47 protein-coding genes, 1 other RNA gene, 3 pseudogenes and 1 other annotated feature are annotated in these 53214 nt (G+C 52.1%); of the genes and pseudogenes, 24 read left to right on the plus strand and 27 right to left on the minus strand.

From position 1 onward, the window contains the following. From ACUU1I_RS04915 to allA, 4 genes and pseudogenes are all read right to left on the minus strand, one after another. Positions 1-276: pseudogene (locus ACUU1I_RS04915) on the minus strand (hydroxypyruvate isomerase); the annotation flags it as partial. 12 nt (positions 277-288) lie between these two features. After that, positions 289-2070: a glyoxylate carboligase gene (gene gcl, locus ACUU1I_RS04920; RefSeq protein ID WP_005066580.1), complete on the minus strand. Its 1782-nt coding sequence runs from the start codon at positions 2068-2070 to the stop codon at positions 289-291. 89 nt (positions 2071-2159) lie between these two features. Continuing rightward, positions 2160-2975 (minus strand): HTH-type transcriptional repressor AllR, encoded by an 816-nt coding sequence (gene allR, locus ACUU1I_RS04925; RefSeq protein ID WP_000141275.1) that lies wholly within the window; start codon positions 2973-2975, stop codon positions 2160-2162. A 77-nt stretch (positions 2976-3052) separates the two neighbouring features. After that, complete coding sequence (gene allA / locus ACUU1I_RS04930) at positions 3053-3535, minus strand: ureidoglycolate lyase (protein WP_000776388.1); 483 nt, start codon at positions 3533-3535, stop codon at positions 3053-3055. Between the two features lie 229 nt (positions 3536-3764). Between allA and allS the strand changes: the two genes are divergently transcribed. From allS to dinQ, 3 genes are all read left to right on the plus strand, one after another. Beyond that, positions 3765-4691, plus strand: coding sequence for an HTH-type transcriptional activator AllS (gene allS / locus ACUU1I_RS04935; protein WP_000460142.1), 927 nt, complete (start codon positions 3765-3767; stop codon positions 4689-4691). A gap of 68 nt (positions 4692-4759) precedes the next feature. After that, positions 4760-5854: a tRNA 2-selenouridine(34) synthase MnmH gene (gene mnmH / locus ACUU1I_RS04940; RefSeq protein ID WP_001158007.1), complete on the plus strand. Its 1095-nt coding sequence runs from the start codon at positions 4760-4762 to the stop codon at positions 5852-5854. 410 nt (positions 5855-6264) lie between these two features. Then, positions 6265-6348: a damage-inducible type I toxin DinQ gene (gene dinQ / locus ACUU1I_RS04945; RefSeq protein ID WP_349808740.1), complete on the plus strand. Its 84-nt coding sequence runs from the start codon at positions 6265-6267 to the stop codon at positions 6346-6348. A gap of 217 nt (positions 6349-6565) precedes the next feature. On the opposite strand, the gene ybbP is transcribed toward dinQ, so the two are convergent. Further along, the gene (ybbP, locus tag ACUU1I_RS04950) at positions 6566-8980 is read right to left on the minus strand and encodes a putative ABC transporter permease subunit YbbP (protein WP_000561815.1); all 2415 of its coding nucleotides are present in this window, start codon (positions 8978-8980) and stop codon (positions 6566-6568) included. Next, positions 8977-9663, minus strand: a complete 687-nt coding sequence (gene ybbA / locus ACUU1I_RS04955) for a putative ABC transporter ATP-binding protein YbbA (RefSeq protein WP_001110573.1) — start codon at positions 9661-9663, stop codon at positions 8977-8979. Before ybbA ends, ybbP begins: the two co-directional genes overlap by 4 nt. Here ybbA and tesA point away from each other — a divergent pair. The 3 genes and pseudogenes from tesA to cnoX all read left to right on the plus strand — a co-directional run bounded on the left by tesA (position 9634) and on the right by cnoX (position 11970). After that, positions 9634-10256 (plus strand): annotated as a pseudogene (gene tesA, locus ACUU1I_RS04960) (multifunctional acyl-CoA thioesterase I/protease I/lysophospholipase L1). The gene ybbA and the pseudogene tesA sit on opposite strands and share 30 nt — an antisense overlap. Next, on the plus strand, positions 10246-11055 hold the full coding sequence (gene ybbO / locus ACUU1I_RS04965; RefSeq protein WP_000148969.1) for an NADP(+)-dependent aldehyde reductase: 810 nt from the start codon (positions 10246-10248) through the stop codon (positions 11053-11055). Before tesA ends, ybbO begins: the two are co-directional and overlap by 11 nt. Before the next feature lie 60 nt (positions 11056-11115). After that, positions 11116-11970, plus strand: a complete 855-nt coding sequence (gene cnoX, locus ACUU1I_RS04970) for a chaperedoxin (protein WP_005052961.1) — start codon at positions 11116-11118, stop codon at positions 11968-11970. A gap of 62 nt (positions 11971-12032) precedes the next feature. Here the strand turns inward: cnoX and fetB are convergent, their stop codons facing one another. Both fetB and fetA read right to left on the minus strand, forming a co-directional pair. Next, the gene (fetB, locus tag ACUU1I_RS04975) at positions 12033-12812 is read right to left on the minus strand and encodes an iron efflux ABC transporter permease subunit FetB (protein ID WP_005066564.1); all 780 of its coding nucleotides are present in this window, start codon (positions 12810-12812) and stop codon (positions 12033-12035) included. Then, on the minus strand, positions 12799-13476 hold the full coding sequence (gene fetA / locus ACUU1I_RS04980; protein ID WP_001157548.1) for an iron efflux ABC transporter ATP-binding subunit FetA: 678 nt from the start codon (positions 13474-13476) through the stop codon (positions 12799-12801). The genes fetB and fetA overlap by 14 nt, the downstream gene beginning before the upstream one ends. A gap of 145 nt (positions 13477-13621) precedes the next feature. Here fetA and ACUU1I_RS04985 point away from each other — a divergent pair, with 145 nt between their 5' ends. Next, positions 13622-14539 carry an SPFH domain-containing protein gene (locus tag ACUU1I_RS04985; RefSeq protein ID WP_000904502.1) on the plus strand — a complete coding sequence of 306 codons (918 nt, stop codon included), beginning with the start codon at positions 13622-13624 and terminating at the stop codon, positions 14537-14539. Next, positions 14536-14994, plus strand: a complete 459-nt coding sequence (locus ACUU1I_RS04990; protein WP_000970326.1) for an NfeD family protein — start codon at positions 14536-14538, stop codon at positions 14992-14994. The genes ACUU1I_RS04985 and ACUU1I_RS04990 overlap by 4 nt, the downstream gene beginning before the upstream one ends. Here ACUU1I_RS04990 and cueR read toward each other — a convergent pair whose 3' ends face one another. The 4 genes and pseudogenes from cueR to glsA form a co-directional block, all read right to left on the minus strand. After that, complete coding sequence (gene cueR, locus ACUU1I_RS04995) at positions 14995-15402, minus strand: Cu(I)-responsive transcriptional regulator (protein ID WP_001026747.1); 408 nt, start codon at positions 15400-15402, stop codon at positions 14995-14997. It abuts the gene before it with no gap. Next, positions 15399-15496: pseudogene (locus ACUU1I_RS05000) on the minus strand (hypothetical protein); the annotation flags it as partial. The pseudogene ACUU1I_RS05000 and the gene cueR, both read right to left, overlap by 4 nt. Before the next feature lie 30 nt (positions 15497-15526). Further along, on the minus strand, positions 15527-16819 hold the full coding sequence (locus ACUU1I_RS05005; RefSeq protein ID WP_000982149.1) for an APC family permease: 1293 nt from the start codon (positions 16817-16819) through the stop codon (positions 15527-15529). A gap of 2 nt (positions 16820-16821) precedes the next feature. After that, the gene (glsA, locus tag ACUU1I_RS05010; RefSeq protein WP_000883028.1) at positions 16822-17754 is read right to left on the minus strand and encodes a glutaminase A; all 933 of its coding nucleotides are present in this window, start codon (positions 17752-17754) and stop codon (positions 16822-16824) included. A 261-nt stretch (positions 17755-18015) separates the two neighbouring features. Here glsA and copA point away from each other — a divergent pair, with 261 nt between their 5' ends. Then, positions 18016-20520, plus strand: a complete 2505-nt coding sequence (gene copA / locus ACUU1I_RS05015) for a copper-exporting P-type ATPase CopA (protein WP_000083889.1) — start codon at positions 18016-18018, stop codon at positions 20518-20520. Between the two features lie 214 nt (positions 20521-20734). Here the strand turns inward: copA and ACUU1I_RS05020 are convergent, their stop codons facing one another. Further along, positions 20735-21076 carry a HigA family addiction module antitoxin gene (locus ACUU1I_RS05020; protein ID WP_005066557.1) on the minus strand — a complete coding sequence of 114 codons (342 nt, stop codon included), beginning with the start codon at positions 21074-21076 and terminating at the stop codon, positions 20735-20737. A 137-nt stretch (positions 21077-21213) separates the two neighbouring features. Here ACUU1I_RS05020 and ACUU1I_RS05025 point away from each other — a divergent pair, with 137 nt between their 5' ends. Together ACUU1I_RS05025 and ybaK are read left to right on the plus strand one after the other, a co-directional pair. Further along, a complete protein-coding gene (locus ACUU1I_RS05025) occupies positions 21214-22008 on the plus strand; it encodes a TraB/GumN family protein (protein ID WP_000365173.1) in 795 nt (264 codons plus the stop codon). Between the two features lie 203 nt (positions 22009-22211). Next, positions 22212-22691 (plus strand): Cys-tRNA(Pro)/Cys-tRNA(Cys) deacylase YbaK, encoded by a 480-nt coding sequence (gene ybaK, locus ACUU1I_RS05030; protein WP_000186631.1) that lies wholly within the window; start codon positions 22212-22214, stop codon positions 22689-22691. A 36-nt stretch (positions 22692-22727) separates the two neighbouring features. On the opposite strand, the gene ushA is transcribed toward ybaK, so the two are convergent. After that, a complete protein-coding gene (gene ushA / locus ACUU1I_RS05035) occupies positions 22728-24380 on the minus strand; it encodes a bifunctional UDP-sugar hydrolase/5'-nucleotidase (protein ID WP_000771755.1) in 1653 nt (550 codons plus the stop codon). Between the two features lie 217 nt (positions 24381-24597). On the opposite strand from ushA, the gene fsr reads away from it, so the two are divergent. Both fsr and ybaL read left to right on the plus strand, forming a co-directional pair. After that, positions 24598-25818 (plus strand): fosmidomycin MFS transporter, encoded by a 1221-nt coding sequence (gene fsr / locus ACUU1I_RS05040; RefSeq protein WP_001251643.1) that lies wholly within the window; start codon positions 24598-24600, stop codon positions 25816-25818. A 237-nt stretch (positions 25819-26055) separates the two neighbouring features. Beyond that, positions 26056-27732: a YbaL family putative K(+) efflux transporter gene (gene ybaL / locus ACUU1I_RS05045; protein WP_000546245.1), complete on the plus strand. Its 1677-nt coding sequence runs from the start codon at positions 26056-26058 to the stop codon at positions 27730-27732. Positions 27733-27864: 132 nt separating this feature from the next. Here ybaL and gsk read toward each other — a convergent pair whose 3' ends face one another. Then, entirely contained in the window at positions 27865-29169 is a 1305-nt protein-coding gene (gsk, locus tag ACUU1I_RS05050; protein WP_000671595.1) for an inosine/guanosine kinase, read from the minus strand. 356 nt (positions 29170-29525) lie between these two features. Here gsk and aes point away from each other — a divergent pair, with 356 nt between their 5' ends. Further along, entirely contained in the window at positions 29526-30281 is a 756-nt protein-coding gene (aes, locus tag ACUU1I_RS05055; protein WP_005114979.1) for an acetyl esterase, read from the plus strand. Here the strand turns inward: aes and hemH are convergent. The 8 genes from hemH to ACUU1I_RS05095 form a co-directional block, all read right to left on the minus strand. Continuing rightward, complete coding sequence (hemH, locus tag ACUU1I_RS05060; protein WP_001250092.1) at positions 30278-31240, minus strand: ferrochelatase; 963 nt, start codon at positions 31238-31240, stop codon at positions 30278-30280. The genes aes and hemH overlap by 4 nt on opposite strands. Positions 31241-31371: 131 nt before the next feature. Beyond that, a complete protein-coding gene (gene adk / locus ACUU1I_RS05065; RefSeq protein ID WP_001220233.1) occupies positions 31372-32016 on the minus strand; it encodes an adenylate kinase in 645 nt (214 codons plus the stop codon). 180 nt (positions 32017-32196) lie between these two features. Further along, complete coding sequence (htpG, locus tag ACUU1I_RS05070) at positions 32197-34071, minus strand: molecular chaperone HtpG (protein ID WP_000678191.1); 1875 nt, start codon at positions 34069-34071, stop codon at positions 32197-32199. Positions 34072-34180: 109 nt separating this feature from the next. Continuing rightward, positions 34181-34786, minus strand: coding sequence for a recombination mediator RecR (gene recR, locus ACUU1I_RS05075; RefSeq protein WP_001195025.1), 606 nt, complete (start codon positions 34784-34786; stop codon positions 34181-34183). Beyond that, complete coding sequence (locus ACUU1I_RS05080; RefSeq protein WP_000467098.1) at positions 34786-35115, minus strand: YbaB/EbfC family nucleoid-associated protein; 330 nt, start codon at positions 35113-35115, stop codon at positions 34786-34788. Before ACUU1I_RS05080 ends, recR begins: the two co-directional genes overlap by 1 nt. Before the next feature lie 52 nt (positions 35116-35167). Further along, positions 35168-37093: a DNA polymerase III subunit gamma/tau gene (gene dnaX / locus ACUU1I_RS05085; RefSeq protein WP_000122038.1), complete on the minus strand. Its 1926-nt coding sequence runs from the start codon at positions 37091-37093 to the stop codon at positions 35168-35170. Beyond that, positions 35771-35835, minus strand: a sequence feature (DnaX frameshifting element). It overlaps the preceding gene by 65 nt. A 128-nt stretch (positions 37094-37221) precedes the next feature. Next, positions 37222-37773 carry an adenine phosphoribosyltransferase gene (gene apt, locus ACUU1I_RS05090; RefSeq protein WP_005052987.1) on the minus strand — a complete coding sequence of 184 codons (552 nt, stop codon included), beginning with the start codon at positions 37771-37773 and terminating at the stop codon, positions 37222-37224. A 152-nt stretch (positions 37774-37925) separates the two neighbouring features. After that, positions 37926-38303 carry a DUF454 family protein gene (locus tag ACUU1I_RS05095; protein WP_001188905.1) on the minus strand — a complete coding sequence of 126 codons (378 nt, stop codon included), beginning with the start codon at positions 38301-38303 and terminating at the stop codon, positions 37926-37928. A 69-nt stretch (positions 38304-38372) separates the two neighbouring features. Between ACUU1I_RS05095 and priC the strand changes: the two genes are divergently transcribed. Continuing rightward, entirely contained in the window at positions 38373-38900 is a 528-nt protein-coding gene (priC, locus tag ACUU1I_RS05100) for a primosomal replication protein N'' (protein WP_000844872.1), read from the plus strand. Between the two features lie 13 nt (positions 38901-38913). Then, positions 38914-39075: a pleiotropic regulatory protein RsmS gene (gene rsmS / locus ACUU1I_RS05105; RefSeq protein WP_000051152.1), complete on the plus strand. Its 162-nt coding sequence runs from the start codon at positions 38914-38916 to the stop codon at positions 39073-39075. Positions 39076-39286: 211 nt separating this feature from the next. Here rsmS and mscK read toward each other — a convergent pair whose 3' ends face one another. Then, a complete protein-coding gene (gene mscK / locus ACUU1I_RS05110; RefSeq protein WP_000177726.1) occupies positions 39287-42649 on the minus strand; it encodes a mechanosensitive channel MscK in 3363 nt (1120 codons plus the stop codon). A 127-nt stretch (positions 42650-42776) separates the two neighbouring features. Beyond that, on the minus strand, positions 42777-43424 hold the full coding sequence (acrR, locus tag ACUU1I_RS05115; RefSeq protein WP_000101737.1) for a multidrug efflux transporter transcriptional repressor AcrR: 648 nt from the start codon (positions 43422-43424) through the stop codon (positions 42777-42779). Between the two features lie 141 nt (positions 43425-43565). Between acrR and acrA the strand changes: the two genes are divergently transcribed. The 7 genes from acrA to pdeB all read left to right on the plus strand — a co-directional run bounded on the left by acrA (position 43566) and on the right by pdeB (position 52118). Continuing rightward, the gene (gene acrA, locus ACUU1I_RS05120; protein WP_024260158.1) at positions 43566-44759 is read left to right on the plus strand and encodes a multidrug efflux RND transporter periplasmic adaptor subunit AcrA; all 1194 of its coding nucleotides are present in this window, start codon (positions 43566-43568) and stop codon (positions 44757-44759) included. Between the two features lie 22 nt (positions 44760-44781). Beyond that, entirely contained in the window at positions 44782-47931 is a 3150-nt protein-coding gene (gene acrB, locus ACUU1I_RS05125; protein WP_001132472.1) for an efflux RND transporter permease AcrB, read from the plus strand. Positions 47932-48476: 545 nt separating this feature from the next. After that, positions 48477-48851 (plus strand): Hha toxicity modulator TomB, encoded by a 375-nt coding sequence (gene tomB / locus ACUU1I_RS05130; protein ID WP_000344797.1) that lies wholly within the window; start codon positions 48477-48479, stop codon positions 48849-48851. 25 nt (positions 48852-48876) lie between these two features. Beyond that, positions 48877-49095 (plus strand): HHA domain-containing protein, encoded by a 219-nt coding sequence (locus tag ACUU1I_RS05135; RefSeq protein ID WP_001291435.1) that lies wholly within the window; start codon positions 48877-48879, stop codon positions 49093-49095. A gap of 171 nt (positions 49096-49266) precedes the next feature. Continuing rightward, entirely contained in the window at positions 49267-49818 is a 552-nt protein-coding gene (gene maa, locus ACUU1I_RS05140) for a maltose O-acetyltransferase (RefSeq protein ID WP_000102569.1), read from the plus strand. Positions 49819-49933: 115 nt separating this feature from the next. Next, positions 49934-50404, plus strand: coding sequence for a YlaC family protein (locus ACUU1I_RS05145; protein WP_000136192.1), 471 nt, complete (start codon positions 49934-49936; stop codon positions 50402-50404). Positions 50405-50567: 163 nt separating this feature from the next. Next, positions 50568-52118, plus strand: coding sequence for a cyclic-guanylate-specific phosphodiesterase PdeB (gene pdeB, locus ACUU1I_RS05150; protein ID WP_152030563.1), 1551 nt, complete (start codon positions 50568-50570; stop codon positions 52116-52118). Positions 52119-52159: 41 nt separating this feature from the next. Here the strand turns inward: pdeB and ACUU1I_RS05155 are convergent, their stop codons facing one another. Together ACUU1I_RS05155 and ffs are read right to left on the minus strand one after the other, a co-directional pair. Further along, entirely contained in the window at positions 52160-52513 is a 354-nt protein-coding gene (locus ACUU1I_RS05155) for a DUF1428 domain-containing protein (protein ID WP_000878140.1), read from the minus strand. 119 nt (positions 52514-52632) lie between these two features. Continuing rightward, positions 52633-52729: signal recognition particle sRNA small type (gene ffs / locus ACUU1I_RS05160), an RNA gene on the minus strand. Positions 52730-52891: 162 nt separating this feature from the next. On the opposite strand from ffs, the gene ACUU1I_RS05165 reads away from it, so the two are divergent. After that, a complete protein-coding gene (locus ACUU1I_RS05165) occupies positions 52892-53203 on the plus strand; it encodes an MGMT family protein (protein WP_000409911.1) in 312 nt (103 codons plus the stop codon). The last annotated feature ends 11 nt before the right edge of the window (positions 53204-53214 follow it).

Consider the following 53214-nt stretch of genomic DNA (forward strand, 5'->3'; position numbering starts at 1 on the left):
ACGAATCGCTGCTGCTACGCCATCCCGAAACTCTTCTTCACGGCCAGGAATACAGGCAATACCGCGCTCGCCCGCCGCCCAGTCACCTGCCGGTAAATTGTGCAGCGTATGTTCGAGTTTATTACTCGCCAGTACCTGTTTTAATTCTTCAATGTCGTAGTCATAAGGAAACATAAATTCAACGCCGCGAAAACCACACTGCGCAGCTTTCTCAAAACGGGCGAGAAAATCATATTCACCAAATAACATCGATAAATTAGCAGAGAAACGTAACATCATTTATCTCCCTTATTCATAGTGCATGAAGCAGGTTTCAGTCGGTGCATCCGCTGCGTTATCGGCGATATCTTCAAATTCCATGACGTTATCCAGTTCGCTGCCCATCGAAATATTGGTCACACGCTCGAGAATAACTTCCACTACTACCGGTACCCGATATTGCGCCATTAAGGCTTTCGCCTGTTCAAAGGCTGGCGCAATATCTTCCGGTTTGAAGACCCGAATAGCTTTACAACCTAAACCTTCCGCTACTTTTACGTGGTCAACACCGTAGCCATTCACTTCACTGGAGTTGATATTCTCGAAAGCGAGTTGCACGCAGTAGTCCATGTCAAAAGCGCGTTGTGACTGACGAATCAGGCCGAGATAGGCGTTATTCACCAGCACATGGATGTACGGAATGTTGAACTGCGCGCCAACGGCTAACTCTTCAATCAGGAACTGGAAGTCAAAGTCGCCAGAAATCGCCACCACATTGCGTTTCGGATCAGCGGCACAAACCCCCAGTGCCGCCGGAATCGTCCAGCCTAACGGACCAGCCTGACCACAGTTGATCCAGTGGCGGTCTTTAAAGACATGCAGCATTTGTGCCGCAGCGATTTGTGACAGACCAATAGTGGTGACATAACAAACATCGCGACCAAAGGCTTTGTTCATCTCTTCATACACGCGCTGCGGTTTCACCGGCACGTTGTCGAAGTGGGTTTTGCGCAGCAAAGTGCGTTTACGCTGCTGGCAGTCGGCGACCCATTCTTTACGACACGGCAGACGACCCGCTTTTTGCATCTCCTGCGCCACTTCAACCAGCAGTGTCAGCGCCGCTTTAGCATCAGAGACAATGCCGAGATCCGGACACAGCACGCGACCAATTTGCGTCGGCTCAATATCAATATGAACGATTTTGCGCCCTTCGGTGTATTTCTCTACCGAACCGGTATGACGGTTAGCAAAACGGTTACCGATACCAAACACCATGTCGGACGCCAGCAACGTTGCGTTACCGTAACGATGCGCGGTTTGCAGACCGACCATCCCGGCCATCAGTTCATGATCGTCCGGGATACAGCCCCAGCCCATCAGCGTTGGGATCACCGGAACGCTGGTCAGTTCAGCAAACTGTTGTAACAGTGCAGCTGCATCAGCATTGATTACCCCGCCCCCGGCAACAATCACCGGACGTTCGGCCTGGATTAACATTTCTACAGCTTTTTCGATCTGCATACGGCTGGCAGCAGGTTTGTAGACCGGCAGCGGTTCGTACATGTCAGGATCAAACTCGATTTCCGCAACCTGAACGTCGAACGGTAAATCCACCAGTACCGGACCCGGACGACCAGAACGCATCAGGTGAAATGCCTGTTGCAGCACGCGAGGCACCAGCGCCGCTTCACGAACTGTAACCGCCATTTTGCTGACCGGTTTAGCAATTGCTTCAATATCTACGGCCTGAAAATCTTCTTTATGCAGACGGGCGCGCGGTGCCTGGCCGGTAATGCACAGAATAGGAATGGAATCAGCAGAAGCGGAATTGAGCGCGGTGATCATGTCCGTGCCCGCAGGACCGGAAGTCCCCAGACATACGCCGATATTCCCTGCCGTTGCGCGGGTATAACCTTCCGCCATGTGCGAAACACCTTCCACATGACGCGCCAGAATGTGACGAATACCGCCGTGCTTACGCATCGCTGAGTAGAACGGATTAATTGCAGCTCCCGGAACGCCGAAGGCGGTGGTGATACCTTCTTTCTCCAGCACATACATTGCCGCGTCAACGGCTCTCATTTTTGCCATTTTATTCCTACCTCTATTAATTGGAAAAATTTTCCAACTTTTAAATTTTGTCAAAAAAACCCGCTCCGCAGAGCGGGATGCGACAGACACTATGGATGTGCTTTCAGTCCCAACGCCGTGCTGATATCGCGGGCGGTGTCTCTGACCAGCTCACCCTGACTGACAAAACGATCTTCTGTCAGTCTTGATGAAGGCCCGGAGATGGAGATAGCGGCAACAACGCTACCGACATCATCGTAAATTGCTGAAGCTATGCAATTCAGACCTACAACATGCTCTTCTTTATCTACGGTATAGCCCAGTTCACGCGCTTGTTCCAGGTCCTTCAGCAAGGTGGGCATATCCACAAGCGTAGTTGGCGTAAACTGCTGCAAACCGGTTTGCAGAATGATGCTCATCAACTCCTCTTCCGCCAGCGGATAAAGCAGCGCTTTGCCCGCACCGGAAGCATGCAGCGGCAGACGACTGCCCAGTGGCGCACACATCCTGACCATCGATTTACACTCTAACTGACCAATTAATACCGCTTCATTGCCGTTACGGATCGCGACATTGACCGTTTCGCCGGAAAGTAACATCAGGCGGCGCATAAACGGCCCGGCGACGGAGAGGACATCGCGGTTATGGATGTACGCCGCACCGACGTTAAAGACACCTAATCCTATATGCCACCAGCCTAATTGACTGTCCTGATAGACAAAATCCGCTGCTTGTAAAACCTTCAGCAAGCGAAAGGTCGTGGAGAGCGGCAAATCCAGATTGAGAGAAATATCGCTAACCGACGAACTTCCCCCACTTTTTTCCAGATATTGCAGAATCGCAATTCCCCGCTCTAACGCCTGTGCGCCCTTCTGTGCCACAGGCTCCGCCTGTCCTGGCCTGCCGCGCCGTCTAACTTCCGTCATACCTACGTTAACTCCGACCTACAAGTGAGCATAAACAATGAACAATTAGTTTATCTTATGCAAGTCGGTTGCAGGCGTCACGCAAAACAGAGTTCCTGTTCAGGAATACTTTCAACATCACAGTTGTCACTGCCGCCGCGATCGATGGTCAGAAAATCGGTGACGCGCTGCCAGGCGAAAAGTGGGTGATGCCAGACGTTACGATGGTAATTCACCCCCTGTTCACCGTTGGTGATAAACGCCCGCAGCGTTGACAGGTCTGGTTTGTCGTCGCCTAACGCCACGACCACCACAAACACTTCACCTTTCATTGGGATAAAGGCCTGAGTGCCCAGCGGATGACGTTCGAGTTCGTGAATGGTCAGCGGCAGATTCGCCGGTTGCGCGCGGTTAATGCTGATAAGCGTACGGTCTTGCTCAAGAATCTCAACCAGCGCCAAATCGTGGTAACGCTCCACCAGGCCATTGTTAATATGGAAAAAATCCCGTTGCTGCGTTTCGATTACGTCGCCATAAGCACTAAAGGCTTCCTGACTTAACGGTAATACCTGAAGTTTCATCTTTTTGTCCTTGTAACATAATTCCGTTCAACCACCGCCGACCGGTCAGCTTGGTTTCAATAACAGGCAATCTAAAACCTTAAGAGAACAACATCAATACAAAAGTTGGAATGTTTTTCCAAAACTAGATTTGGTCCACAAATTGAACAGGATTATCATGTAAAAATACTGATAAATCAGAGGATAAGAAAATCACGCAACTTGCGGATTTAAAAGGGGATACCTGAAGATGTTCGATCCAGAAACCTTGCGGACTTTCATTGCGGTTGCTGAAACAGGAAGTTTTTCAAAAGCGGCAGAACGATTATGTAAAACCACGGCGACGATCAGTTATCGCATTAAACTTCTGGAAGAGAATACCGGAGTAGCGCTGTTTTTCCGTACGACTCGTAGCGTAACGTTGACAGCGGCTGGCGAGCATCTACTTTCCCAGGCCAGAGACTGGCTGAGCTGGCTGGAAAGTATGCCCAGCGAGCTGCAACAGGTGAATGATGGCGTGGAACGCCAGGTGAATATTGTCATCAACAACCTGCTCTATAACCCCCAGGCCGTCGCCCAGTTGCTGGCGTGGCTGAATGAGCGTTACCCCTTTACCCAGTTTCACATCTCCCGACAAATCTATATGGGCGTCTGGGACTCGCTATTGTACGAAGGTTTTTCGCTGGCTATCGGGGTCACGGGAACTGAGGCGCTGGCAAATACCTTTAGTCTTGATCCCTTAGGATCGGTGCAATGGCGATTTGTCATGGCGGCGGATCATCCGCTGGCGAACGTTGAAGAGCCGCTAACAGAAGCGCAGTTGCGTCGCTTTCCGGCGGTCAATATTGAAGACAGCGCCCGCACCTTAACCAAACGCGTCGCCTGGCGATTGCCGGGGCAAAAAGAGATTATTGTTCCCGATATGGAAACGAAAATCGCCGCCCATCTGGCGGGTGTTGGCATTGGTTTTTTGCCAAAATCACTTTGCCAGTCAATGATCGATAATCAACAACTGGTCAGCCGGGTAATCCCAACGATGCGCCCTCCTTCGCCATTGAGTCTGGCATGGCGCAAATTTGGCAGCGGCAAAGCGGTAGAAGATATTGTGACCTTGTTTACCCAACACAGGCCGGAAATCAGCGGATTTTTAGAAATTTTCGGCAACCCACGCAGTTAAAAATCAAGTTTCCTTGCGCGTTGGCGCGTAAAATAGCGCGCAAGCTGATTTGAGGTTCACTTTTAACTATGCAAGAGAGACACACGGAACAGGACTATCGTGCCCTGCTGATTGCTGATACGCCCATTATTGATGTTCGCGCCCCTATCGAGTTTGAGCAAGGCGCAATGCCCGCCGCTATCAATCTGCCGTTAATGAATAACGATGAACGCGCCGCCGTTGGCACCTGCTATAAACAGCAAGGCTCAGACGCAGCGCTGGCGCTGGGGCATAAACTGGTGGCGGGTGAAATTCGTCAGCAGCGTATGTACGCCTGGCGGGCAGCGTGCCTGCAAAATCCGCAAGGTATTCTCTGCTGCGCCCGTGGCGGTCAACGTTCACATATTGTGCAACGCTGGCTGCATGAAGCGGGGATTGATTATCCGCTGGTGGAAGGCGGTTATAAGGCACTGCGCCAGACCGCGATTCAGGCGACCATTGAACTGGCACAAAAACCGATAGTGCTGATTGGCGGTTGTACCGGCAGCGGTAAAACGCTATTAGTGCAACAACAGCCAAACGGTGTTGATCTGGAAGGGCTGGCGCGTCATCGCGGTTCGGCGTTTGGTCGCACGTTACAACCACAACTTAGCCAGGCGAGTTTTGAAAACCTGCTGGCTGCCGAAATGCTAAAAACCGACGCCCGTCAGGATTTGCGCCTGTGGGTGCTGGAAGATGAAAGCCGGATGATCGGTTCGAATCACCTGCCGGAATGTCTGCGCGAGCGAATGACTCAGGCGGCGATTGCGGTGGTAGAAGATCCGTTTGAGATCCGTCTTGAACGCCTGAATGAAGAGTATTTCTTGCGTATGCATCATGATTTTACCCACGCTTATGGCGACGAACAGGGCTGGCAGGAATATTGCGAATACCTGCATCACGGACTTTCGGCGATTAAGCGTCGGCTGGGGTTACAGCGCTATAACGAACTCGCTGCCCAGCTGGATACGGCGCTGACAACGCAACTCACCACCGGCAGCACCGACGGTCATCTGGCCTGGCTGGTGCCGTTACTTAAAGAATATTACGACCCAATGTATCGCTATCAGCTTGAGAAAAAAGCGGAAAAAGTTGTCTTTCGCGGTGAGTGGGCGGAAGTGGCGGTATGGGTTAAGGCGCAGTGATGGGCGGTATTCTGAAACGGCGATTGTCGTGAGAACAAAATGGTTGCACCAGAATACAGATATAAAAAACCGACATGACAGTCGGTTTTTTTATTTTTTCCGCCCAAGACTTGGTTGTTCCGGGCAGAAATTAAACAGTCCTCATCTAGCAAGTGAATTATAAGTCAGGATGCCTACATATTCAAACAGCTATGTTGGCGATACAATCCCGACGCTAGTAGTGATACTGCCTCAAGGGATTACCGCAGTGCGGAAAAGTACTTTTAAGTCCTGGTCAGGATACAGGTGGTGCTGATTCTGGTGCTCTAATTTGGAGAGAGGCAGTCCTCATCTAGCACATGAAGAAAATCATAGTTACAGGCAACGTAAGGGTAAGCTGTGATTGTCTTTCTCCCTTAAGGGAGCAACGGATGAAAACTTTTCTCGATAAAGTTCTCATCGTTCTTAAGGCGCTAATCGCGCTGCTGGAACTGATCCGTCAGTTTATTGAATAACTGAGGAAACGTAGCTAAGGCCGAAGGTTTACCTCCTTCGGCCTTTAAAAAAACCGACATGACAGTTGGTTTCATATTTATTGCCAAAATGCACACTGTTCATGCCAGATGCGGCGTAAACGCCTTATCCGGCCTACACAATCTTGCAAAATCAATATATTGCACGCTCTTCGTAGGCCTGATAAGCGTAGCGCATCAGGCAATCTAACACCTGTCATCACCCCACAAACTGCCTGAACAGCGCCTTACCCTTAACCAGTCGCGCACCCAGCCAGCCGCCGAAAAGCGACAGCAGCAGCGCACCGCTGCACGGCAGAACAATCCACAATCGCCAGTCTGGCTCCCACGGGAAATCAAACACTTTCGCCTGCAACACTGCCAGTGCCGTTTCCGCACCAATTGCGGCCACCAGGCCGGAAACAAACCCAAGCATGGCGAACTCACACCACAATGTCGTGCGCAGCAGTTTTTTCCCCGCACCGAGTGTGCGCCATACCACCAGCTCCTGATGACGCTGGCGCATTCCCACCTGCACCTGTGCCAGCAACAGCAACATACCGCAGGCGGTGACCAGCACCACCATCACCTCCAGCGCCCGACTTACCTGCTCCAGCACCTGACCGACCTGTTTTAAAATCGCGCCAATGTCTAACAGGCTAATGGTCGGGAACTGGCGGTTGAGTTGCGTCAACATGCCGTTGCCATTCTCCCAGCGGAAACTGGTAAGCCAGCTCTGCGGTTGCCCGTCTAATGCCCCTTCAGGGAAAATAAAATAGAAATTAGGCCGCAGACTTTCCCAGTCCACTTTGCGCAGGCTGGTCACTTTAGCGCGGAACTCCTGGGTATCGCCCATAAAAGTCACGGTATCACCGAGGGCAACGTTTAAGCGTTTCGCCAGCCCCTCTTCCATCGACACTTCATCGGCTTTTGGCGGCCAGTTACCGGCGACAATCGGATTATGATCGGGCCGCGTATTTTGCCAGGTAAGATTGAGTTCGCGATTAAGCGCCTCATCTTCATTACCTTCTGTCGGCTTATCGTTAATCGCCGTCAGCCGCGCCCGCACTACCGGATAAAATGATTCCGGGACTATATGATGTTCCGCGAGGAACGCTTTTAGCGGTGCTACCTGTTCTGTGGCGATGTTAATTAAAAAGTAGTTCGGGCTTTCTGGCGGTAGCTGCTGCTGCCAGCGGTCGAGCAGATCGCCACGCAGCACCAGCAGCAGTGCCAGCAGCATAAAGGAGAGCGAAAATGCCGAAAGCTGGCTTAACGTTGACCACGGCTGACGTAACAGGCGGCTAACCGCCAGGCGCAGAGGCAGCGATTTCAGCGTCATGCGGCGAAGTACATTCAGCAGCATCCAGCCCAGCACACCGCACAGCAAAGCCAGTACTACCGCGCCCGCCAGCACCGCCCAAAGCAGCATGCTGCCACCCATTAATCCGGCGAGCAGCAGCACAACCACCACACTGACAATCGGCAGATAAAACTTCAGCGGCCAGACGTTCGCGACCACATCATTACGTAATACGCGTAAAGGCTGCGTTGCCAGCAACAAGCGGTATGGTCGTAGCCCCACCAGCAGCGAGATGACCGTCATGGTGCCAAGCGCCCACAGCCACGGCCAGAGGCTGGCTGGCGGTAGTGCAGCAGGCAGAACGGGCTTGAGCAGCACCATCAACACGTTTTCGAACAACAGGCCTATGGCCCCACCGGTAACGGCTGAAAGCGTCAGCACCATCAACCACTGACCGACGATTAGCTTACGCAGTTGCGCTCGCCCTGCCCCCAGCGTTTTGAGGATCGCCACCAGATCGTAGCGACTGCGACAGTAATGATTCATCGCTACCGCCACCGCTGCCACTGCCAGCAGCAAGGTCAGAAGCGCCGAAAGCAGCAGGAACTGTTGCGAGCGTTCCATCGATCGCCCCAGCGCGCCTTCGTCCTGTTCCAGACCGTACCAGCGTTGTTCGGGTTTAAGCTGAGGTAACAACCATTTCTCATAGCCGTCGAGCTGGTTCTCGTTGCCGCCGAATTTATAACGCCAGGTGACCCGACTCCCCGGCTGCACGGCTCCGGTTTTATCGACATCCGCCAGATTCATCATCAGACGCGGAGCCATCTGGAAGGGGTTAAAACCGGAATCCGGTTCCTGAATCACTTCTCCGGCAATCCGCAAGGTGGCATCGCCCACGTCAATGGTGTCGTCCGTTTTCAGGTTAAGCAGTGCCATCAGGCGTGGGGCCAGCAATACGCTGCCCGCCTGCGGTTTCAGGCCAGGGGGATTAGTTTGCAGATCGCCATACATCGGGTAGATATCATCCACCGCTTTGACGTTCGCCAGCTGCGGTGTGTCGCCTGCAAAGGTCATTGTGGCGAAAGTCAGCTGCTTGCCGACTTTCAGGCCGCGCTTTTGCGCTTCCTCCAGCCACGCTTGCGGCACTTCGCGTGAACTGCGCAACGCCCGATCGCCCGCCATAAACTCACGGCTTTGCTGGCTTAAGCCCTTCTCCATGCGATCGCTGATATTGCCCAGCGCCAGCACGCAGGCCACCGCCAGGCTTAGCGCCAGCCAGACAATTAATAGCGACGGCGAACGCCATTCGCGCCAGAACCAACGTGCAATCATGCTTCCTCCTGCAACTGCCCGTTCACCAGCCGTAAGCAGCGGTCGCAGCGTGCCGCCAGTTGCAGGTCGTGGGTCACCATAATCAACGTGGTGCCATGTTCACGGTTGAGGGAAAACAGCAGGTCGGCAATTTTATCGCCCGTCTGGCGGTCAAGGTTGCCGGTGGGTTCGTCGGCAAACAGCACATCAGGTCGACCATTAAAGGCTCGTGCCAGCGCCACTCGTTGCTGTTCACCGCCGGAAAGCTGTGCCGGAAGATGATCCAGACGTTTACCCAGCCCTAACTGTTCGAGCAACGCTTTCGCCCCGTTACGACTTTCCGCGCTACTCTCACCGCGCAGCAGAGCCGGAAGCTCGACGTTTTCCAGCGCGTTAAGGGTAGGAATTAACATAAATGACTGAAAAACAAAGCCGACGTGCTTCGCGCGCAACTTTGCCCGCGCTTCTTCGTCCATATTATGTAGCGGTTGTCCCACCAGACTCACTTCGCCACTGCTGCCGTCATCAAGCCCGGCGAGGATCGCCAGCAAGGTTGACTTACCCGATCCCGACTCGCCCACCAGTGCGATGGTCTCGCCACGTTTGACAACCAGCTCAACTCCGGTGAGGATGGAGAGTTCATGCTCCCCCTGACCGACGGACTTCTTAAGATGATGAACTTCAACAATGTTTTCCGCTGGCATTTGCCCTTCCTGTTCCTGGTCCTGTTAACCTTCCGTGCCGCCGCAGCGGACACGTTATTGATTCTGGGTGATAGCCTGAGCGCCGGATATCGAATGTCTGCCAGCGCGGCCTGGCCTGCCTTGTTGAATGATAAGTGGCAGAGTAAAACGTCGGTAGTTAATGCCAGCATCAGCGGCGACACCTCGCAACAAGGGCTGGCGCGCCTTCCGGCTCTGCTCAAACAGCATCAGCCGCGTTGGGTGCTGGTTGAACTGGGCGCAATGATGGTTTGCGTGGTTTTCAGCCACAGCAAACCGAGCAAACGCTGCGCCAGATTTTGCAGGATGTCAAAGCCGCCAACGCTGAACCATTGTTAATGCAAATACGTCTGCCTGCAAACTATGGTCGCCGTTATAATGAAGCCTTTAGCGCCATTTACCCCAAACTCGCCAAAGAGTTTGATGTTCCGCTGCTGCCCTTTTTTATGGAAGAGGTCTACCTCAAGCCACAATGGATGCAGGATGACGGTATTCATCCCAACCGCGACGCCCAGCCGTTTATTGCCGACTGGATGGCGAAGCAGTTGCAGCCTTTAGTAAATCATGACTCATAAAGCAACGGAGATCCTGACAGGTAAAGTTATGCAAAAATCGGTCTTAATTACCGGATGTTCCAGTGGAATTGGCCTGGAAAGCGCGCTCGAATTAAAACGCCAGGGTTTTCATGTGCTGGCAGGTTGCCGAAAACCGAATGATGTTGAGCGTATGAACAACATGGGATTTACCGGCGTGTTGATCGATCTGGATTCACCAGAAAGTGTTAATCGCGCAGCAGACGAGGTGATCGCCCTGACCGATAATTGTCTGTATGGGATCTTTAACAATGCCGGATTCGGCATGTATGGCCCCCTTTCCACCATCAGCCGTGCGCAGATGGAACAGCAGTTTTCCGCCAACTTTTTCGGCGCACACCAGCTCACCATGCGCCTGTTACCCGCGATGTTACCGCACGGTGAAGGGCGTATTGTGATGACATCATCGGTGATGGGATTAATCTCCACGCCGGGTCGTGGCGCTTACGCGGCCAGTAAATATGCGCTGGAGGCGTGGTCAGACGCGCTGCGCATGGAGCTACGCCACAGCGGAATTAAAGTCAGCCTGATCGAACCCGGTCCCATTCGTACTCGCTTCACCGACAACGTCAACCAGACGCAAAGTGATAAACCAGTCGAAAATCCCGGCATCGCCGCCCGCTTTACGTTGGGACCGGAAGCGGTGGTCGACAAAGTGCGCCATGCTTTTATTAGCGAGAAGCCGAAGATGCGCTATCCGGTAACGCTGGTGACCTGGGCAGTAATGGTGCTCGAGCGCCTGCTGCCTGGGCGCGTGATGGACAAAATATTGCAGGGGTGAGTTGAAGCGCGCGCTTAAGCCCCCATGTCAAAGAAAATATCGACAACAGAGAGCGACTCCATGTCCGTAGAAAATATTGTCAACATTAACGAATCTAACCTGCAACAGGTTCTTGAACAGTCGATGACCACTCCGGTGCTGTTCTATTTTTGGTCTGAACGTAGCCAGCACTGTTTGCAGTTAACCCCGATCCTGGAAAGCCTCGCGGCGCAGTACAACGGGCAATTTATTCTGGCGAAGCTGGACTGCGACGCGGAGCAGATGATTGCCGCCCAGTTTGGTCTGCGCGCGATTCCGACCGTGTATCTGTTCCAGAACGGGCAACCGGTAGATGGCTTCCAGGGGCCGCAACCGGAAGAGGCGATCCGCGCCCTGCTGGATAAAGTGCTGCCGCGCGAAGAAGAGCTGAAAGCGCAGCAGGCGATGCAACTGATGCAGGAAGGCAATTACACCGATGCCCTGCCATTGCTGAAAGACGCCTGGCAGTTGTCGAATCAGAACGGGGAGATCGGCCTGCTGCTGGCAGAAACGCTGATTGCGCTGAACCGTTCTGAAGATGCGGAAGCGGTGCTGAAAACCATTCCGTTGCAGGATCAGGACACCCGCTACCAGGGGCTGGTAGCGCAAATCGAACTGCTGAAGCAGGCGGCTGATAAGCCGGAAATTCAACAGTTGCAACAGCAGGTGGCGGAGAATCCAGAAGATGCCGCACTGGCGACGCAACTGGCGCTGCAACTGCATCAGGTTGGGCGCAATGAAGAGGCGCTGGAGTTGCTGTTCGGGCATCTGCGTAAAGATCTCACCGCCGCAGACGGTCAGACGCGTAAAACGTTCCAGGAGATCCTCGCTGCGCTGGGTACGGGTGATGCACTGGCGTCGAAGTATCGCCGCCAGCTGTATGCATTGTTGTATTGATATTCCGTTGTTCGGCACATGAACCACAACGCCGGATGCGATGCTGCGCATCCGGCATCGCATCATTTCTTCTTCAATTGAGTCACCACCAACTGGTGGCGCGAATTATAAAACTTACGATAGGTTAAATAGCAGGCAATAATGGTCGACAAGCTGGCGGTTGAGAGCAGCATAAAGGTCACCATAATCTGATATTTAATCGCCTTCACCGGATCAATCCCGGCAAATATCAGCCCGGACATCATTCCTGGTAAACTCACTAAGCCAACCGTTTTTGCTGAATCGACCGTCGGAATTAAAGCCGCGCGAATACTGTCGCGAATCAATATCGCTGAAGCCTGCTTCGGCGTCGCGCCAAGACTCAGTTTCTCCTGAATCTGTTGCTGTTCGCTAATGACCCGTTGCCCTAAATTGTTGTAACACAACCCCACCGCTACCATGGCGTTACCGGCAATCATCCCGGCGACAGGGATCACCTGCATCGGGATAAATTCAATCGACCCTGAGAGAATCAGCACCGCCAGGGTAATTCCCGCCCCGACCGTAATGGCAATAAACGATGAGATAAAAGCTTTAGCAATATATTTACTGCGTTTTTGCGCGTTCCACGCCGCATTAAAGCAGATAAATAACACCATCAATAATGTCAGGCTGGCATCATCCACGCTGAAAATATACTTCAGCACATAGCCGACAATAATCAGCTGAATTATCGCTCGCCCGACGCTCCAGAGAATATCTTTCTCCAGCGCCAGTTTTTCTTTATGGCTAATTAAGATTGCCACCACCACCAGCATTAATGCCAGTGCTAATGATTCGTTAGTAATATTATGCGAGTTCATAGCGTGCTTCCTGCATTTCTCCGGCATGCGGTTGCAGTGTAATCACTTTATCCGCATGATTAATTTCGTCTTTATCGTGTGTCACCCACAGCACGGCAATATTTTGCTCGCGCACATAACGATGGATCATCTCATTGACGTTATGTTTATTACTTTCATCCAGCGCACTGGTTATTTCATCCAGCAATAAAACCTTCGGCATAAATTGTAGGTTACGAATCAATGAGATGCGTTGTTTTTCACCACCAGATAGCTCGGCGATATTCTTCGTCAAAATGCTGTCCGGCAAAGCGAAGCGTTCGAGAAAATCGAGAAAAATGGCCGGGTCAGGCTGCTGGTCACGGATCTGCCAGGGAAAGATCAGATTATCGTATACCGTATCGCCAAACAGCGTCGGCGTCTGGGCGCAGTAAGAGACTTGCTGGCGGTAGATTTCTGGTTTTAGTGTGCTGACATCCTCACCTTCAAACAGTAACGTTCCGCTGGTTGGGCTGATCAATGAAGCAACTATTTTTAGCAGCGTACTTTTGCCACAACCAGAAGGACCGGTAATTAACTTAAATTCGCCAGCACGCAGCGAAAAATTGATGTTATTAAGAATCTTCGTATCACCCGCCAGATATCCTACGTTTTGTAGCTGAAGCAAAGGACTATTTTCCTGCATCGCTGTTCCCTTTTTCTGATTTTTACTAAAAACAGTTTATCCTTCGCAGGAATAAGGGGGAACTCTCTTTCAGTAATCAGGTATAATTTGTTTAATCAAGCAGCAATTTTGCTGATTATGGACGGTACAACAGGAGGTTTTTCCGATGCTTATCTTTATCCCGATTCTCATTTTTGTCGCGCTGGTCATTGTCGGCGCGGGCGTCAAAATCGTGCCGCAGGGCTATCAATGGACGGTAGAACGTTTTGGTCGCTATACCAAAACGTTACAGCCGGGGCTCAGTCTGGTGGTGCCGTTTATGGATCGCATTGGTCGCAAGATCAATATGATGGAGCAAGTGCTCGATATCCCTTCCCAGGAAGTTATCTCGAAAGATAACGCCAACGTTACCATCGACGCAGTCTGTTTTATTCAGGTGATTGACGCGCCACGCGCTGCCTATGAAGTCAGCAATCTGGAGCTGGCGATCATCAACCTGACCATGACTAACATCCGTACCGTGTTGGGTTCAATGGAACTTGACGAAATGCTCTCTCAGCGCGACAGCATCAACTCACGCCTGCTGCGTATTGTCGATGAAGCCACCAACCCGTGGGGGATTAAAGTCACCCGTATTGAAATTCGCGACGTGCGCCCACCGGCAGAGCTTATCTCTTCAATGAACGCGCAGATGAAAGCGGAACGTACCAAACGCGCTTACATTCTTGAAGCGGAAGGGATCCGTCAGGCGGAAATCCTCAAAGCCGAAGGTGAAAAACAGTCGCAAATCCTGAAAGCGGAAGGCGAACGTCAGTCGGCGTTTTTACAGGCTGAAGCGCGTGAACGTTCCGCCGAAGCAGAAGCCCGCGCCACCAAAATGGTGTCTGAAGCTATCGCCTCCGGTGATATTCAGGCGGTGAACTACTTCGTAGCGCAAAAATACACCGAAGCGTTACAGCAGATCGGTTCCTCCAGTAACAGCAAAGTAGTGATGATGCCATTAGAGGCCAGCAGCCTGATGGGGTCGATTGCCGGGATTGCCGAGCTGGTGAAAGACAGCGCCAACAAACGGACTCAGCCATGATGGAGTTAATGGTCGTTCATCCACATATTTTCTGGCTCAGTCTCGGCGGGTTGCTGCTGGCAGCCGAGATGCTGGGCGGAAATGGTTATTTGTTGTGGAGCGGCGTGGCAGCGGTGATTACCGGCCTGGTGGTCTGGCTGGTGCCGCTGGGTTGGGAGTGGCAAGGGGTAATGTTTGCCATCCTGACGCTGCTCGCCGCCTGGCTGTGGTGGAAATGGTTGTCGCGGCGGGTGCGCGAACAAAAGCACAGCGATAGTCATTTAAACCAGCGCGGGCAGCAGCTGATTGGCCGACGTTTTGTGCTGGAATCTCCGCTGGTCAACGGGCGCGGTCATATGCGCGTCGGTGACAGTTCATGGCCTGTCAGCGCCAGCGAGGATCTCGGTGCAGGTACGTATGTTGAAGTCATTGCGATAGAAGGGATAACCCTACATATCCGAGCCGTCTCGTCTTAATCACCCTGCCCGATGATGACAGCAGCCGGAGAGATTTTCGATAATCGGGCAGTCGGCGCTGTCATCGCCAGGGCAGGCATTCGCCAGTGCCAGCAGCTGGTCGCGCATGGATTGCAGCTCCTCAATGTGTCGTTCGATCTCCGCCACCTTCTCCAGCGTGCGCCGTTTGACGTCGGCGCTGTGCCGCTGCGGGTCGTTAAACAGATTCACCAGCTCGCCGCTCTCTTCCAGGTTAAAGCCCACCTGCCGTGCCTGGCGCAGTAAGGTCAGTTCGTTGAGATGCTGCTGCGTGTAGGTGCGATAACCGTTTTCGCTGCGCATCGGCGGCGTCACCAGCCCCTTCTCTTCATAGAAGCGAATGGCTTTGCTGGTCAGGCCGGTAATTTTTGCTACATCGCTGATGTTCATCGTTCGCGCAACGCCTCCTGTGCTTTGTTAAAGGGTTTCAACAGATATTCAAGCACGTTTTTTTGCCAGTGCGAATATCGACCGCCACCACAATAATACAGGAAGTACTGCGCACAGAGAGGTGTTATACGGTTTTATTACGCTTCATGACCATTGCCACAATAAGGCTGAGTAAGATTGCACCAATAATCCATATCAACGCACGGCTGCCCTGGGACCACAGGCTGTAGATAAAGCCAACGATCACCAACAACATCACCAACGTACCAACGATAAGAATCGGCAACGAGGCGTGAATATCATGACGCAGGCGGATCGCCACCACAAACACCGCCAGATAGCAGATCAAAAAGGTGGCGCTGGCAACGCTGGCGAGTGAGTCTAAATTTAGCGCCGCCGTCATCAGCATTATCAACACCACGACGATGATGTTGCCCCAGGTACTCTGCCGCCACAGGGATTTATTCATTAGCTTCGGCAGTTCGCGTTCGCTGCCCATGTTGTCCATGATGTTAAACACGGCGAACAGGTTCGCGTTAATGCCTGAAGCCGTCGCCAGTAAAGCGCCGATGACGACGATCACATAACCCACATGCCCGAGCAGCGGAGAAGCAGCCTGCGCTACGGCGGTATCAGCATATTTTTCTAACTCTAATGCCGATACATCGCTAAGCAAAACCAGCGCCAGCGAGATATAAAGCAACGTGGTAACGCCAATCGCCACCAGAAACGCCCGTGGCATAATGACCTGCGGATCTTTCACTTTATCCGCCGCGTTCGCCATCATGCCAAAGCCCGCATAGGCAAGGAAGGTTATCCCAATACAGGAGAAGAACGCACCGGAGCTGGGGGGCGCAGAGACGGAAATATGCGCCGGTTGCAGCGACCAGACACCGGCAATAATCAGCAATAACAGGATCATCATTTTAATGCCGACGAGGATCACTTCCAGCCGCCCTACCGCATGGTTGCTTAAGGAGTTGAAAAGCGTCATCACCGCAATGATCCCCAACGCGTAGAGCAAAATAAGGTGCTCCTCCTGGCTGCCTTCATGCAAAAACTGCACGGCATAAGCGCCAAAAGCACGGGCAACCATGGCGATGCTCACCGCCAGCGTCAACAGGTATAGCAACGAGAGCGCTAGCGAAAAGACGCCGTTGCCTAATCCGCGACGAAAAAAGTCGATAATACCGCCATTGCTGGGATAGCTCGCCCCCAGACGCGCATAGGCATAACCGGAAAACATCGCCACAATACCGCCAAAAGCAAAGGCGCCCCAGGTCGAGGCTTCCATTAGCAACGCAGCCTGCCCCAGCAGCGCGAAGATCCCCGCCCCCACCATTGCCCCAATACCGATGGAAACGACGTTCCATAGACCGAGGGGTTTGTTACCGTTATTACCTTCCGTGTTCATCATGATCAGCCCTTAAACACGTTATAGCCGAGTTGCTTAGCGACCGATGCCACCATTTTTTGACCGCGAACACTATTGCCTTCTTCGTCCAGCGGTGGTGAGAACGCGGCAATTCCCATCACGCCAGGGACGACCGCCAGAATACCGCCACCTACACCGCTTTTGCCCGGTAAACCAACGCGATACGCCCAGTCACCGGAGCGACCATACAGCCCTTCCATCATCATTTCGGCCAGAATGTACGGCACGTTGTCGGCCTGAAGAACGCGTTTATGCGTCAACGGATTCACACCACCCGCCGCCAGCGTCGCGCCAAGCGTTGCCAGTTCAACAGTATTGATGAGCGTAGAGCACTGACGGGTGTACACGTCACAGGCTTCCATTGCATCACAATAGAGATATCCGGCGGAGTACAGCAGCCAGGCAATGGCCCGGTTATGGAAGTTGGTTGTTTGTTCCGACTGGTTGACTTCGTCAGAGAGCGCTACCTGCTCACCAGCCAGTTGCTGTTGGATATGTAAAATTCGCTGCCAGCGTTGTTCGGCGTTTTCAGCGTTAATCAGGCTGGTGGTGGCAATAGCGCCAGCATTTACCAGTGGCGAAAGCGGTTTGCCGCCATGCAACTCTAAGGCGATAACTGAGTTAAAGGGCAATCCGGTCGGGTCAGCGCCAATTTTGTCCTGTACCGCCTGCGGGCCGACATCTTCTAACGCAAGGGCTAACGTACAGACTTTAGAGATGGATTCCAGTGCAAAGCGGTAATCACTGTCACCCGCACTATAGACGTTGCCATCGCAGGTCACGATAGCCACTGCCGCCAGTTGACCTGGTACATTCGCCAGAAAGGGAATGTAATCGGCATTTTGTCCGCCGTTAAGTGAGTGAAATTGGGTGTAAGCCTGATCCACTGCCTGCTGTAATTTGTTTGCATCTAACATCTTTTGTTAACTCCTTTTTATAGATGCGGGAGGTAATTCCTCACCCCTGTGCCGATTTTCAGGCATCCTGATTTAACTTAGCACCCGCAACTTAACTACAGGAAAACAAAGAAATAAATGTCTAATCCTGATGCAAATCGAGCCGATTTTTTAATCTTTACGGACTTTTACCCGCCTGGTTTATTAATTTCTTGACCTTCCCCTTTCTGGAAGGTTTAACCTTTATCACAGCCAGTCAAAACTGTCTTAAAGGAGTGTTTTATGTCACAAACTATCGACCTGAACCTGGACGGCCTGTCCTGCGGTCACTGCGTTAAACGCGTGAAAGAAAGTCTTGAACAGCGCCCGGATGTGGAACAAGCGGATGTGTCTATCACTGAAGCGCACGTTACCGGGACTGCCAGTGCAGAACAGCTGATCGAAACCATCAAACAAGCGGGTTATGACGCATCTGTAAGCCACCCAAAGGCTAAACCGCTGGCGGAGTCATCAATCCCGTCGGAAGCACTGACAGCGGTTTCTGAGGCGCTTCCGGCAGCGACCGCCGATGACGATGACAGCCAGCAGTTGCTGCTGAGCGGCATGAGCTGCGCCAGCTGTGTCACCCGCGTACAAAATGCGCTGCAAAGCGTACCGGGCGTCACTCAGGCACGGGTAAACCTGGCGGAGCGTACTGCGCTGGTGATGGGCAGTGCCTCCCCACAAGATTTAGTGCAGGCGGTGGAAAAAGCGGGCTACGGCGCGGAAGCGATTGAAGATGACGCGAAACGCCGCGAACGCCAGCAAGAAACCGCCGTCGCTACGATGAAGCGCTTCCGCTGGCAGGCAATTGTCGCACTGGCGGTGGGTATCCCGGTGATGGTCTGGGGGATGATCGGCGATAACATGATGGTCACCGCCGACAACCGCAGCCTGTGGTTGGTTATCGGCCTGATAACCCTGGCGGTGATGGTTTTCGCCGGCGGCCATTTTTACCGCAGTGCATGGAAAAGCCTGCTGAACGGTGCAGCGACGATGGATACGCTGGTGGCGCTGGGAACGGGCGTGGCGTGGCTCTATTCGATGAGCGTCAACCTGTGGCCGCAGTGGTTCCCGATGGAAGCGCGACATCTTTACTATGAAGCCAGTGCGATGATTATCGGTCTGATCAATCTCGGCCATATGCTGGAAGCACGCGCACGTCAGCGTTCTTCTAAGGCACTGGAGAAATTACTCGATTTAACCCCACCGACGGCGCGCCTGGTTACTGACGAAGGTGAAAAAAGCGTGCCTCTGGCAGAAGTGCAGCCAGGTATGTTGCTGCGCCTGACGACCGGCGATCGCGTGCCGGTAGATGGCGAGATTACCCAGGGCGAAGCATGGCTGGATGAAGCGATGCTGACGGGCGAACCAATCCCGCAGCAAAAAGGCGAAGGCGATAGCGTCCATGCCGGGACAGTGGTACAGGACGGCAGTGTGCTGTTTCGTGCCAGTGCGGTTGGCAGCCATACCACGCTATCAAGGATCATTCGCATGGTGCGCCAGGCCCAGAGCAGCAAGCCAGAAATCGGTCAGCTGGCGGATAAAATCTCAGCCGTATTTGTGCCGGTAGTAGTGGTTATTGCGCTTGTCAGTGCGGCAATCTGGTATTTCTTTGGTCCGGCACCGCAGATTGTCTATACCCTGGTGATTGCCACTACGGTGCTGATTATCGCCTGCCCGTGTGCGCTGGGACTGGCGACGCCGATGTCGATTATTTCCGGCGTCGGGCGGGCGGCTGAGTTTGGCGTGCTGGTGCGGGACGCCGACGCGCTGCAACGCGCCAGTACACTCGATACCGTCGTGTTCGATAAAACCGGGACGCTGACCGAAGGGAAGCCGCAGGTTGTCGCAGTGAAAACATTTGCTGATGTTGACGAAGCGCAGGCGCTGCGTCTGGCGGCGGCGCTGGAGCAAGGTTCCAGCCATCCATTGGCACGAGCGATCCTTGATAAAGCAGGCGATATGCAGCTACCGCAGGTCAACGGTTTCCGCACATTGCGCGGGCTGGGCGTGAGCGGTGAAGCAGAAGGTCATGCGTTATTGCTGGGTAATCAGGCGTTGTTAAATGATCAGCAAGTCGATACTAAAGCGATTGAAGCCGATATTTCAGCTCAGGCATCGCAAGGAGCAACGCCTGTGCTGCTGGCGATTGACGGGAAAGCAGTAGCCCTGCTGGCTGTACGCGATCCGTTGCGTAGTGATAGCGTGGCGGCGCTGCAACGCCTGCATAAAGCGGGATATCGTCTGGTGATGTTGACCGGGGATAACCCAACCACCGCCAATGCGATCGCCAAAGAAGCTGGAATTGATGAAGTGATTGCCGGAGTGCTGCCGGACGGTAAAGCCGAAGCGATCAAACGTCTGCAAAGTGAAGGACGTCAGGTGGCAATGGTGGGCGACGGCATTAACGACGCGCCAGCGCTGGCCCAGGCGGATGTCGGCATTGCGATGGGTGGCGGCAGTGATGTTGCCATTGAAACCGCGGCGATTACCCTGATGCGCCATAGCCTGATGGGCGTTGCGGATGCGCTCGCGATTTCCCGCGCAACGCTGCGCAACATGAAGCAGAACCTGCTCGGTGCCTTTATCTACAACAGCATCGGTATTCCGGTCGCCGCCGGTATTTTGTGGCCGTTTACTGGAACACTGCTTAACCCGGTAGTTGCCGGAGCGGCAATGGCGCTCTCGTCGATTACCGTAGTGAGTAACGCCAACCGGTTGCTGCGGTTTAAACCGAAGGAATAAGTACGTCATTGCGGATGCGCTGCTTTAGGGCGGCGCATTTGGCATCGACGCATGACTGCCGGATGCGGCGTAAACGCCTTATCCGGCCTACGGTTCAGGCACAGGTTTGTAGGCCTGATAAGACGCGTAAGCGTCGCATCAGGCAATGGTGCTCGGATGCCGGATGCGGCGTGAACGCCTTATCCGGCCTACGAGATGAAGCGATGTTTTGGCCTTACGCGACCTTTTTTGCACGCTCTTCACGGCGTGCCAAATATTCAGCCACTGTTTCAATCCGTCCCAATTCTTCCTGGGTGCGCATGTTGTTTTCAACTTCCCAAAGATCAACTGCCGCCTGGAGGTTTAGCCTAAAATCGACTGTGGTATCAAAAACTTTCGCCAGACGGAATGCCATCTCAGTGGTGAGTTTACGATTGTTATTGATCAGTGCACTGACGCGATTACGATGAACATGCAGCAACTCTGCTAACTCATTGATTTTCAAATCGAGCGGTTCCAGATATTCATAGAGAAGAATATCTCCGGGTGTAGTCGGTTTTCTTGTTGCCTGTTTCATGGTTTTTAACTGTTGCTTCCCTGTGAATAGCGATGCAAGAACATACTGAATCATACAAACACATTAAACAAGTCCCCAACTCCATTTGCGCCATCCCTCACCGCGCGCTAGCATGATATTTCACAAAGGGAGGTCGTATGGATCTGTTGTACCGGGTAAAAACGCTTTGGGCCGCGCTGCGCGGTAATCATTACACCTGGCCTGCCATCGATATCACCCTCCCCGGCAATCGCCATTTTCATCTGATTGGCAGTATTCATATGGGTAGCCACGATATGGCTCCCCTGCCCACCCGTTTGCTCAAAAAGCTCAAAAACGCCGATGCGCTGATCGTCGAGGCGGATGTTTCCACCAGCGATACGCCTTTTGCTAATTTGCCTGCCTGCGAGGCGCTGGAAGAGCGCATTAGCGAGGAGCAACTCCAAAACCTGCAGCACATTAGCCAGGAGATGGGCATTTCTCCCTCACTCTTTTCTACCCAACCGCTGTGGCAAATCGCGATGGTTCTTCAGGCGACGCAGGCACAAAAACTGGGGCTGCGGGCAGAATACGGTATCGATTACCAGCTATTGCAGGCGGCGAAGCAACAACATAAACCCGTGATTGAACTGGAAGGGGCTGAAAACCAGATTGCCATGTTGCTCCAGCTCCCTGACAAAGGACTGGCGCTGCTGGACGATACGCTGACCCACTGGCATACCAACGCACGGTTGCTGCAACAAATGATGAGCTGGTGGCTGAATGCACCGCCGCAAAATAATGATATAACGCTGCCCAATACGTTCAGTCAGTCGCTGTACGATGTGCTGATGCATCAGCGAAATCTCGCCTGGCGGGATAAATTACGCGCCATGCCGCCGGGGCGATATGTGGTCGCGGTCGGTGCACTACACCTGTATGGAGAAGGGAATTTGCCGCAAATGTTGCGCTAAAAAAATGGCCAATATCGCTATTGGCCCGTCAAAGAGGAATTTCATTTTTTTATTATTATGCCGTCACTTTAAGCGACGGTGTAACTCGATTGTCGCTCAATCTCACCATCCTGCCAATACTCTTAGGCAAGATGACTCTTTTTTTTGGACCGCCATCAGGCGTATGCTTGCTTCGTTTTTTTGTTTAAGGCAGGAAAATTACCATGACACCCGCAGTTAAATTACTCGAAAAAAACAAGATTTCGTTTCAAATCCATACCTACGAGCACGATCCGGCTGAAACCAATTTTGGCGATGAAGTCGTCAAAAAATTAGGTTTGAATCCGGATCAGGTCTACAAAACGCTGCTGGTGGCAGTGAACGGTGATATGAAACACCTTGCCGTGGCCGTTACGCCGGTCGCAGGTCAACTGGATCTTAAAAAAGTAGCAAAAGCGCTGGGTGCCAAGAAAGTTGAGATGGCCGATCCGATGGTCGCGCAGCGTTCGACGGGATACCTGGTTGGGGGGATTAGCCCACTGGGGCAGAAAAAACGTCTGCCCACGATTATCGACGCCCCCGCACAAGAATTTGCCACTATTTATGTTTCCGGCGGCAAGCGCGGACTGGATATCGAACTGGCGGCAGGCGATCTGGCAAAGATCCTCGATGCCAAATTTGCTGATATCGCCCGCCGCGATTAAGCATTGTGCCGGATGCAAACATCCGGCACTTTCGGATTACTGCCAGCTCACCTCACCTTTCGGTTCATAAACACTCACATCCAGCGGCGAGCTTTTCTGGATATACGCTTTCAGCACTTCGGCATCAATAAAGCCGGTATTCACATAGCCCGGTTTGTTATCAAGGCGCGGATATCCATCACCGCCGGTGGCATTGAAGTTTAATGTCGCCATACGGTAAGTTTTCGCCGGATCGACCGGTTCGCCTTTGATTTTAAGGTCGTTCAGTTTGCCGTCTTTCGCCACAAAGCTAACGTTGGCAAATTGCGGGTAGGCACCTGAATCTGGCTTCATCTGCGCGACGGCGGTCAGGTAATCAATCACCTCTTTACCGGTCATGTCGGCATACACCACCACATTGCCGAATGGCTGCACTTTCAGCACGTTTTTATAGCTGATATCGCCTGCTTCGATAGAATCACGAATTCCGCCTCCGCTCATCACCGCAAAGTCGGCACCAGTGCGATCCATTTGGGCTGCCAGAATCAACCGCCCCATATTGGTCTGTACAAAACGCACTTTGTCACGATCGCCTTCCAGACGACCATTGGTTTTGCCTATTTTCACTTCCAGCTGCGCTTTGCCTTTGTTCTGGAACGGTGATAACAGCGAGATCATTTGCTGGTTTTCAGCGATTTCAGGAGTGTAAAGCACGCGCTCGCTTTTCCCGTCTTCCCAGGTCACTTTCTTCTTCAGGTTCACCGGAATCAGCTGGTAGTTAACCATTTTCATTTCGCCATTACGAAACTCAAAATCAGCCCGTCCCACGTATTTGCCCCACTCATGCGCCTGCACAATCCAGATGCCGTTTTGTTGATCTGGTTTGCATGGCGTACCCGGCACGTAATCGACCTGTTTTTTGTTTTCTGCCGCCATGCAGACCGGATCTTGCGAGTGACCACCGACGATCATCGCCAGCGATCCGGCAGGCAGCGCGCGTGCCATCTCCACATCGCCCGGTGCGTTAGAGCCGTGCTCACCATTATCGTAATGCCCCATATGGGTCGCCGCGATAATAATGTCTGGCTTTTCTGTCTGTTGCAGCTCCTGAATCACCAGCTTCGCTTCATCGGCGGGCTTACGAAATTCGATATCAGTGAAGTATTCCGGGTTACCAATTTTTGCTGTGTCATCGGTTGTCAGCCCAATAACGGCAATTTTCAGATCCTGACGCTTAAACAGCGCCCACGGTTTAAACAGGCGCTCGCCAGTACTTTTCTGGTAGATATTCGCGGAAAGCAACGGGAACTTGGCCCACTTTTCCTGCTGGCGTAATACGGTGAGCGGATTATCAAATTCATGATTACCGATCGCCATCGCGTCATAGCCCACCAGATTCATACCGCGAAAATCAGGTTCGGCATCCTGTAAGTCAGACTCGGGCACGCCAGTGTTAATGTCGCCACCGGAAAGTAGCAGCACGCTACCGCCTTCAGCCGCAACCTCTTTGCGGATACCATCCACCAGCGTTTTTTGCGCCGCCAGACCATATTCGCCATATTCATTGCGCCAAAAATGCCCATGATGATCATTGGTATGCAGAACTGTAATTTTGTAGGTTTTATCCTGCTCATACGCCAGAGCAGTTTCACTCGCCAGTGTAAATGTGGTTAACAGCGCTAACGCCACGCCCCGCTGCAATAATTTCATACTTCTCTCCCTGACCTGATTTCAACGTGTTAAAAAATAGTATGACGCGACATCATAGACAAGTCTGCGTCCGGTGAAGATAAATCTGCATCCAGATTAGAAATTCTGTATTCGGCGTTGAGACTTCCTTCAGACGACGCATACAGGTATGTTAGTCGGGTAATAATCACAAATAAGATCATTCTTTACATCGCAACCCTGAAAAAGTGACTTTCCTATGGCAATGAGTGAACAAACCCAGCCTGTGGCGGGCGCGGCTGCGTCAACGACCAAGGCCCGAACATCGTTTGGTATTTTAGGTGCTATCAGCCTCTCACATCTGCTGAACGACATGATCCAATCGCTGATTCTGGCGATTTATCCGCTGCTTCAGTCAGAATTTTCTCTGACATTTATGCAGATTGGCATGATAACCCTCACCTTCCAGCTCGCCTCTTCGCTACTGCAACCAGTGGTCGGCTACTGGACCGATAAATATCCGATGCCGTGGTCGTTGCCAATTGGCATGTGCTTTACCTTAAGTGGTCTGGTGCTGCTTGCGCTGGCGGGCAGTTTTGGCGCAGTTCTGCTGGCGGCGGCGCTGGTCGGTACCGGTTCATCGGTCTTTCATCCGGAATCTTCTCGCGTAGCCCGTATGGCTTCCGGCGGGCGGCATGGCCTGGCGCAATCTATCTTTCAGGTCGGCGGCAACTTTGGCAGTTCCCAGGGCCCCTTGCTGGCGGCGGTGATTATCGCGCCTTATGGCAAAGGCAACGTTGCCTGGTTTGTGCTTGCGGCACTGCTGGCGATCGTGGTGTTGGCGCAAATTAGCCGTTGGTACTCGGCACAGCACCGAATGAATAAAGGAAAACCCAAAGCGACGATAATCAATCCACTGCCGCGCAACAAAGTGGTACTGGCAGTCAGCATTCTGTTAATCCTCATTTTCTCGAAATATTTCTATATGGCGAGCATCAGCAGCTATTACACCTTTTATCTGATGCAAAAATTCGGATTATCTATCCAGAATGCCCAGCTTCATCTGTTTGCCTTCCTGTTTGCCGTTGCGGCAGGTACGGTGATCGGCGGGCCTGTAGGGGATAAAATTGGACGGAAATATGTGATTTGGGGCTCTATCCTCGGCGTTGCGCCGTTTACGCTGATTTTACCCTACGCCCGCCTGCACTGGACGGGGGTTTTAACGGTGATTATTGGATTTATCCTCGCTTCGGCATTCTCTGCCATTCTGGTCTACGCTCAGGAGCTACTTCCGGGACGTATCGGTATGATTTCTGGACTCTTTTTCGGTTTTGCTTTCGGCATGGGAGGTCTGGGAGCGGCAGTTCTGGGGCTTATCGCCGATCACACCAGCATCGAGTTAGTCTATAAAATCTGTGCTTTCCTGCCACTATTGGGGATGTTGACCATATTCCTGCCTGATAACCGGCATAAAGACTGATTTCATTGCAGCCAAAGGCAAACTTTGGCTGCATCGTTTTACAGTCGCCATAAGCCTTTCCTCTGTTAAACCGCCTTCTGTTTTCCGATCCGTGCTTTTTTTGCAGCTAATTCCATTTTTCTGCAAAATTCAACAATTATTCATAAACATCATCAATGAAATTGTCATAAACTATTACCTGTAATTTTGGTTTTCCCGGCCAAAAATGGACAATAACCACCAGGAAAAGGAGACGGAATGCATCACGCCACCCCGCTTATCACCACCATTGTTGGCGGCCTTGTGCTCGCCTTTATCCTCGGCATGCTGGCCAATAAACTACGTATTTCTCCTCTGGTGGGATATCTGTTAGCGGGTGTGCTGGCAGGACCATTCACTCCGGGCTTTGTTGCCGATACCAAGCTTGCGCCGGAACTGGCTGAACTGGGCGTTATTTTGCTGATGTTCGGCGTCGGTTTGCATTTTTCGCTCAAGGATTTGATGGCGGTAAAGTCCATCGCCATTCCCGGCGCGATCGCCCAGATAGCCGTGGCGACGCTGCTGGGTATGGCGCTCTCCGCCGTGCTGGGCTGGTCGTTAATGACCGGTATCGTGTTCGGCTTATGTCTTTCCACCGCCAGTACCGTGGTGTTACTGCGCGCACTTGAAGAACGGCAATTAATAGACAGTCAGCGTGGGAAAATCGCCATCGGTTGGTTGATTGTGGAAGACCTGGTGATGGTTCTGACGCTGGTGTTGCTGCCCGCAGTGGCAGGAATGATGGAACAGGGCGATGTGGGCTTTGCCACTCTTGCAGTCGATATGGGGATCACCATCGGCAAGGTGATCGCATTTATCGCCATTATGATGCTGGTAGGTCGCCGTCTGGTGCCGTGGATTATGGCACGCAGCGCGGCAACCGGTTCTCGCGAACTGTTTACCCTATCAGTGCTGGCGCTGGCGTTAGGGATTGCCTTTGGTGCGGTAGAGCTGTTTGATGTCTCCTTTGCACTCGGTGCGTTCTTTGCCGGGATGGTACTGAACGAGTCTGAATTGAGTCACCGTGCCGCCCACGATACGTTGCCATTGCGCGACGCGTTTGCGGTGCTGTTTTTTGTCTCAGTCGGGATGTTGTTTGATCCGTTAATTCTGATTCAGCAACCGCTGGCAGTGCTGGCGACGCTGGCAATTATTCTGTTTGGTAAATCGGTCGCGGCCCTGTTCCTTGTCCGTCTGTTTGGTCACTCCCAACGTACGGCATTAACCATCGCCGCCAGCCTGGCGCAGATTGGTGAGTTCGCGTTTATCCTGGCGGGACTGGGAATGGCATTGAATTTACTGCCGCAGGCCGGACAAAACCTGGTACTGGCAGGGGCGATCCTGTCGATTATGCTCAACCCGGTACTGTTCGCACTACTGGAGAAATATCTGGCGAAGACCGAAACGCTGGAAGAGCAGACGCTGGAAGAGGCAATCGAAGAAGAGAAACAGATCCCAGTGGATATTTGCAACCATGCGCTATTGGTGGGTTACGGTCGTGTAGGCAGCCTGCTGGGGGAGAAATTGCTCGCCTCTGATATTCCGCTGGTGGTGATTGAGACGTCACGAACCCGTGTTGATGAGCTGCGAGAGCGTGGGGTCCGCGCTGTATTGGGCAATGCAGCGAACGAAGAAATTATGCAACTGGCACATCTGGAATGTGCAAAATGGCTGATCCTGACGATCCCCAACGGTTATGAAGCGGGTGAGATTGTGGCGTCTGCCCGCGCGAAAAACCCGGATATTGAGATTATCGCCCGCGCCCATTATGACGATGAAGTGACGTATATCACCGAACGTGGCGCGAATCAGGTAGTGATGGGTGAACGTGAAATTGCCCGTACTATGCTGGAACTGCTGGAAACGCCACCGGCGGGTGAAGTGGTGACGGGGTAAACGGTGGTTGCCGGATGTAAAATATGAAAAATATGTAGGCATGATAAGACGCGCCAGCGTCGCATCAGGCATCGAGAGCCAAATGCCAGATGCGGCGTGAACGCCTTATCTGGCCTACGAACCGACGATAACTTAACGATCCCAGTAAGACTCTTCCAGGCTGTCTTCACGCTCCGGCAAGCCGCGCGTTAAACGAGGTGAATGCTGGTTCAGTACCTGATAGCTCACACGGTTAGCATATTTACACACCTGCGCTAACGATGAATAAGTTAACCAGGTGAATTTATGTTTGCTGGAGTTTGGTACGTTGCTACGATGGTAGCTGTTGGCGGTAATGTCATGCAGCAACGCTGCCAATGCGCCATCCCCCGCTCCATTAGTGTTCATGATTTTTTCCGGCCCGCCCATGTACGGCGCAATGTGCGAATAGACACGCAGCGGATTCTGGCAATCCTTGTGGCGCATGGCGCGGCTAAACTCATACTGGTTGAATTCCGCTATAGCGCCCGGCAGCAGCGGATGCTGGGTTTTACGTTTCGCTTCGTCTTCGGTAAAGCCCGCCATATACAAGCCGATTGGCCCGGCGGTGCACAGCACCAGATCTACCCAGTCCAGCGCCTTGTCAGATGCCAACAACGGATCGCTTTCTCCGGTCAACGCTTCGGCTTCATCTTCGTTCATCGCAAGGATAGAAACGTGGTCTTTGAGGAATTGCTGCCACCACTGCGGATTCTCGGCAATGACAAACTTGGTGCCCAGCGTCAGCACCACCGGTACGTTATATTTCTTCGCGTACTCAATGGCTTTCATGGTTGCTTCCGGCATGGGTTCACCCGGCTTGCAACGCACCAGATATGAGGTGAGAACCAGTGCCGAGGCTCCGGCAATCACATCTTCCGGAATGCTTTCAGCCCGCAGCTGGTTCATGTGGCCTGGACTGATAGCAAAGGTACGTTCCCCGGACTCGCCAATCAGCGTAAAGCAACGACCAATCGGACCATCCACGCCTTGTAGATAGTTAAGATCGGTACGGCTGGAAGTGTTACACAGGTAACGATAGGCATAACTGCCAATTTCAATATTGCTGCACATGACGCCCAGCAGCACCGAACGGTCGTCCGCGAGCACCGAGTAGTTGTGCATGGTGTTACCAATGGTGCCACCCGCAAACTGATGGGTAATCAGGTTTTTCTGTTTTAGCTCCTGATAAAGCACTTCGGCTACGTCATCCTCAATCACCAGTGAATGCCCGGCGCTTAATCCATAACGCTCAATGAATTCATCATCCACTTTCGCTTCAATATCGACCAGCGTCTGGTCAATACCTACGACCCAGGCGGCGCTGGTTTCGTTTTCTGGCTGGAATTGCTGAAGCAGCGGATCGCGTGCATTTACAGGGAAGTAATTTTTGGATTTACGTTTACCGGGAAATTTCATGGTTGTTTTTACGGGTGGTTAACTGAGCGGCGAATGTTAACACAATCTGACGGGAGCGCGCGAGACGCAGCCAGTTTCAATATCAGCAGGCGGGATCGCATTTTCATGGCAGTGGTTCCTTACAATGACGTAATTTGAAAGGAGTTTTTGTATGAAGCCGGAAAACAAACTACCTGTTCTGGACCTTATTTCTGCTGAAATGAAGACCGTTGTGAATACTCTTCAGCCGGATTTACCGTCCTGGCCCGCAACGGGAACGATTGCTGAGCAACGACAGTATTACACGCTTGAGCGCCGATTCTGGAATGCGGGCGCTCCAGAAATGGCAACCAGAGCTTACATGGTTCCAACAAAATATGGGCAGGTGGAAACACGTCTCTTTTGTCCGCAGCCAGATAGCCCGGCGACGCTATTTTATTTGCATGGAAGGCGGTTTTATTCTCGGCAATCTCGATACCCACGATCGCATCATGCGCCTGCTGGCAAGCTACAGCCAATGTACGGTGATTGGTATTGATTACACCCTTTCACCTGAAGCGCGTTTTCCACAAGCGATAGAGGAAATTGTGGCTGCTTGTTGTTATTTCCACCAGCAGGCGGAGGATTATCAAATCAATATGTCCCGCATTGGCTTTGCCGGTGATTCCGCAGGTGCCATGCTGGCGCTCGCCAGTGCGTTGTGGTTGCGTGATAAACAGATCGATTGCGGTAAAATTGCGGGTGTTTTGCTGTGGTATGGGCTTTACGGATTACGGGATTCCGTGACTCGTCGTCTGTTGGGCGGTGTCTGGGATGGCTTAACGCAACAGGATTTGCAGATGTATGAAGAGGCGTATTTAAGCAACGACGCGGACCGCGAGTCACCGTATTACTGTCTGTTTAATAATGATCTCACTCGCGAAGTTCCGCCCTGTTTTATTGCCGGGGAGGAGTTCGATCCGCTGCTGGATGACAGCCGTCTGCTTTACCAGACGTTAGCGGCGCATCAGCAGCCCTGTGAGTTCAAACTCTACCCAGGTACGCTGCATGCCTTTTTGCATTATTCACGGATGATGAAAACCGCCGACGAGGCTCTTCGCGACGGCGCTCAGTTCTTTACCGCTCAGCTTTAGCGATACGCGGCAACAAGATTAGCCATCATTTCGATATGTTCCGGCGTGGCATTAAGCGCTGGAATATATTCATATTTTTTCCCGCCCGCACCGAGGAAGACCTCACGGTTTTGCTCGGCAATCTCTTCCAGCGTCTCCAGACAATCCGCAGCAAAGCCCGGGCACATCACCTGTATATGACCTACGCCTTTTTCTCCGAGCATTTTCAGCGTTTCGTCGGTATAAGGCATCAGCCAGGGTTCCCGGCCAAAGCGCGACTGAAAGGTCATCATCACTTTTTCCGGTACCATCCCCAGTGCGGAAGCCAGTTCGCGAGTCGTTGTGCGGCAACGTTGCGGGTAATCATCGCCTTCATCTGCATAACGCTGGGGAATGCCATGATAAGAGAGCAGCAGCAGATCCGGTTCGCCATGTTTGGCAAAAGAAGCGCGTACGCTGTTCGCCAGTGCATTAATGTAATCGTGGTTATCGGCGTAATCACGAATAAACGATATCCCCGGAATGCTACGTTTGCGCGCCAGAATGCGTGCCAGTTCATCCCATACCGCACCGACCGTAGAACAGGAGAATTGCGGATAAAGCGGCAGCACCACAATATGATCTACATGCTCTGCCAGGAGTTCATCGACGGCGCTTTCCAGTGATGGCGAGCCGTAGCTCATGCCCAGCGCCACTGGCGTATCCGGTAAACGTTGTGCCAACGCCTGCTGTTGCTGGCGGCTGTAAACCATCAGCGGCGAGCCGTCTTCCATCCAGACAGAGGCGTACAGCTTCGCCACACGCGGCGAGCGCAGCGGCAAAATCACGCCGCGCAGCAACGGCCACCATAACAACCGTGAGGTATCAACCACGCGTCTGTCGCTTAAAAATTGTTTCAGATAGCGTTTTACCGCTTCAGGTGTGGGGGCATCGGGCGTACCCAGGTTTGCCAGCAGGATACCGGTTTTAGTCTGACGCATTACCGCCTCTTATCGATTCAACTTGTTGATAATTGTAGCGGAAAAGTGAGGAAGAAGAACTAATTGCTGTGAGAGGTATTGCCTGAGGTGGATGAGCAGACCTGCCCGAAAGCAGATCTGCTGCGGCTTGATTAGCCGAGGATTTTTTCCAGATCAGCGCGAACTTCAGCAACCGGCTTGGTACCGTCAACTTTCGCGTATTTGGTGTTACCCGCTTCCGCTTCTTTGGAGTAGTAGCCGATCAGCGGTGCAGTCATCTGATGGTATTCAACCAGACGTTTACGCACGGTTTCTTCCTGATCGTCTTTACGGGTAGTCAGTTCTTCACCGGTAACGTCGTCTTTGCCTTCTACTTTCGGCGGATTGAATTTAACGTGATAAACACGACCAGACGGCGCATGAACGCGGCGGCCTACGATACGATCAACAATCAGTTCGTCCGGTACGTCGAATTCCAGAACGTAATCAACATTGATGCCCGCTTCTTTCATCGCGTCTGCCTGCGGAATGGTACGCGGGAAGCCGTCCAACAGGAAACCATTACGGCAGTCTTCCTGAGCAATGCGCTCTTTAACCAGCGCGATCACCAGTTCGTCGGTGACCAGTTTGCCAGCATCCATAATGTCTTTTGCTTGTTTACCCAGCTCGGAGCCAGATTTGACCGCAGCACGCAGCATATCGCCAGTGGAGATTTGCGGAATACCATATTTCTCCATGATGAACTGAGCCTGAGTCCCTTTCCCCGCGCCCGGAGCGCCAAGCAGAATGATACGCATTGCGAAAATCCCCTTAAAATGTGTCGATTTTTTTGAAAAAGCGATAAACGATACCACCAACAGGCGATTGCCTCAAGAAAGGCACCTGAGGCTGAAACGGTTAATGGCGAGATAATTTGCGGAAAGTACAGATGATGAAAAGAAAAATGCCGGATGACACAAAGGTCATCCGGCATGACATCAGGAAACCAGCAGCTGGTTCATACGACGAATAAACAGGTTCGGATCTTCCAGCGTGCCGCGTTCTGCCAGCAGCGCCTGATCCAGCAGCAGTTCTACCCACTCGCTGAACTTGGCTTCATCTTCAGTATCTGCCGCACGTTTCACCAGTACGTGATCCGGGTTCAGTTCGAAGATGTATTTCACTTCTGGCACTTTCTGGCCCGCCGCAGCGAACAGTTTCGCCATCTGAGTGCTCATTTCGTCCGCGTCGGTCGAAACGATCGCTGGCGTATCGGTCAGACGGTGAGTCAGACGGACATCTTTCACGCGCTCGCCGAGCAGAGCTTTCACGCGGTCGATGAACGGAGTCAGTGCTTTCTCCGCTTCTTTCGCGCTCTCATCAACTTCGTCAGCCAGTTTTTCCAGCGACTCGTCAACTTTAGACACCGACTGGAACGGTTTACCGTCGAACTCAGTCAGATAGTTCATCATCCACTCATCGATGCGGTCGGAAAGCAGCAGAACTTCGATGCCTTTCTTACGCAGCAGTTCCAGGTGCGGGCTGCTCTTCGCTGCCGCATAGCTGTCTGCAGTGATGTAGTAGATTTTCTCCTGCCCTTCTTTCATGCGGGAAACGTAGTCTTCCAGAGACACGGTCTGCGCAGAAGAATCGGTATAAGTAGAAGCAAAACGCAGCAGTTTGGCGATCGCTTCCTGGTTAGCGAAATCTTCCGCCGGACCTTCTTTCAGTACCAGGCCAAACTGTTGCCAGAAGGTCTGGTATTTTTCCGCGTCGTCTTTCGCCAGTTTTTCCAGCATTTGCAGCACACGCTTGGTCAGCGCATTGCGCAGGTTACGCGTTACCGTGCTGTCCTGGAGGATTTCACGGGAAACGTTCAGCGGCAGATCGCTGGAGTCAATCAGACCACGCACGAAGCGCAGATAGTTCGGCATGAACTGTTCAGCGTCGTCCATGATAAACACGCGTTGAACGTACAGTTTCAGGCCGTGTTTATGATCACGGTTCCACATATCCCACGGAGCCTGGGACGGGATGTACAGCAGGCTGGTGTACTCCTGCTTACCTTCAACGCGGTTGTGGCTCCAGGTCAGCGGATCGTTAAAGTCGTGGGCGATGTGTTTGTAGAACTCTTTATACTCTTCATCGGTGATTTCCGACTTGTTACGAGTCCACAGCGCCTGCGCTTTGTTGATTTTTGCCCAGGAGATAACGGTTTCGCCATCTTTCTCTTCGCGTTTTTCGATCTCTACCGGCAGCGCGATATGGTCGGAGTATTTGCTGATGATGGAACGCACGCGCCAGTCATCGAGGAACTCGTCTTCGCCTTCACGCAGATGCAGGGTGATTTCAGTACCACGATCTTCTTTGGTGATGTCGGCAACGGTATATTCACCTTCGCCAGCCGATTCCCAGAAGACGCCGTTTTCTGGTTTTTCGCCTGCCGCGCGAGTACGCACGGTCACTTTGTCGGCCACGATAAACGCAGAGTAGAAACCAACACCAAACTGACCGATCAGCTGGCTGTCTTTCGCCTGGTCAGAACCCAGGGATTCGAGGAATGATTTGGTACCGGATTTAGCGATAGTCCCCAGATGGTCAATCACTTCGTCGCGGGTCATCCCCACGCCGTTATCGGAGATGGTCAGCGTGCGCTTGTCTTTATCGAAAGAGACACGAACGCGCAGTTCGCCATCACCTTCGTACAGGTCCGGGTTAGATAGCGCACGGAAACGCAGCTTGTCCGCCGCATCGGAGGCGTTAGAGATAAGCTCACGCAGGAAGATTTCTTTATTGGAATAGAGAGAATGGATCATCAGGTGCAGAAGCTGTTTCACTTCTGACTGAAAACCACGAGTTTCTTGTCCTTTCATGTAGGTCTACCTCAATAATGCCATTTTAAGGTTAAAAACAGGATGAGGGAGAGATGGGGACAAGGGAGAATAATTTCAAGCGAGAGCAGGTGCTCCTGCTCTCGTTTGCTTAAAAACGAATCTTATGACGCCCGGCGAGGGAGTGTGACAGCGTGGTGCCATCGACCATTTCCAGTTCGCCGCCAACCGGTACGCCATGAGCGATTCGGCTGGCTTCCACGTCATATTGCGCGCAAAGCTCGGCAATGTAGTTAGCGGTAGCTTCACCTTCAACCGTGGGATTGGTGGCGAGGATCACTTCAGTGATTTTTTCCTCTGCCAGACGCTGTTCCAGACGATCAAGCCCGATATCATCCGGACCGATGCCGTCCAGCGGTGACAGATGCCCCATCAACACAAAATAACGACCAGAAAACTGCCCCGTCTGCTCAATGGCGTAGATGTCCGCCGGACTCTCCACCACACAGATTTGACCGTTTTCCTGACGACGCGGATTCGAACAGATGTTACAGACTTCCTGTTCGGTGAAAGTGCGGCAATCGGCGCAGTGGCCGATTTCCGACATCGCCCGGGTGAGCGCCTGCGCCAGACGCATCCCGCCGCTACGATCGCGCTGAAGCAGCGTGAACGCCATACGCTGCGCCGACTTCGGGCCAACGCCCGGCAGACAGCGCAGTGCTTCCATAAGCTGTGTTAACAGCGGGCTGGTTTGCATCAGAACGGCATCTTAAAGCCAGGCGGCAGCTGCATTCCGGAGGATACAGAGGCCATTTTTTCTTTCTGCGTTTCTTCAATACGACGTGCTGCGTCGTTGAATGCTGCAGCCACCAGGTCTTCCAGCATCTCTTTGTCGTCTTCCAGCAGGCTCGGGTCGATCTCTACGCGACGGCAGTTGTGTGCACCGTTGATGGTCACTTTTACCAGACCTGCGCCAGATTCGCCGGTAACTTCCAGCTGCGCGATCTCTTCCTGCATTTTCTGCATTTTTTCTTGCATCTGCTGGGCTTGCTTCATCAGGTTACCCAGACCGCCTTTACCAAACATAGGTTTCTCTCTCAATCACGTTAAGGATGACGAACGTAAGCTGTGCTTACGATCAAATGGGGCGGATACTTTCTTCATCCAGCTCCGCATCGAAAAACCGACGCAGGGTCTGAATATTATTATCCGCAATAATGGACTCGCGCGCCTGCGCAAGTTTTTCTTCGTATATCGCCTGACGCCACTCCAGCGGCGTACGCACCGCGGGATTATCATCTTCAACGATAGTCAGTTCAACCGTTGAACCTTTTAACATGCTCAACGCTTCAGCCAGTTTTTGCTGTGCGCCGCGGTTGTTCAAATGCCGCTGAGAGGAGCGCAAATGCAGACATACTGCGTTGTCGCTCTCCTCTTTCCAGGCATTTAACGCCACCTGTTCGACCAGTTTTGGTAGCGAAAGTTGGCTCACCTGTGCCGCCCACGGGTCGCGCTCAATGGCTTCTGCCGCTAGCTTCGCCGCCAGTTCCGGCGTTTTTTCATGTTCCAGCGCTTTTTTCAGCGCCTTCGGCGTGGCGACCACTTCTTTTTGCTGCATCACCGGAGTGGTCGCCTTCCAGCGATACGCTTCTTTTTTGGCTGGCGCTTTTTCCAGCGCCGATGGCACCGGACGCGCCTGAACGCGATCGGTGACCGAAGCCAGTCTTTCCAGCGCAGCGTTATTCACCGGCCGCGCGCGGGTAGCGGCTGCCGGTTCACTCTTTTTTGCTTTGGTTGCTCCCTGCACGCGCTGCAACTGCTGGCGCGCCGCCAGCACCTGGCTGGTGGTTTCCGGGAGCGGTACAGTCGGTGCCTGCTGCGGCGCTGATTGCGGCGGCACCAGGGTTGGCGTCATTACTGCCGTTGGCGCGACGGGTGCAAAGGACTGGCGTGGCACTTCTGGCTCAGGCAGCGGCATACGCGGATGGAACGCCAGCGCGCGCAGCAGCGTCATCTCAACGCCCATGCGGCGGTCCGGCGCATACGGTAATTCTTTGCGACCAATCAACAGCGTCTGATAGTAAAGCTGAATATCCGTCGGCGGTATGGTGCGCGCCAGTTCACGCATCCGCAGCTCGATGGCGGCCATGTCGTTGCCAAGTGCAGCAGGCGAAAGTTGTACCATCGCAATACGATGCAACAAGCCGAGCATTTCCACCAGCAACGCTTCCCACTCGATACCACGGGCAGCGGCTTCATTAATCAGTGCCATTACGCGCTCGCCGTTGCCCTCGACCATCGCTTCAACCAGCGACAGCGCCTGATCGTCGTCAAGCGTACCCAGCATCGCACTGACCGCCTGGGTTGAAACCTGGCCGTCACCGCTGGCAATCGCCTGGTCGGTCAGACTTAAGGCATCTCGCAGGCTGCCTTCAGCGGCGCGCGCCAACAATTGCAGCGCCCGCGGCTCGTGAGCGATATGTTCTTCATTGAGGATGTGCTCAAGCTGATGGCGAATTTGCTCGACATCCAGCGCCTTGAGATGAAATTGCAGACAGCGTGACAAAATCGTCACCGGCAATTTCTGTGGATCGGTCGTCGCCAGCAGAAACTTAACGTGCTCCGGCGGCTCTTCAAGGGTTTTTAACAGTGCGTTAAAGCTGTGGCGCGACAGCATATGCACTTCGTCGATCAGATAAACTTTGAAACGACCACGCGCCGGAGCGTACTGGACGTTATCCAGCAGGTCGCGGGTATCTTCAACTTTGGTGCGCGAGGCGGCGTCGATTTCAATCAGATCGACAAAGCGCCCCTGCTCGATTTCACGACAGTTATCGCACACGCCGCACGGCGTCGCGGTAATGCCGGTTTCGCAGTTTAGCCCCTTCGCCAGCAGTCGGGCGATAGAGGTTTTTCCGACGCCACGGGTGCCGGAAAAAAGATAAGCATGATGAATACGCCCTAACGACAAGCCGTTCGCCAGTGCGGTCAGCACATGTTCCTGGCCGACGACGTCAGCAAAGGTTTGTGGGCGCCATTTTCGGGCTAAAACCTGATAACTCATTGGCAGGCTCTGAAACGCTGGAAGGTGGATTCACGAAGGGGTAATGCTAACACAGCCCCGTCAGAACGGCGAGGCTGAATGCACATCTTGTGCTGTCCGTAGCGTGGGCAGCACAAGACTGGCGATAATTAATGGCCCGGGAACGGGACAAGGCTGTAGCTGGTAATGCCCTGTTTTTCGAGACGCTGTTCGCCGCCGAGATCGAACAGGTTGATAATGAACGCAGCGTCAGCCACTTCACCACCCAGACGACGGATCAGTTTAACGGTCGCTTCGATAGTGCCGCCGGTTGCCAGCAGATCGTCCACCACCAGAACTTTGTCGCCCGGTTTGATGGCATCAACGTGGATTTCCAGCTGATCGGTGCCGTATTCCAGGTCGTAATTTTCACTGATGGTTTCACGCGGCAGTTTGCCCGGTTTACGGACCGGTACAAAGCCAACGCCCAGACCCAGAGCTACCGGAGCGCCAAACAAGAAGCCACGCGCTTCGGTGCCGACAACTTTGGTAATGCCCGCATTTTTGTAACGCTCAACCAGCAAGTCGATGCTGAGAGCGTAAGCTTTCGGGTCTTCCAGTAAGCTGGTGACATCGCGGAAAAGAATGCCGGGTTTTGGGTAGTCCTGAATGCTTTTGATGCTATTTTTGAGATACTCAAGCTGCTGTGCAGTCGCGGTCATAAGTGTATGCCTGCTTGTTACGGTGGTACTCACGGCGCGTTTTAAACGTATCAAAAGTAACCGTTGTTTAACCTTTGACCGCCTGCGCCTGTGCTCGAAAACGCCAGAATGTACTGGCTGTACGCAATAATTGCAACTGCGATTGTTGTGCTTCAGTGCTTTTCTTGCTTTTCATCAATCACCGGAATTCGCCACATATAGAAAAGCAAACAGGCGAGAATTACCAGCAACATGATGCGCACCCATGGCATCTGGACGAACCACAGAGAAATGGCAAACGTGAGCAAAATAAGCAAAATCGCCCGCGGTTTGACGCCGCGCGGCATCGCATGATGTTTCTGCCAGAAACGTAGATAGCTGCCAAACCATGAGCGGTACAGCAACCAGGCGTGAAAGCGCGGGGAAGAACGGGCAAAGCACCAGGCCGCCAGCAGGATAAACGGCGTCGTCGGTAATACCGGTAATACCACGCCCAGCGTACCCAGCACTACCGCCAGCCAGCCAATGATGATTAAAATGATTCGTTGCATATTGAGTGTTGTCAGCTTACAGAGTGGCTACTTTAGCATAACAATTATCATTTTCATTGAGGTCTTATCGTGAAAACCGCCCTGCTGCTGGAAAAACTGGAAGGACAGCTCGCTACGCTGCGTCAGCGTTGTGCCCCGGTGTCACAGTTCGCCACGCTAAGTGCTCGTTTCGACAGGCATCTTTTTCAGACTCGTGCGACAACACTACAGGCTTGTCTCGACGAGGCGGGCGATAATCTGGCTGCGCTTCGTCATGCAGTTGAGCAGCAACAGCTGCCGCAAGTGGCCTGGCTGGCGGAACATCTGGCGGCACAACTGGAAGCCATCGCGCGTGAAGCCGCCGCCTGGTCATTGCGCGAGTGGGACAGTGCGCCACCGAAAATTGCCCGCTGGCAGCGTAAACGTATTCAGCATCAGGATTTTGAGCGGCGGCTACGTGAGATGGTTGCCGAACGCAGAGCCCGCCTGGCGCGGGTGACCGATCTCGTGGAACAGCAAACGCTGCATCGTGAAGTGGAAGCCTATGAAGCGCGCCTGGCACGCTGCCGCCATGCGCTGGAAAAAATCGAAAACAGGCTAGCGCGCTTAACCCGCTAGCAATGGAAAGAGTATGTCACTTGAAAATGCCCCTGACGATGTCAAACTGGCTGTCGATTTGATTGTGCTGCTGGAGGAAAATCAGATCCCTGCCAGTACCGTGCTGCGCGCGCTGGATATTGTAAAGCGTGATTATGAAAAGAAATTAACGCACGATGATGAGGCGGAAAAGTGAGAAATAAATGGGGCCGCTAAATGTCCCCTAAGATTGCGGGCAAACGCAAAACTGCCTGATGCGCTACGCTTATCAGGCCTACACCGCTCCTGCAATATATTGAATTCTTGCGGTTTCGTAGGCCGGATAAGGCGGTCACGCCGCATCCGGCATGAACAACGCGCACTTTGTCAGTAATCTCGGGGCAACTAAATGTCGCCCCCTTTGGTTATTACCCAACCGCTGGTGTCGGATCGTCGCCTTTGTAGTCGCGTTTTACTTCCGTCACCTCATCGCCCTTCTCGTTGTGCAGATGCACTTCAAGCTGGTTAAAGGCAATGTTGATGTCGTTTTCACGGCACAGCTGATCGATAGTACGGTTCAGCTCATCGACAGTACGGCTACGGTCACGCAGTTCACGCACATACAGACGCAGCTCATGATCCAACGTGCTGGCACCAAATGCCGTAAAGAAGACTTCCGGCATTGGTTCGTGCATCACCCTTGGGTGCTCAGTCGCCGCCTTCAGTAACACTTTACGCACTTTTTCCAGATCGGAGCCATAGGCCACGCCGAGACGGATCACCAGACGCGTAGTAGTGTCAGTCAACGACCAGTTGATCAGACGCTCGGTAACAAACGCTTTGTTCGGGATGATCACTTCTTTGCGATCGAAATCGGTAATCGTTGTCGCACGAATACGGATCTTACTTACCGTCCCCGAGAAGCTACCAATGGTTACCGTATCGCCAATACGCACCGGACGTTCGAACAGAATGATCAAACCGGAGACGAAGTTACCGAAAATTTCTTGTAAACCAAAACCAAGACCTACGGATAATGCTGCGGCCAGCCACTGGAGTTTATCCCAAGAGACGCCCAGCGATCCGAACACCGTCATCGCACCAACGGCAATAATGATGTAGTTAAGGATGGTAGTAATGGCATACGACGCGCCCTGGCGCATATTCAGTCGCGAGAGCACCAGCACTTCCAGTAAACCAGGCAGGTTGCGAATCAACGCCCAGGCCACCATTGAGGCGATAATCGCAAACAACAGACTGCCCATGGTGACGTTTTTCACCACCGCAGCGCCAGCTTCAGTGCCGTTGTAATGCCAGAGCGTGATGCTGTCGAGATAGCTGAACACGGTGATCAAATCGGACCAAATTGCCCAGAACATGACACCGAACAGCGCAAACATCAGCAACATGGTAATACGCAGCGTCTGCTGGTTAACTTGCTCCAGTGCAATGGTGGGTTCTTCCGGCGGTTCGGCACCTTCTGCGCCCTCTTTCACCAGATTCTGCCGACGCGCCAGCGCACGACGCCAGGCGATACGCCGCGCCGCTACGCTTAAGCCGCGCAATACCGTCTGGTAGAGCAAGTTCCAGATGATCACCAGATAAACGGTTTCAATCCAACGCCCGGAGAGGCGCAGCGTGGTGTAGAAATAACCCGTGGCAGTCAGCACCATCAATGCAATCGGGATAATCGACAGCACGGTAATAGTGACTAGTCGCATGGTGTGCGACTCTTTATCACGCCAGCTTTCGCGGCACATTGGCCATACCAGGAAGGCAATCAGCAGCAGGTTGAAGAAAATCATCGCCTGCCCCAGCACATCATCCATCAGATGCAGCGGGGAAAGTTCTGCCACCACAGACCAGAAATGGATAGGCAGCAACGCGAGACTGATGCGGACAATTTGCCGACGCCAGTGGCTGGTCTGCTGCTCCGGCATGCCGAAGTGACGCACGGCAACGCCATTTTTCTCCAGTACCTTCCAGCACAGGCCAAACACCAGCCAGAAAATCGCCAGTTTTTTACTGAACGACCATAGCAGTTCGCTGATATTGAGCTGCATGGTCAACAGAATCAGGCCAACCGCGAGAATAATCAGGCACACCGGCAGCGCGCGGATCAGGTCGATAAGGATCGCTTTTGGTGTGTTGAGCTGGCTATCGTTACGCAGGGAACCCACAGCGGAAGCCAGTTTCTGTTGATACGCTTTCAGCCAGCCCAGACGCCAGTGGATCAGCCCGGCAATCAACAGCAGCGGCAAACCGGCGAGGAAAGCGATAAAAACGGCAGGCCAGGCTTTTTCCCAGTTCACCGTGATTTTCATCGACTTAAATTCATCTTTCAGGCTTTGCGGGAACGCTTTGATCCAGTCCCAGTCCATTGGACGGTTACTGTTCACCCAAAAGATTTGCTGAGTCAGGATGGATTTCAGGTTTTTCGATACGCTCATTAACTGCTGCTGGTTGATTTGCAGGTTAATGGCCATCATCAGCTGGTTACCCAACTGTTTGTTGAGTTGATCCAGCAATTCGCGACGCATATCAACCACTTGCAATAACGCATCGTGAACTTCGCTGTTGACTTCGTTGGTGTGACCTTCTTCCAGTTTGTTGACGAACGCATCGCTCTGGAAGAGTGCATCACGCTGCTGGTTAACTTCAAACTGTTCGAGACGCAAATCCGCGATGCGGTTGGTCATGTTTTCCAGTTCATCCGCCGAGGGCAGCGTTTGTTGTTGCTGGTAAAGGATACGAGACAACAGCAGGCTGCCCTTCAGGACGGCAATCTGCTCTTTAATATTGCGTTCCGATTGCAGCGCCCGCTCCAGCCAGTTTTTGACTTTAATGTTTTGCTGCATCAACTGATTACCGTTTTCAGTCGCGGTAATCAGACGCTGACTTAACTGCTGGTTAATTTCCAGTTCCTGTTTCACCAGCGGATTAGCCTGAATACGCGCGGCTTCATCCGGGGAGACGGCTTCCTGCGCCGTTTTTTCAGTTAAAGTCAGGCGCTTGCTGTTTACCGCTTCTTGCAACAGCTGCAACTGATGCTCCAGACGGGCGCTGTTCGCCGTCACGTAATCACGTTGCTTTTGCAAGGTATCCTGCAAGACGGTGTTCCCTTCCAGGCTTTTACGCTGCTGGTCAATCTCCGCATTCAGCAACGCCTGCTGAGCCTGCATTAACACTTTCTGGCTGGGACGTAAGGCAGTCTCGCCGACATCAGTCCCATCCAGACGACTGCGAATTTGTTGCAGCTGCTGCGAAGCGTTATACATCGCATTTTGCACGCGTTCGGGCTGCGTCTGTAACGAAACCAGCTGGCTGTTATAAGACGCCAGATCGTTTTGTGCGTTTTGCAAATCGTCCAGCGCCTGGGCAACGCGAGTTTCCAGCTGGCGCAACGAAAGCGTACTCAGAATTTTGCGCGTTTCTTCGTCGTTATCGACATCGCTAAGTGCTGTTAACGCCGCGGTCGCCTGGCGCATTTTTTCCGGCGCTTCAGCGACTTTTTGCCGTAGCTGAACTGTCTCTTCTTTTATGCGATCGATTTTATCGAGGGTGGCTAATGTATCTGTCAGATCCTGCTGCACCAGTTTGTCCTGAGCAGAAAGATCTTTTTGTTTATTTAGTGAGTCAAGTTGCGCCTGCAGGTCCGCTTTTGTCGGCAGATCACCATTCGATGACGCCCGCGCAAACGCCGTGTTCTGGCATAACAAGACAAAAACAAAAGCAATAAATGCTGAAAAAACAAAATGCCGTGATCGTTTGTAATACTGGAACATAGTCATGATGAATGAAGGTTTCTGAACCTGAAGAACGACCTGAAAAAGTCAAACCGCAAGAATATCACGACGCAGTGAACCAGAATAGCAACGACGAAAATGTCCAGGAAAAATCCTGGAGTCAGATTCAGGGTTATTCGTTAGTAGCAGGATTACGAAGCGTGGGGCACAGGAGATACATCTCCAGTAAGATGGCGACGTAATCGCGGGCTTCTTTTTTAAGATCAAAAGATTGCGGGGCAAAGAGCCAGTTTTCCATCAGGCCGGAAATATAGCCGCGCATAATAATTGCTGCCCGACGCGTCATTAAATCCGCAGGCAACATTTTCGCTTCAATACAATGTTTTAACGTTTGTTCTATACGGTCATAACTTTCCAGACAGAGATTACGTTGTGCCTGTTGCACAACAGCCATTTCTCCGACAAATTCGCATTTGTGGAATATAATCTCCATCAATAATCGACGTCGTTCTTCTGTCACCGTGGATTCAAGAACATGAATTAATATCTCTCTTAATACTGAGAGTGGATCGCCAGGGAATTTTGCCTGATACTCAAGCTCTAGTTCACCAATATTGGATTCTGACAGTTCCCAGATCTCACTGAACAAATCCGACTTGTCTTTAAAATGCCAGTAGATTGCACCGCGCGTAACGCCAGCTGCTTTTGCAATCTCGCCCAGCGAGGTGGATGATACCCCCTGCTGTGAGAAAAGACGTAGAGCCACATCGAGGATGTGTTGGCGCGTTTCTTGCGCTTCTTGTTTGGTTTTTCGTGCCATATGTTCGTGAATTTACAGGCGTTAGATTTACATACATTTGTGAATGTATGTACCATAGCACGACGATAATATAAACGCAGCAATGGGTTTATTAACTTTTGACCATTGACCAATTTGAAATCGGACACTCGAGGTTTACATATGAACAAAAACAGAGGGTTTACGCCTCTGGCGGTCGTTCTGATGCTCTCAGGCAGCTTAGCCCTAACAGGATGTGACGACAAACAGGCCCAACAAGGTGGCCAGCAGATGCCCGCCGTTGGCGTAGTAACAGTCAAAACTGAACCTCTGCAGATCACAACCGAGCTTCCGGGTCGCACCAGTGCCTACCGGATCGCAGAAGTTCGTCCTCAAGTTAGCGGGATTATCCTGAAGCGTAATTTCAAAGAAGGTAGCGACATCGAAGCTGGTGTCTCTCTCTATCAGATTGATCCTGCGACCTATCAGGCGACATACGACAGTGCGAAAGGTGATCTGGCGAAAGCCCAGGCTGCAGCCAATATCGCGCAATTGACGGTGAATCGTTATCAGAAACTGCTCGGTACTCAGTACATCAGTAAGCAAGGGTACGATCAGGCTCTGGCTGATGCGCAACAGGCGAATGCTGCGGTAACTGCGGCGAAAGCTGCCGTTGAAACTGCGCGGATCAATCTGGCTTACACCAAAGTCACCTCTCCGATTAGCGGTCGCATTGGTAAGTCGAACGTGACGGAAGGCGCATTGGTACAGAACGGTCAGGCGACTGCGCTGGCAACCGTGCAGCAACTTGATCCGATCTACGTTGATGTGACCCAGTCCAGCAACGACTTCCTGCGCCTGAAACAGGAACTGGCGAATGGCACGCTGAAACAAGAGAACGGCAAAGCCAAAGTGTCGCTGATCACCAGTGACGGCATTAAGTTCCCGCAGGACGGTACGCTGGAATTCTCTGACGTTACCGTTGATCAGACCACTGGGTCTATCACCCTACGCGCTATCTTCCCGAACCCGGATCACACTCTGCTGCCGGGTATGTTCGTGCGCGCACGTCTGGAAGAAGGGCTTAATCCAAACGCTATTTTAGTCCCGCAACAGGGCGTAACCCGTACGCCGCGTGGTGATGCCACCGTACTGGTAGTTGGCGCGGATGACAAAGTGGAAACCCGTCCGATCGTTGCAAGCCAGGCTATTGGCGATAAGTGGCTGGTGACAGAAGGTCTGAAAGCAGGCGATCGCGTAGTAATAAGTGGGCTGCAGAAAGTGCGTCCTGGTGTCCAGGTAAAAGCACAAGAAGTTACCGCTGATAATAACCAGCAAGCCGCAAGCGGTGCTCAGCCTGAACAGTCCAAGTCTTAACTTAAACAGGAGCCGTTAAGACATGCCTAATTTCTTTATCGATCGCCCGATTTTTGCGTGGGTGATCGCCATTATCATCATGTTGGCAGGGGGGCTGGCGATCCTCAAACTGCCGGTGGCACAATATCCTACGATTGCACCGCCGGCAGTAACGATCTCCGCCTCCTACCCCGGCGCTGATGCGAAAACAGTGCAGGACACGGTGACACAGGTTATCGAACAGAATATGAACGGTATCGATAACCTGATGTACATGTCCTCTAACAGTGACTCCACGGGTACCGTGCAGATCACCCTGACCTTTGAGTCTGGTACTGATGCGGATATCGCGCAGGTTCAGGTGCAGAACAAACTGCAGCTGGCGATGCCGTTGCTGCCGCAAGAAGTTCAGCAGCAAGGGGTGAGCGTTGAGAAATCATCCAGCAGCTTCCTGATGGTTGTCGGCGTTATCAACACCGATGGCACCATGACGCAGGAGGATATCTCTGACTACGTAGCGGCGAATATGAAAGATGCCATCAGCCGTACGTCGGGCGTGGGTGATGTTCAGTTGTTCGGTTCACAGTACGCGATGCGTATCTGGATGAACCCGAATGAGCTGAACAAATTCCAGCTAACGCCGGTTGATGTCATTACCGCCATCAAAGCGCAGAACGCCCAGGTTGCGGCGGGTCAGCTCGGTGGTACGCCGCCGGTGAAAGGCCAACAGCTTAACGCCTCTATTATTGCTCAGACGCGTCTGACCTCTACTGAAGAGTTCGGCAAAATCCTGCTGAAAGTGAATCAGGATGGTTCCCGCGTACTGCTGCGTGATGTGGCGAAGATTGAGCTGGGTGGTGAGAACTACGACATCATCGCAGAGTTTAACGGCCAACCGGCTTCCGGTCTGGGGATCAAGCTGGCGACCGGTGCAAACGCGCTGGATACCGCTGCGGCAATCCGTGCTGAACTGGCGAAGATGGAACCGTTCTTCCCGTCGGGTCTGAAAATTGTTTACCCGTACGACACCACGCCGTTCGTGAAAATCTCTATTCACGAAGTGGTTAAAACGCTGGTCGAAGCGATCATCCTCGTGTTCCTGGTTATGTATCTGTTCCTGCAGAACTTCCGCGCGACGTTGATTCCGACCATTGCCGTACCGGTGGTATTGCTCGGGACCTTTGCCGTCCTTGCCGCCTTTGGCTTCTCGATAAACACGCTAACAATGTTCGGGATGGTGCTCGCCATCGGCTTGTTGGTGGATGACGCTATCGTTGTGGTAGAAAACGTGGAGCGTGTTATGGCGGAAGAAGGTTTGCCGCCAAAAGAAGCTACCCGTAAGTCGATGGGGCAGATTCAGGGCGCTCTGGTCGGTATCGCGATGGTACTGTCGGCGGTATTCGTACCGATGGCCTTCTTTGGCGGTTCTACTGGTGCTATCTATCGTCAGTTCTCTATTACCATTGTTTCAGCAATGGCGCTGTCGGTACTGGTAGCGTTGATCCTGACTCCGGCTCTTTGTGCCACCATGCTGAAACCGATTGCCAAAGGCGATCACGGGGAAGGTAAAAAAGGCTTCTTCGGCTGGTTTAACCGCATGTTCGAGAAGAGCACGCACCACTACACCGACAGCGTAGGCGGTATTCTGCGCAGTACGGGGCGTTACCTAGTGCTGTATCTGATCATCGTGGTCGGCATGGCCTATCTGTTCGTGCGTCTGCCAAGCTCCTTCTTGCCAGATGAGGACCAGGGCGTATTTATGACCATGGTTCAGCTGCCAGCAGGTGCAACGCAGGAACGTACGCAGAAAGTGCTCAATGAGGTAACGCATTACTATCTGACCAAAGAAAAAAACAACGTTGAGTCGGTGTTCGCCGTTAACGGCTTCGGCTTTGCGGGACGTGGTCAGAATACCGGTATTGCGTTCGTTTCCTTGAAGGACTGGGCCGATCGTCCGGGCGAAGAAAACAAAGTTGAAGCGATTACCATGCGTGCAACACGCGCTTTCTCGCAAATCAAAGATGCGATGGTTTTCGCCTTTAACCTGCCCGCAATCGTGGAACTGGGTACTGCAACCGGCTTTGACTTTGAGCTGATTGACCAGGCTGGCCTTGGTCACGAAAAACTGACTCAGGCGCGTAACCAGCTGCTTGCAGAAGCAGCGAAGCACCCTGATATGCTGACCAGCGTACGTCCAAACGGTCTGGAAGATACCCCGCAGTTTAAGATTGATATCGACCAGGAAAAAGCGCAGGCGCTGGGTGTTTCTATCAACGACATTAACACCACTCTGGGCGCTGCATGGGGCGGTAGCTATGTGAACGACTTTATCGACCGCGGTCGTGTGAAGAAAGTTTACGTCATGTCAGAAGCGAAATACCGTATGCTGCCGGATGATATCGGCGACTGGTATGTTCGTGCTGCTGATGGTCAGATGGTGCCATTCTCGGCGTTCTCCTCTTCTCGTTGGGAGTACGGTTCGCCGCGTCTGGAACGTTACAACGGCCTGCCATCCATGGAAATCTTAGGCCAGGCGGCACCGGGTAAAAGTACCGGTGAAGCAATGGAGCTGATGGAACAACTGGCGAGCAAACTGCCTACCGGTGTTGGCTATGACTGGACGGGGATGTCCTATCAGGAACGTCTCTCCGGCAACCAGGCACCTTCACTGTACGCGGTTTCGTTGATTGTCGTATTCCTGTGTCTGGCGGCGCTGTACGAGAGCTGGTCGACTCCGTTCTCCGTTATGCTGGTCGTTCCGCTGGGGGTTATCGGTGCGTTGCTGGCTGCCACCTTCCGTGGCCTGACCAATGACGTTTACTTCCAAGTAGGACTGCTCACAACCATTGGGTTGTCGGCGAAGAACGCGATACTTATCGTCGAATTCGCCAAAGACTTGATGGATAAAGAAGGTAAAGGTCTGATTGAAGCGACGCTTGATGCGGTGCGGATGCGTTTACGTCCGATCCTGATGACCTCGCTGGCGTTTATCCTCGGCGTTATGCCGCTGGTTATCAGTACTGGTGCTGGTTCCGGCGCGCAGAACGCAGTAGGTACCGGTGTAATGGGCGGGATGGTGACCGCAACGGTACTGGCAATCTTCTTCGTTCCGGTATTCTTTGTGGTGGTTCGCCGCCGCTTTAGCCGCAAGAATGAAGATATCGAGCACAGCCATACTGTCGATCATCATTGATACAACATGTAATCACTAAGGCCGCGTAAGCGGCCTTTTTTATGCATAACCTACGAACATTAAGGAGTAATTGAACCACCAACTCAGGATCTCATACGAAAACCAGTATTAACCACGTATAAAATTCATAAAAAATACTGATTGTTAGTTAATTTATATTAAGTAGCGCTAATAGATTTAATAATCCATAATCATTTAGAGGCTATTCTTAATTATTTGCGGTAATTCTTTATTCATTCCTCGGTTATTACGTCATATTCAGAGCAATCCTGGTATTAGTGTCACCAATTTCATCTGGCGATAATCCTGAAATGTTATGAACAGTTCGAGCAAACTGCTTTTACCTGCTGCGGGTTAGTGCTAGTATGAAAAAGTGAGTCCTGTCCCGATTCCTTCCTAATTGTAATGTTTCGTAATAATGCGATGAAAACCTGCAAAGAGTGGCTTATAGTTAAGCTAACAAACGAGAGGGCAAGTCTAGGTCAGTAAGTTTTTTCCATCCCGAAAGGTGTCCGTTAGTTCAACCACTAAGAAGGGGACGCGTTATGGATGAATACTCACCCAAAAGACATGATATCGCACAGCTTAAGTTTCTCTGTGAAACCCTGTATCATGACTGTCTTGCAAACCTTGAAGAAAGCAATCATGGCTGGGTTAACGACCCAACCTCGGCGATCAACCTCCAGTTGAATGAACTGATTGAGCATATTGCGACCTTCGCACTTAATTACAAAATTAAGTATAATGAAGACAATAAGCTCATTGAGCAGATCGACGAATATCTGGATGACACCTTTATGTTGTTCAGCAGTTATGGTATTAATATGCAGGCTCTTCAGAAATGGCGGAAGTCAGGTAATCGACTATTCCGTTGTTTTGTCAATGCGACGAAAGAGAATCCTGCGAGTTTATCTTGTTAGAATTATTACAACCATGGGTAGAAGTATGTCCGAAAAACCTTTAACAAAAACCGATTATTTAATGCGTTTACGTCGTTGCCAGACAATTGACACGCTGGAGCGTGTTATCGAGAAAAATAAATACGAATTATCAGATAATGAACTGGCGGTATTTTACTCAGCCGCAGATCACCGCCTCGCCGAATTGACCATGAATAAACTGTACGACAAGATCCCTTCCTCAGTATGGAAATTTATTCGCTAATAAATAATTCGCTTTCGGAGCTATAACCGGCTGTTTATTAAGAATTTTATACTTTTTCGCCATGAAGACATACCCTATGTGATCTTTATCACACAGATGTAATGAGAACGTTCTCTTCACTGACTTTTCGTCTTACTGTGTTGCCGCATTTTCAGCAACCGGAGGTCAGTAATGAGCACAGAAAAAGAAAAGATGATTGCTGGTGAGTTGTATCGCTCGGCAGATGAGACGTTATCTCGCGATCGCCTGCGCGCTCGTCAGCTTATTCACCGATACAATCATTCCCTAGCGGAAGAGCACACATTACGCCAGCAAATTCTCGCTGATTTATTCGGTCAGGTGACAGAGGCTTATATTGAGCCAACGTTTCGCTGTGATTATGGCTATAACATTTTTCTCGGCAATAATTTTTTCGCCAACTTCGATTGCGTGATGCTTGATGTCTGCCCTATTCGCATCGGTGATAACTGTATGTTGGCACCAGGCGTTCATATCTACACGGCAACACATCCCATCGACCCTGTAGCACGTAATAGCGGTGCTGAACTGGGGAAACCCGTCACCATCGGTAATAACGTCTGGATTGGCGGACGCGCGGTCATTAACCCTGGTGTGACCATTGGTGATAACGTCGTGGTAGCTTCAGGTGCAGTTGTCACAAAAGGTGTCCCGGACAACGTTGTCGTGGGCGGTAATCCAGCCAGAATAATTAAAAAATTGTAATCGGTTTTTCGCAACTGTTATGCAAAATTGTGGTAGATCTGTTACTTCCCCTCTACTATTCCCACGTTAAAATAGGGTGTTCCCTGGAAAGTTGCAGATACCACGAAGGCAAACGATGACCGAAATACAACGCCTGCTGACCGAAACGATTGAGTCTCTGAATACCCGCGAAAAACGCGACAACAAACCCCGCTTTAGTATCAGTTTTATCCGTAAACATCCGGGGCTGTTTATCGGTATGTACGTTGCTTTTTTTGCCACCCTGGCGGTGATGTTGCAGTCCGAAACGCTGTCAGGCTCTGTCTGGCTACTGGTTGTATTATTTATCCTGCTTAATGGTTTCTTCTTTTTCGATGTCTACCCACGCTACCGCTATGAAGATATCGACGTGCTGGATTTCCGCGTTTGCTATAACGGCGAATGGTACAACACGCGCTTTGTACCTGCCGCGCTGGTTGAAGCCATCTTGAACTCTCCGCGTGTCGCGGATGTTCATAAGGAACAACTGCAAAAAATGATCGTCCGTAAAGGTGAACTGTCTTTTTACGATATTTTTACCCTCGCTCGCGCCGAATCAACATCTTAAGTTAGGGTTACATACCAGGCGTAAAGCTCTGCGCCTGGTCAAATGACAATGATCGTTTCCACCCATCACTTCATGAAATACCAGCTCTACCTCCTTATCTCCTGCCAGCCTTTTTCCACAATCAGATATACTTTCCCTACACTGTGTTAATAAGGATATGCTGGTGAGAACACGACATCTGGTCGGCCTTATTTCGGGAGTACTGATTCTTTCAGTATTGCTGCCTGTCGGCTTAAGCATCTGGCTGGCCCATCAGCAGGTAGAAACATCGTTTATTGAAGAGCTGGATACCTATTCCTCCCGCGTCGCTATTCGAGCCAATAAGGTGGCGACACAAGGGAAAGATGCGCTGCAGGAGCTGGAAAGATGGCAAGGCGCTGCCTGTAGCGAAGCCCATCTCATGGAAATGCGTCGGGTATCTTACAGTTATCGCTATATTCAGGAAGTGGTTTATATCGATAACAACGTTCCCCAGTGTTCGTCTCTGGAGCATGAAAGTCCGCCCGATACCTTTCCCGAGCCAGGTAAAATTTCGAAAGATGGTTATCGTGTCTGGTTAACATCGCATAACGATTTAGGCATTATCCGTTACATGGTCGCCATGGGAACGGCACATTATGTCGTCATGATCGACCCCGCTTCCTTTATTGATGTCATTCCCTATAGCTCATGGCAAATTGATGCCGCCATTATTGGCAATGCCCATAACGTTGTCATAACCAGCAGCGATGAAATTGCTCAGGGAATTATTACCAGGCTACAAAAAACACCCGGTGAGCATATCGAAAATAATGGGATCATTTACGATATCCTGCCCTTCCCGGAGATGAATATTTCGATCATCACCTGGGCTTCAACGAAAATGTTGCAGAAAGGCTGGCATCGGCAAGTCTTTATTTGGTTACCGCTCGGGTTGGTGATTGGCCTGCTGGCAGCGATGTTTGTGCTGCGTATTTTGCGCCGTATCCAGTCACCGCATCATCGGCTGCAGGATGCTATCGAAAATCGTGATATTTGCGTGCACTATCAGCCGATTGTCTCCTTAGCCAATGGCAAAATTGTCGGTGCTGAGGCACTGGCGCGCTGGCCGCAGACAGACGGTAGTTGGTTGTCACCAGATAGTTTTATTCCGCTGGCACAGCAAACGGGCCTTTCTGAGCCATTGACGCTACTGATTATAAGAAGCGTCTTTGAAGATATGGGCGACTGCTTGCGTCAGCATCCACAGCAGCATATTTCGATCAATCTTGAATCCACCGTGCTCACCTCGGAAAAAATCCCGCAATTGCTGCGTGAAATGATCAATCACTATCAGGTTAATCCCAGACAGATCGCGCTTGAACTCACTGAACGCGAGTTTGCCGATCCGAAAACCAGCGCCCCGATAATTTCTCGCTACCGGGAGGCGGGCCATGAAATTTATCTTGATGATTTTGGTACGGGGTATTCAAGTTTAAGTTATTTACAGGATCTGGATGTCGACATTCTGAAGATCGATAAATCTTTCGTTGATGCGCTGGAATATAAAAATGTCACGCCGCATATCATCGAAATGGCAAAAACACTGAAACTGAAAATGGTAGCGGAGGGAATCGAAACCAGTAAACAAGAAGAGTGGCTACACCAGCATGGCGTGCACTACGGTCAGGGCTGGCTCTACAGCAAGGCATTACCGAAAGAAGATTTCTTACGCTGGGCCGAGCAACATTTGTGAATTTTTGGGCTGACGGCACGCCGCACAGCCCGTCACGCTACCTATTCGTCGATGATTGACTCGAATCCGCCATAGATCATTCGCTTGCCGTCAAACGGCATGGACTCGCCGAACTCTTTCATCCGTGGGTCCGACATCATCTTTTGATTAGCTGCGTCGCGGACCTCTTTTGAAGGGTATTCAATCCAGCTAAAGACAACCTCTTCATTCTCTTCCGCTTTCACCGCCATACGAAAATCGGTCACTTTGCCATCCGGTACATCGCTGGCCCAGCATTCGACAATACGAAGCGCGCCAAACTCTTTAAACAATGGCGCGGCCTTAGCGGCCATTTCCCGATAGGCATCCTTTTTATCGGCAGGAACGGCAACCACAAAACCATCAACATACTTCATCAGACATACCTCCGAAGCGTACTGCGCAGCCAGACAATTCTTGCGACGTCAGTTGTGGTTAAAGTTTAGCCATGCTGGGATTTTTTGACGAAACGGTGGGAGGCAGAAATGGGTGGGGGCCCTGCCAGCTACATCCCGGCACACGCGTCATCTGCCTTGGCTGCTTCCTTCCGGACCTGACCTGGTAAACAGAGTAGCGTTGCGGGAGAACCAACAGAGCCCCCATTGAGAGCGTTGAAAACCAACGCGCAGGCGCATTATCACTGCTGCCCCGGCTAATTGCAACCCATTGCGTGCCAGATGCTGGTTTCTTGCGCAATGCGACTTCACTCGGGCGTTTTTCCAGATTATGCTGAAAAATTACCTCAGGAAGAAAAGATGGAAAAAGAAGATTCATTTCCCCAACGCGTCTGGCAAATCGTCGCCGCTATTCCCGAAGGCTATGTCACCACTTACGGTGATGTGGCGAAACTGGCGGGATCGCCCCGCGCCGCGCGCCAGGTGGGCGGTGTGTTAAAGCGTCTCCCTGAAGGCAGCACCTTACCCTGGCACCGGGTGGTTAATCGCCATGGCACAATTTCGCTAACCGGGCCGGATTTACAGCGTCAGCGACAGGCATTACTGGCAGAAGGTGTGATGGTATCGGGAAGCGGGCAAATCGACTTGCAGCGTTATCGCTGGAACTACTAACCCTCTCCGGG

This window comes from Shigella sp. SIG3 (genome assembly GCF_053555855.1).

Coding starts and splice junctions, on each gene's coding strand:
- gcl (WP_005066580.1), bottom strand. CDS start 2,070: ATGGCAAAAATGAGAGCCGTTGACGCGGCAATGTATGTGCTGGAGAAA.
- allR (WP_000141275.1), bottom strand. CDS start 2,975: ATGACGGAAGTTAGACGGCGCGGCAGGCCAGGACAGGCGGAGCCTGTG.
- allA (WP_000776388.1), bottom strand. CDS start 3,535: ATGAAACTTCAGGTATTACCGTTAAGTCAGGAAGCCTTTAGTGCTTAT.
- allS (WP_000460142.1), top strand. CDS start 3,765: ATGTTCGATCCAGAAACCTTGCGGACTTTCATTGCGGTTGCTGAAACA.
- mnmH (WP_001158007.1), top strand. CDS start 4,760: ATGCAAGAGAGACACACGGAACAGGACTATCGTGCCCTGCTGATTGCT.
- dinQ (WP_349808740.1), top strand. CDS start 6,265: ATGAAAACTTTTCTCGATAAAGTTCTCATCGTTCTTAAGGCGCTAATC.
- ybbP (WP_000561815.1), bottom strand. CDS start 8,980: ATGATTGCACGTTGGTTCTGGCGCGAATGGCGTTCGCCGTCGCTATTA.
- ybbA (WP_001110573.1), bottom strand. CDS start 9,663: ATGCCAGCGGAAAACATTGTTGAAGTTCATCATCTTAAGAAGTCCGTC.
- ybbO (WP_000148969.1), top strand. CDS start 10,246: ATGACTCATAAAGCAACGGAGATCCTGACAGGTAAAGTTATGCAAAAA.
- cnoX (WP_005052961.1), top strand. CDS start 11,116: ATGTCCGTAGAAAATATTGTCAACATTAACGAATCTAACCTGCAACAG.
- fetB (WP_005066564.1), bottom strand. CDS start 12,812: ATGAACTCGCATAATATTACTAACGAATCATTAGCACTGGCATTAATG.
- fetA (WP_001157548.1), bottom strand. CDS start 13,476: ATGCAGGAAAATAGTCCTTTGCTTCAGCTACAAAACGTAGGATATCTG.
- ACUU1I_RS04985 (WP_000904502.1), top strand. CDS start 13,622: ATGCTTATCTTTATCCCGATTCTCATTTTTGTCGCGCTGGTCATTGTC.
- ACUU1I_RS04990 (WP_000970326.1), top strand. CDS start 14,536: ATGATGGAGTTAATGGTCGTTCATCCACATATTTTCTGGCTCAGTCTC.
- cueR (WP_001026747.1), bottom strand. CDS start 15,402: ATGAACATCAGCGATGTAGCAAAAATTACCGGCCTGACCAGCAAAGCC.
- ACUU1I_RS05005 (WP_000982149.1), bottom strand. CDS start 16,819: ATGATGAACACGGAAGGTAATAACGGTAACAAACCCCTCGGTCTATGG.
- glsA (WP_000883028.1), bottom strand. CDS start 17,754: ATGTTAGATGCAAACAAATTACAGCAGGCAGTGGATCAGGCTTACACC.
- copA (WP_000083889.1), top strand. CDS start 18,016: ATGTCACAAACTATCGACCTGAACCTGGACGGCCTGTCCTGCGGTCAC.
- ACUU1I_RS05020 (WP_005066557.1), bottom strand. CDS start 21,076: ATGAAACAGGCAACAAGAAAACCGACTACACCCGGAGATATTCTTCTC.
- ACUU1I_RS05025 (WP_000365173.1), top strand. CDS start 21,214: ATGGATCTGTTGTACCGGGTAAAAACGCTTTGGGCCGCGCTGCGCGGT.
- ybaK (WP_000186631.1), top strand. CDS start 22,212: ATGACACCCGCAGTTAAATTACTCGAAAAAAACAAGATTTCGTTTCAA.
- ushA (WP_000771755.1), bottom strand. CDS start 24,380: ATGAAATTATTGCAGCGGGGCGTGGCGTTAGCGCTGTTAACCACATTT.
- fsr (WP_001251643.1), top strand. CDS start 24,598: ATGGCAATGAGTGAACAAACCCAGCCTGTGGCGGGCGCGGCTGCGTCA.
- ybaL (WP_000546245.1), top strand. CDS start 26,056: ATGCATCACGCCACCCCGCTTATCACCACCATTGTTGGCGGCCTTGTG.
- gsk (WP_000671595.1), bottom strand. CDS start 29,169: ATGAAATTTCCCGGTAAACGTAAATCCAAAAATTACTTCCCTGTAAAT.
- aes (WP_005114979.1), top strand. CDS start 29,526: ATGGGCAGGTGGAAACACGTCTCTTTTGTCCGCAGCCAGATAGCCCGG.
- hemH (WP_001250092.1), bottom strand. CDS start 31,240: ATGCGTCAGACTAAAACCGGTATCCTGCTGGCAAACCTGGGTACGCCC.
- adk (WP_001220233.1), bottom strand. CDS start 32,016: ATGCGTATCATTCTGCTTGGCGCTCCGGGCGCGGGGAAAGGGACTCAG.
- htpG (WP_000678191.1), bottom strand. CDS start 34,071: ATGAAAGGACAAGAAACTCGTGGTTTTCAGTCAGAAGTGAAACAGCTT.
- recR (WP_001195025.1), bottom strand. CDS start 34,786: ATGCAAACCAGCCCGCTGTTAACACAGCTTATGGAAGCACTGCGCTGT.
- ACUU1I_RS05080 (WP_000467098.1), bottom strand. CDS start 35,115: ATGTTTGGTAAAGGCGGTCTGGGTAACCTGATGAAGCAAGCCCAGCAG.
- dnaX (WP_000122038.1), bottom strand. CDS start 37,093: ATGAGTTATCAGGTTTTAGCCCGAAAATGGCGCCCACAAACCTTTGCT.
- apt (WP_005052987.1), bottom strand. CDS start 37,773: ATGACCGCGACTGCACAGCAGCTTGAGTATCTCAAAAATAGCATCAAA.
- ACUU1I_RS05095 (WP_001188905.1), bottom strand. CDS start 38,303: ATGCAACGAATCATTTTAATCATCATTGGCTGGCTGGCGGTAGTGCTG.
- rsmS (WP_000051152.1), top strand. CDS start 38,914: ATGTCACTTGAAAATGCCCCTGACGATGTCAAACTGGCTGTCGATTTG.
- mscK (WP_000177726.1), bottom strand. CDS start 42,649: ATGACTATGTTCCAGTATTACAAACGATCACGGCATTTTGTTTTTTCA.
- acrR (WP_000101737.1), bottom strand. CDS start 43,424: ATGGCACGAAAAACCAAACAAGAAGCGCAAGAAACGCGCCAACACATC.
- acrA (WP_024260158.1), top strand. CDS start 43,566: ATGAACAAAAACAGAGGGTTTACGCCTCTGGCGGTCGTTCTGATGCTC.
- acrB (WP_001132472.1), top strand. CDS start 44,782: ATGCCTAATTTCTTTATCGATCGCCCGATTTTTGCGTGGGTGATCGCC.
- tomB (WP_000344797.1), top strand. CDS start 48,477: ATGGATGAATACTCACCCAAAAGACATGATATCGCACAGCTTAAGTTT.
- ACUU1I_RS05135 (WP_001291435.1), top strand. CDS start 48,877: ATGTCCGAAAAACCTTTAACAAAAACCGATTATTTAATGCGTTTACGT.
- maa (WP_000102569.1), top strand. CDS start 49,267: ATGAGCACAGAAAAAGAAAAGATGATTGCTGGTGAGTTGTATCGCTCG.
- ACUU1I_RS05145 (WP_000136192.1), top strand. CDS start 49,934: ATGACCGAAATACAACGCCTGCTGACCGAAACGATTGAGTCTCTGAAT.
- ACUU1I_RS05155 (WP_000878140.1), bottom strand. CDS start 52,513: ATGAAGTATGTTGATGGTTTTGTGGTTGCCGTTCCTGCCGATAAAAAG.
- ACUU1I_RS05165 (WP_000409911.1), top strand. CDS start 52,892: ATGGAAAAAGAAGATTCATTTCCCCAACGCGTCTGGCAAATCGTCGCC.